General features: G+C 63.4%; 43 protein-coding genes and 1 riboswitch (2 of these 44 only partly in view). Of the genes, 16 read left to right on the top strand and 27 right to left on the bottom strand.

Annotated elements, in window-relative coordinates:
• Both cobN and cobW read right to left on the bottom strand, forming a co-directional pair.
• Positions 1-1,629, bottom strand: partial view of a cobaltochelatase subunit CobN gene (cobN, locus tag AC6I6U_RS18145; RefSeq protein WP_497877411.1) — the 5' portion only. Its footprint begins 2,145 nt before the window's first position; only the first 1,629 of its 3,774 coding nucleotides appear in the window; it begins with the start codon at positions 1,627-1,629; its stop codon lies beyond the left edge, outside the window.
• Between the two features lie 4 nt (positions 1,630-1,633).
• Positions 1,634-2,701: a cobalamin biosynthesis protein CobW gene (cobW, locus tag AC6I6U_RS18140; protein WP_497877410.1), complete on the bottom strand. Its 1,068-nt coding sequence runs from the start codon at positions 2,699-2,701 to the stop codon at positions 1,634-1,636.
• Positions 2,702-2,801: 100 nt separating this feature from the next.
• Positions 2,802-3,009: riboswitch (cobalamin riboswitch) on the bottom strand.
• Positions 3,010-3,101: 92 nt separating this feature from the next.
• Here cobW and AC6I6U_RS18135 point away from each other — a divergent pair.
• Complete coding sequence (locus tag AC6I6U_RS18135; protein ID WP_497877409.1) at positions 3,102-4,391, top strand: glycosyltransferase; 1,290 nt, start codon at positions 3,102-3,104, stop codon at positions 4,389-4,391.
• Positions 4,392-4,394: 3 nt separating this feature from the next.
• Here the strand turns inward: AC6I6U_RS18135 and AC6I6U_RS18130 are convergent, their stop codons facing one another.
• Together AC6I6U_RS18130 and cobF are read right to left on the bottom strand one after the other, a co-directional pair.
• Complete coding sequence (locus AC6I6U_RS18130; protein ID WP_497877408.1) at positions 4,395-6,713, bottom strand: glycoside hydrolase; 2,319 nt, start codon at positions 6,711-6,713, stop codon at positions 4,395-4,397.
• 131 nt (positions 6,714-6,844) lie between these two features.
• A complete protein-coding gene (gene cobF / locus AC6I6U_RS18125) occupies positions 6,845-7,600 on the bottom strand; it encodes a precorrin-6A synthase (deacetylating) (protein ID WP_497877407.1) in 756 nt (251 codons plus the stop codon).
• Positions 7,601-7,733: 133 nt separating this feature from the next.
• On the opposite strand from cobF, the gene AC6I6U_RS18120 reads away from it, so the two are divergent.
• On the top strand, positions 7,734-8,639 hold the full coding sequence (locus tag AC6I6U_RS18120) for a helix-turn-helix domain-containing protein (RefSeq protein ID WP_497877406.1): 906 nt from the start codon (positions 7,734-7,736) through the stop codon (positions 8,637-8,639).
• A 75-nt stretch (positions 8,640-8,714) separates the two neighbouring features.
• Here the strand turns inward: AC6I6U_RS18120 and AC6I6U_RS18115 are convergent, their stop codons facing one another.
• Positions 8,715-8,945 carry a hypothetical protein gene (locus AC6I6U_RS18115; protein WP_497877405.1) on the bottom strand — a complete coding sequence of 77 codons (231 nt, stop codon included), beginning with the start codon at positions 8,943-8,945 and terminating at the stop codon, positions 8,715-8,717.
• Between AC6I6U_RS18115 and AC6I6U_RS18110 the strand changes: the two genes are divergently transcribed.
• From AC6I6U_RS18110 to AC6I6U_RS18080, 7 genes are all read left to right on the top strand, one after another.
• On the top strand, positions 8,935-10,245 hold the full coding sequence (locus AC6I6U_RS18110; protein WP_497877404.1) for an ABC transporter substrate-binding protein: 1,311 nt from the start codon (positions 8,935-8,937) through the stop codon (positions 10,243-10,245). The genes AC6I6U_RS18115 and AC6I6U_RS18110 overlap by 11 nt on opposite strands.
• Positions 10,246-10,390: 145 nt before the next feature.
• Positions 10,391-11,317 (top strand): carbohydrate ABC transporter permease, encoded by a 927-nt coding sequence (locus tag AC6I6U_RS18105; RefSeq protein ID WP_497877403.1) that lies wholly within the window; start codon positions 10,391-10,393, stop codon positions 11,315-11,317.
• A 10-nt stretch (positions 11,318-11,327) separates the two neighbouring features.
• On the top strand, positions 11,328-12,164 hold the full coding sequence (locus AC6I6U_RS18100; protein WP_497877402.1) for a carbohydrate ABC transporter permease: 837 nt from the start codon (positions 11,328-11,330) through the stop codon (positions 12,162-12,164).
• Positions 12,165-12,225: 61 nt separating this feature from the next.
• Entirely contained in the window at positions 12,226-13,329 is a 1,104-nt protein-coding gene (locus AC6I6U_RS18095) for an ABC transporter ATP-binding protein (protein ID WP_497877401.1), read from the top strand.
• A gap of 16 nt (positions 13,330-13,345) precedes the next feature.
• Positions 13,346-14,824: a mannitol dehydrogenase family protein gene (locus AC6I6U_RS18090; protein ID WP_497877400.1), complete on the top strand. Its 1,479-nt coding sequence runs from the start codon at positions 13,346-13,348 to the stop codon at positions 14,822-14,824.
• 35 nt (positions 14,825-14,859) lie between these two features.
• On the top strand, positions 14,860-16,350 hold the full coding sequence (gene xylB / locus AC6I6U_RS18085) for a xylulokinase (RefSeq protein WP_497877399.1): 1,491 nt from the start codon (positions 14,860-14,862) through the stop codon (positions 16,348-16,350).
• A 6-nt stretch (positions 16,351-16,356) separates the two neighbouring features.
• Positions 16,357-17,295, top strand: a complete 939-nt coding sequence (locus AC6I6U_RS18080) for a carbohydrate kinase family protein (protein WP_497877398.1) — start codon at positions 16,357-16,359, stop codon at positions 17,293-17,295.
• A gap of 88 nt (positions 17,296-17,383) precedes the next feature.
• Here the strand turns inward: AC6I6U_RS18080 and AC6I6U_RS18075 are convergent, their stop codons facing one another.
• Entirely contained in the window at positions 17,384-18,550 is a 1,167-nt protein-coding gene (locus tag AC6I6U_RS18075) for a PilT/PilU family type 4a pilus ATPase (protein WP_497877397.1), read from the bottom strand.
• Positions 18,551-18,685: 135 nt separating this feature from the next.
• Here AC6I6U_RS18075 and AC6I6U_RS18070 point away from each other — a divergent pair, with 135 nt between their 5' ends.
• Positions 18,686-21,220: a PAS domain-containing hybrid sensor histidine kinase/response regulator gene (locus tag AC6I6U_RS18070; protein WP_497877396.1), complete on the top strand. Its 2,535-nt coding sequence runs from the start codon at positions 18,686-18,688 to the stop codon at positions 21,218-21,220.
• Between the two features lie 57 nt (positions 21,221-21,277).
• Complete coding sequence (locus tag AC6I6U_RS18065; RefSeq protein ID WP_007932676.1) at positions 21,278-21,553, top strand: peptidylprolyl isomerase; 276 nt, start codon at positions 21,278-21,280, stop codon at positions 21,551-21,553.
• Between the two features lie 6 nt (positions 21,554-21,559).
• On the opposite strand, the gene AC6I6U_RS18060 is transcribed toward AC6I6U_RS18065, so the two are convergent.
• From AC6I6U_RS18060 to AC6I6U_RS18025, 8 genes are all read right to left on the bottom strand, one after another.
• Complete coding sequence (locus AC6I6U_RS18060; protein WP_497877395.1) at positions 21,560-22,486, bottom strand: sugar kinase; 927 nt, start codon at positions 22,484-22,486, stop codon at positions 21,560-21,562.
• A gap of 63 nt (positions 22,487-22,549) precedes the next feature.
• Positions 22,550-23,761 carry an amino acid deaminase gene (locus AC6I6U_RS18055; RefSeq protein WP_497877394.1) on the bottom strand — a complete coding sequence of 404 codons (1,212 nt, stop codon included), beginning with the start codon at positions 23,759-23,761 and terminating at the stop codon, positions 22,550-22,552.
• 39 nt (positions 23,762-23,800) lie between these two features.
• Positions 23,801-24,565 (bottom strand): IclR family transcriptional regulator, encoded by a 765-nt coding sequence (locus AC6I6U_RS18050; protein WP_497877393.1) that lies wholly within the window; start codon positions 24,563-24,565, stop codon positions 23,801-23,803.
• A gap of 172 nt (positions 24,566-24,737) precedes the next feature.
• Complete coding sequence (locus AC6I6U_RS18045) at positions 24,738-25,124, bottom strand: RidA family protein (protein ID WP_497877392.1); 387 nt, start codon at positions 25,122-25,124, stop codon at positions 24,738-24,740.
• A 21-nt stretch (positions 25,125-25,145) separates the two neighbouring features.
• Positions 25,146-25,928, bottom strand: a complete 783-nt coding sequence (locus AC6I6U_RS18040; RefSeq protein ID WP_497877391.1) for an amino acid ABC transporter ATP-binding protein — start codon at positions 25,926-25,928, stop codon at positions 25,146-25,148.
• Positions 25,925-26,587 carry an amino acid ABC transporter permease gene (locus tag AC6I6U_RS18035; protein ID WP_497877390.1) on the bottom strand — a complete coding sequence of 221 codons (663 nt, stop codon included), beginning with the start codon at positions 26,585-26,587 and terminating at the stop codon, positions 25,925-25,927. The genes AC6I6U_RS18040 and AC6I6U_RS18035 overlap by 4 nt, the downstream gene beginning before the upstream one ends.
• Before the next feature lie 9 nt (positions 26,588-26,596).
• Positions 26,597-27,259 carry an amino acid ABC transporter permease gene (locus AC6I6U_RS18030; protein ID WP_497877389.1) on the bottom strand — a complete coding sequence of 221 codons (663 nt, stop codon included), beginning with the start codon at positions 27,257-27,259 and terminating at the stop codon, positions 26,597-26,599.
• A 53-nt stretch (positions 27,260-27,312) separates the two neighbouring features.
• On the bottom strand, positions 27,313-28,161 hold the full coding sequence (locus tag AC6I6U_RS18025; protein ID WP_497877388.1) for a transporter substrate-binding protein: 849 nt from the start codon (positions 28,159-28,161) through the stop codon (positions 27,313-27,315).
• Between the two features lie 394 nt (positions 28,162-28,555).
• Between AC6I6U_RS18025 and AC6I6U_RS18020 the strand changes: the two genes are divergently transcribed.
• Together AC6I6U_RS18020 and AC6I6U_RS18015 are read left to right on the top strand one after the other, a co-directional pair.
• The gene (locus tag AC6I6U_RS18020; protein ID WP_497877387.1) at positions 28,556-29,005 is read left to right on the top strand and encodes an Sbal_3080 family lipoprotein; all 450 of its coding nucleotides are present in this window, start codon (positions 28,556-28,558) and stop codon (positions 29,003-29,005) included.
• 442 nt (positions 29,006-29,447) lie between these two features.
• On the top strand, positions 29,448-29,714 hold the full coding sequence (locus AC6I6U_RS18015) for a DUF2790 domain-containing protein (protein ID WP_497877386.1): 267 nt from the start codon (positions 29,448-29,450) through the stop codon (positions 29,712-29,714).
• Positions 29,715-29,860: 146 nt separating this feature from the next.
• Here the strand turns inward: AC6I6U_RS18015 and AC6I6U_RS18010 are convergent, their stop codons facing one another.
• Complete coding sequence (locus AC6I6U_RS18010; protein ID WP_497877385.1) at positions 29,861-30,616, bottom strand: IclR family transcriptional regulator; 756 nt, start codon at positions 30,614-30,616, stop codon at positions 29,861-29,863.
• Positions 30,617-30,712: 96 nt separating this feature from the next.
• Between AC6I6U_RS18010 and AC6I6U_RS18005 the strand changes: the two genes are divergently transcribed.
• From AC6I6U_RS18005 to AC6I6U_RS17995, 3 genes are read left to right on the top strand one after another with little or no spacing between them, the layout of a single operon-like run.
• Positions 30,713-32,245, top strand: a complete 1,533-nt coding sequence (locus AC6I6U_RS18005) for an MFS transporter (RefSeq protein ID WP_497877384.1) — start codon at positions 30,713-30,715, stop codon at positions 32,243-32,245.
• Positions 32,242-33,270: an HlyD family secretion protein gene (locus AC6I6U_RS18000; RefSeq protein WP_497877383.1), complete on the top strand. Its 1,029-nt coding sequence runs from the start codon at positions 32,242-32,244 to the stop codon at positions 33,268-33,270. The genes AC6I6U_RS18005 and AC6I6U_RS18000 overlap by 4 nt, the downstream gene beginning before the upstream one ends.
• Before the next feature lies 1 nt (position 33,271).
• Positions 33,272-34,690 (top strand): efflux transporter outer membrane subunit, encoded by a 1,419-nt coding sequence (locus AC6I6U_RS17995; RefSeq protein WP_497877382.1) that lies wholly within the window; start codon positions 33,272-33,274, stop codon positions 34,688-34,690.
• A gap of 153 nt (positions 34,691-34,843) precedes the next feature.
• On the opposite strand, the gene AC6I6U_RS17990 is transcribed toward AC6I6U_RS17995, so the two are convergent.
• The 12 genes from AC6I6U_RS17990 to AC6I6U_RS17935 form a co-directional block, all read right to left on the bottom strand.
• Positions 34,844-35,356 carry a GNAT family N-acetyltransferase gene (locus tag AC6I6U_RS17990; protein WP_497877381.1) on the bottom strand — a complete coding sequence of 171 codons (513 nt, stop codon included), beginning with the start codon at positions 35,354-35,356 and terminating at the stop codon, positions 34,844-34,846.
• A 38-nt stretch (positions 35,357-35,394) separates the two neighbouring features.
• Entirely contained in the window at positions 35,395-36,378 is a 984-nt protein-coding gene (locus AC6I6U_RS17985; protein WP_497883055.1) for a LysR substrate-binding domain-containing protein, read from the bottom strand.
• A gap of 58 nt (positions 36,379-36,436) precedes the next feature.
• On the bottom strand, positions 36,437-37,390 hold the full coding sequence (locus AC6I6U_RS17980; protein ID WP_497877380.1) for a peptidylprolyl isomerase: 954 nt from the start codon (positions 37,388-37,390) through the stop codon (positions 36,437-36,439).
• The gene (locus AC6I6U_RS17975) at positions 37,387-37,875 is read right to left on the bottom strand and encodes a YbjN domain-containing protein (protein ID WP_497877379.1); all 489 of its coding nucleotides are present in this window, start codon (positions 37,873-37,875) and stop codon (positions 37,387-37,389) included. The genes AC6I6U_RS17980 and AC6I6U_RS17975 overlap by 4 nt, the downstream gene beginning before the upstream one ends.
• 17 nt (positions 37,876-37,892) lie before the next feature.
• Entirely contained in the window at positions 37,893-38,534 is a 642-nt protein-coding gene (locus AC6I6U_RS17970; RefSeq protein WP_497877378.1) for a DNA repair protein, read from the bottom strand.
• 18 nt (positions 38,535-38,552) lie between these two features.
• Positions 38,553-40,250: a putative porin gene (locus AC6I6U_RS17965; protein WP_497877377.1), complete on the bottom strand. Its 1,698-nt coding sequence runs from the start codon at positions 40,248-40,250 to the stop codon at positions 38,553-38,555.
• A gap of 39 nt (positions 40,251-40,289) precedes the next feature.
• Positions 40,290-40,997, bottom strand: coding sequence for an energy transducer TonB (locus AC6I6U_RS17960; protein WP_497877376.1), 708 nt, complete (start codon positions 40,995-40,997; stop codon positions 40,290-40,292).
• 2 nt (positions 40,998-40,999) lie between these two features.
• Positions 41,000-41,425, bottom strand: a complete 426-nt coding sequence (locus AC6I6U_RS17955) for an ExbD/TolR family protein (protein WP_497877375.1) — start codon at positions 41,423-41,425, stop codon at positions 41,000-41,002.
• A 15-nt stretch (positions 41,426-41,440) separates the two neighbouring features.
• Positions 41,441-43,282 (bottom strand): DUF2341 domain-containing protein, encoded by a 1,842-nt coding sequence (locus AC6I6U_RS17950; RefSeq protein WP_497877374.1) that lies wholly within the window; start codon positions 43,280-43,282, stop codon positions 41,441-41,443.
• 25 nt (positions 43,283-43,307) lie between these two features.
• A complete protein-coding gene (locus tag AC6I6U_RS17945) occupies positions 43,308-44,885 on the bottom strand; it encodes a ShlB/FhaC/HecB family hemolysin secretion/activation protein (protein WP_497883054.1) in 1,578 nt (525 codons plus the stop codon).
• Between the two features lie 118 nt (positions 44,886-45,003).
• Positions 45,004-45,609: a transposase gene (locus AC6I6U_RS17940; protein WP_497883053.1), complete on the bottom strand. Its 606-nt coding sequence runs from the start codon at positions 45,607-45,609 to the stop codon at positions 45,004-45,006.
• Between the two features lie 347 nt (positions 45,610-45,956).
• Positions 45,957-57,671 carry the 3' portion of a filamentous hemagglutinin family protein gene (locus tag AC6I6U_RS17935; protein WP_497877373.1) on the bottom strand. The gene runs 840 nt beyond the window's last position, so 11,715 of the gene's 12,555 nt are visible here — the last part of the coding sequence; its start codon lies beyond the right edge, outside the window; the stop codon is at positions 45,957-45,959.

The raw sequence follows: 57,671 nt of genomic DNA, 5'->3' as shown, positions 1-57,671 counted from the left end.
GCCATACCGATGCCGCAGCCAGAAATGGAACGCCAGGTAGCCATGGGGCGGCACCAGGTCCGGATCGTGGTAGACCGCACTCGGATCGATCTGGTAACCCCTGGCCGGCTGGATGCCGACGAAGGTCAGGCCCAGGCGCAGCCCGGCGACCATCATCCGCCCCTCGCGGAACATCGGGTCGTTTTCCGCCGCGCCCCAACGCGCCAACACCGCCTGGCGATTGGCCTCGGGCAGTTGCTCGAACAGCGCCTGGTACTCGGCTAGCGCCAGGCTTTGCTGGCAGGGGCGCAAATCAAGGCTGTCGAGGTCGTTGCTGACACCACCGAGCAAGGCCTGGATCAGGCCGGTGCCACTCTCGGGCAGTTCGGTACCCACCGGATAGCCTTTGTCCTGCAACGCCCGCAGGATATTCAGCGCCGCAGCCGGTGTGTCCAGGCCGACGCCGTTACCGATGCGCCCGTCGCGGGTCGGGTAGTTGGCCAGGACCAGGGCGATACGCTTGTCGCCGTTGTCCAGCCGCGCCAGCTCGACCCAGCGCCGCGCCAGCTCGGCGACGAAGTCCATGCGCTCGGGCTGGGCGCGGTAGCAGACCACGTCACTCTGGCTACGCTCGCTGCGCCAGGCCAGGTCCTTGAAGCTGATGGGCCGGCTGATGATCCGCCCGTCCAGCTCCGGCAAGGCAATGTGCATCGCCAGGTCCCGCGGTCCCAGGCCCTGCTCGCTGGCTTGCCAGCCGGGCTCGTTGTCCTGGGCGCAGATCGCCTGGATCACCGGGATGTCACGACGGAACGGTCGCAGGTGCGGAGCCTCGGGCGTCGACTGGGCAAAGCCGGTGGTGTTGAGGATCACCGCCGCCGCCACCTCGTCCAGCCAGTCCTCGACCACCGCCAGGCAACCTGGCTCCTTGAGACTGGCCACGGCGATCGGCAACGGGTTCAGCCCGGCCGCCTGCAAACGCTGGCAGAACACATCGACAAAGGCGGTGTTGGCCGCCTGCAGGTGCGAGCGATAGAACAGCAGCGCCGCCACCGGCCAGTCGGCCTGCCAGTTGCTGCGCCAATCAGCCAGTTGTGCATCGACCACGCGCGGGTGGTAGATCGCCGTGCGCGGCAGCGCCCGAGGCGCCTGCCAGGGGTAGTCACGCCCCAGCCAGCGGCTGGCCAGGCAATTGAACAACTGCAGGGCATTGCCCAGGCCGCCCTGGCGCAGGAAGTGCCAGAGCCGTTCGGCTTCAGCCGCCGGGACGTTACCCAGGGCGCTCAGTTCCGGGTCGGGACGGTCGTCGCCCGGCACCAGGATCAGCGTCACGCCGCGCTCGGCCAGTTGCACCAGACGCTCGATGCCGTAACGCCAATAGCCGATACCGCCGTGCAACGACAGCAGGATCACCTTGGCGTGTTGCAGCACCTGGTCGACATAGAGGTCGACCGAGGCATGATTCTGGACCTGCATCGGGTTGGCCAGGCGCAGGCTCGGATAATCGTCCGGCAGTTGCTGCGCCGCTTCGGCGAGCAATGCCAGGCTGGAGTCGCCGCTGCACAGGATCACCAGCTCGGCGGGGGTTTGTCCAAGGTCGGCGATGTTGTCATCCGACACGAAACCGCCGGGCTGGGTCCTGAGCAGATGCATGGGGTCAGGCCGTCAGCGCGGTGCGCAGCGTCGATTCGAGCAGGGCTGCATCCAGTTCCTGGCCAATCAGTACCAGGCGGGTGACGCGCGGCTCATCGGCGCCCCAGGCGCGGTCGAAGTGCTTGTCGAAACGGGTGCCCACGCCCTGGATCAGCAGGCGCATCGGCTTGTTCGGGATCGCCGCAAAGCCCTTGACCCGCAGGATGCCGTGCTTGACCACCAGTTGCGTCAGGGCATCGAGCAGCAGGCTTTCGTCGGCTTGCGGCAGGTCGATGGAGATCGAATCAAAGGCGTCGTGATCGTGGTCGTCATGATCATCGCCGTCATGGTGGTGGTCATGGTGGCTGTGGCGACCATCAATGTGCTCCTCGGAGCCGGCACCGATACCCAGCAGGACGTCCAGCGGCAGGCGACCGCTGCTGGCCTCGATGACTTTCACCGCTGGCGGCAGTTCCTCGGCCACTTCCAGACGGACCCTGGCCAGGTCTTCCGGGGCGATCAGGTCGGTCTTGTTGAGAATCACCAGGTCGGCGCTGGACAGTTGGTCGGCGAACAATTCATGCAGCGGCGACTCGTGATCCAGGTTCGGGTCGAGCTTGCGCTGGGCGTCCACCTGGTCGGGGAACGCGGCGAAGGTGCCGGCGGCCACTGCCGGGCTGTCGACCACGGTGATCACCGCATCGACGGTGCAGGCACTGCGGATTTCCGGCCACTGGAAAGCCTGGACCAGCGGCTTGGGCAGCGCCAGGCCAGAGGTTTCGATGAGGATGTGGTCAAGATCGCCGCGACGCGCCACCAGTTCGCGCATCACCGGGAAGAACTCTTCCTGCACGGTGCAGCACAGGCAGCCGTTGGCCAGTTCGAACACGCGGCCTACCGCCTCTTCCTCGGTGCACCCGATGGAGCACTGCTTGAGGATCTCGCCGTCGATGCCCAGCTCGCCGAACTCGTTGACGATCACTGCGATACGGCGGCCCTGGGCGTTGTCCAGCATATGCCGCAGCAAGGTGGTCTTGCCCGAGCCGAGGAAGCCGGTGACGATGGTGACGGGAAGCTTGGCCAGTGTTTTCATCGGGATGCCCCTTGGCAAAAATAGCGGGCATGCGGGACGAGAACCGCCGCCCGGAACAGGCGCGGGTATGTTCGCCACCGGATCACCCCGCCCGGTTTAAGTGAAATTCTGTCACGAGGCAGGTCTCCTGGCTTGCGGCCGGGTGTTCGGCAGTCGCTCGATCACCGGGTCTTGCGCCTTCCCACCCCGAGGGGCAGTGGCCAGGCAAGACACTCGTACCGCTTACAGTTGCGGGGGCAGCCGCGGCTTGCCGCGTTCCCATCTTAGCTTCGACCAGACGCCGAAGAACCTCGAACCTGCAAGGCTACGCAGTGCGCGCAGGCAGGTCAATCTCGACGGCCGCTGTGGTTTAATTGCGCCCCCTTTCTCCCGCCCTGCCCGTTTCAAGGAATCGCCGCCCATGAGTGCCACCGACACCACCACCGTCCTGGTCATCGGTTATGTCTGGCCCGAACCTCGCTCCTCGGCGGCCGGCGGGCACATGATGCAGATTCTCGAAAGCTTCCTCGAGGCCGGCTGGCGCATCACCTTCGCCAGCCCTGCCAGTGTCGGTGAACACAAGGCCGACCTGCTCAGCCTGGGCATCGACGAACAGGCCATCGAGCTCAACGACAGCAGTTTCGACACCTTCATCAGCGCCCTGCAGCCGCATGTGGTGCTGTTCGACCGGTTCATGATGGAGGAGCAGTTCGGCTGGCGGGTCGAGAAGCACTGCCCCGGTGCCCTCCGCGTACTGGAAACCTCGGACCTGCAAAGCCTGCGCGACGCCCGCCAGCAGCAACTCAAGGAACGCCTGAAAGTCGACCAGGACCCGAATGACTTCAGCGGGCTGTTCGCTCCCGACCTCCCCGAAGTCTTCCAGCAGATGAGCGACACCGACCAGGCCCAGCGGGAAATCGCGGCGATCTACCGCTCGGACCTGAGCCTGATGATTTCCGACGTCGAGATCCGCCTGCTGACCGAGCAGTTCCGGCTACCGCCAGCGTTGCTGCACTGGTGCCCGTTGATGGTCGACCAGCCGGACACGTTCCGGGCCTTCGAGGAGCGCGCGCATTTTCTCAGCATCGGCAACTTCCGCCACGCACCGAACTGGGATGCGGTGCTCTGGATGAAAACCACCGTCTGGCCGCTGATCCGCCAACAACTGCCCAGCGCGCAACTGCATGTCTACGGCGCCTACACGCCGCCCAAGGCCACCGCGCTGCACAACCCGGCCCAGGGCTTTCACGTGCAGAACTGGGCCGAAGACGCCCTGCAGGTGATGAGCGCGGCGCGGATCTGCCTGGCACCGCTGCGTTTCGGCGCCGGAATCAAGGGCAAGCTCGCCGATGCCATGCTCTGTGGTACCCCGAATGTCACCACGCCGATCGGCGCCGAAGCCATGCAGGGTGCCTTGCCCTGGCCGGGCGCCATCGAAACCAGCGCCGAGGCCCTGGCGCGCTCCGCCGTCCGGCTGTACCAGGACCCGTTGGCCTGGCAACAGGCCCAGGTTGATGGGCGGGCGTTGCTGGCTGCCCGCTACGACCGGCGCCAGCACAGCCCGGCGCTGGTGGAACGTATCCAGCAGACGCGGCAACAATTGACCGAGCATCGGCGCAACAACTTCACCGGCGCAATGCTGCGCCACCATCACCACAAGAGTACCCAGTACATGGCCCAGTGGATCGAGGCGAAGAACCGCAAGCCCTGAGGTTCAGGCGGATGACGGGAACAGCCTGGCCACCTCGATCAGTTGCAGAACCTTGCCCGGTGCCAGGACCAGCGCCGAACGCGGTGGCAACAGCCGCCCCTCCGGCGAGCGGGCGGTTTTCCTGGAGAAGTTCACCGTAATCAACGTGCCGTCGCTGAACGAGGCGCGCTGCACCTGGCGATCCTGCGAAAGCACCTGGAAATCGCTCATGCGCTCGGTGAACAGTCGTTCGTGCAACGGCCGGAACACCTTGTCATAGGCGCGAATGAACGGCAGGTCGCGCGCCAGTACCTGGTCATTGAGGTGATACAGCGGCGGCACCATGTACAGCAGTTGCAGGAGCGCCGTGGTTTCCTTCTCGCTGGAAAACTTCAGCGAGCCATATTCCCAGTGGTGGGTGCTGACCAGGCTGTCGTGGAACACCAGTTGATACAGCGGCAGGCGAAACTGCGCCGAAGTCACGAAACGGGCAATCGAAGGCTTGAGTGGCACCGGCTTGAAATACAGGTCCGGGTTTTCCGGCGGCCAATAGCCGCCACGGTAGAAAGGCGATTGCTTGTTCTTGCCGATATCCGGGTCCATCCAGGCAAACGGCTGGGTGGCGATACCATGGCTGTAGGCGATGCCAGGCACGTAGAAGGCGATGCCGCCCTCGCTGCCCGTCACCAGGCCCAGCTCGCGAGTGGGGTATTGCAGCCGGCGCCAGCGCGCTTCGGCATCCTCGCGCTCGCTGGTTTCCCATCCCGGCGTGTAGTCCTTCAGTTCGGGACCGGCGGCATCGACATCGAGAAAATAGCTGTTCAGCCGGGCCCCACGTGCCACCGCGGCGATACGCCGCTGCGCGTAGGGCTCGACGGCCCGCGAATTGACATACACGCCCCGGCCATTGAACCCGCGGACCTTTTCGCCCCGGCTGTCGCGGTATCCCGCGGCCGCCAGTTCGTCGCCCATTTGCGCCGTGGCCCAGGTTGCCCGCAGGTTGGAGGGGTGGGCGCTGCCATAACTGTCATAGACCGCCACCAGGTAACCCGCCGCCTTGGCCGCCTGCACCGCCTCCGGATGCCACAACGCATCACGCCAGTCATCCGCGCCCAGCCAGGCGCTGGTGAGTTCGGCCTTGCGCAAGGCCTCCACGGTGTCGAGAGACAGGCCGCCGCCCCAGCGTCGGGGCTCGGCCAGCCAGGGGCCGAACGCCTCGAGCAGATGGCTGCGAACGCTTTGCCCCCAGGCCACATTGGCCGCCGGGTCATGATTGCCTGGCAACGGATCGACCGGCACCAGCGGCAGCACCGCCTGCAACGCCGCGTTGAGCGCACGGGTCAGCTCGCGCTGGCGGTAAGCCAGCACCCCGCCCCAGCCGCTCCCGGCCTCCTGCAGCGCCGACTCGAAGCTGGCACGCGTTACAGGATCGAACGCGTCCCAGAGTTTCGATGCCAGGTGCTCCCTATCACTCCGACGTGCGGCGAAGGCCCTCAGGAATACCGGCCAATCGGTGATGTCCGCCGCCTTCAACGGGCCGGCATCCCACAGATAGATATGCGGCGCGCCGCCGAGCCTGGCAACCAGGGGCTGGCGGGCGATTTTCTGCTTCAACGAAACCAGGTGGTCATGGGTTTCCAGCCATTGGCGATAGAAGCGCGCGCCATGCAGGGGATCCGCAGGACCGACCTTGATGCTGACGGTGAATGGCGCCCCCTTGGCCAGTCGATTGAATTCGTGGCTGACCCGCGGCAAGGGTCGTGCCTCCTGCGCGACGATGCCGAAACGGGTGTCGAACGGCGTCTCGATCAACCAGGTGATCGAATGGTCGGCACGCAGCTCAGTCCAGAATGGCATCGACAGCAGGGCGTTCAGGGCATCGGGCTCGTAACGCCGCAGCAGCCAGTCCAGCCATTGGCTATCCTCGCCAGGCACGTAGGCTCCTTCGCCGAACGGAAGCGCATGCGCCTTGATGGCCAGGGCTTCCACCGGCCGCGGCCATTCCAGAAGGCCCGGTTGTTCTGCACGGATCGACAGGCGCAAGGCATCCTGCTCGATGCCGGCCTCGACCAGGAATCGCTCGGAGCCATTGCTGATTTGCCAACTGCGGCCAATGGGTGCACTACTCCGCGCCGTGTCGGGAAAAGCGGCCGCACTGAGCAACGAGGCCGGGGCCGCGTCCCGGTGCAGGGTCACTTCGAGAGTCGAAGGATCGATGCTGAAGACGCCGCCACTGTAGGGCAGTTCGACCAGCGGCTGCCCGACAACCGGCAAGCTGGACAGGCACAGGCTCCATGTCAGGAACAGGCAGCGAAGTCGATCAATATCTAGTACGAGGCGCATGGCATTCCACAGGGATCTCCCAGGATTTTTCAGGGTCTGCGGACACTAAACGACAACGCCCTCCTTCTCCGTAAGAAGTGTCTCTTAGAAATACCGGAAATATCGCCAAATGACTGCCACCTGGCTTGATACTACGGTTTCAGCGGACGACGCAGCAGATAAGTGTCCATGATCCAGCCCTTGCGCTGCCTGGCTGCCTCACGCAACTCGCGGATCTTTCCCTGCACCTCATGCAGTTTGCCACTGACCAGCAGCTCATCCTCGGTACCCAGGTAGGCGCCCCAGTAGATTTCCAATGCCTGGTCGACAAATTGGCCAAAGGCGCAGTGGGCATCGAGCATGACCACCACATTGTCCAGATCCTCTGCGGCCAGGCGCCGCCCGGTAGTGATGCGGATCGGTTCGCCGATCCGGTTCAACGGCACCCGATGCCGGGCTGCCAGCGCCTGGACACTGCTGATGCCAGGAATCACCTCGACCTCGAACGCCGGCCCACCGAGGGCGACGATCCGATCCAGCACCCGCAGGGTACTGTCGTACAGTGCCGGCTCACCCCAGATCAGGAAAGCACCACACTCATCCTCGCCCAACTCCTCGTCGATCAACCGGGCGAACAGAGCGGCGCGCTGCGCATGCCAGCGCTCGACGCCGGCCTCGTACGAGTCCTCATTGTCCTCGCGCAGCGGGTCGCTGACCTGTACCAGGCGATAACCCGGCTGCTCGATGTAGCGTTCGCAAATGTCCTTGCGCAGATTGACCAACTCTTCCTTGGCCCGGCCCTTGTCCAGCAGAAAGAAGACCGAGGCACGATTCAGGGCCTTGATCGCCTGGAGGGTGATCTGTTCCGGGTGGCCGGAACCAATGCCGATCAATAGAACGCTCTTCACTGTTTCGCTCCTGGAAATGGGGCCGAAAGACGCAGGACAGACTGTTTCAGCTTATCCGAACCACGGCGCAAGGTTGGCAGACAGCCGACGAAGGAGGCATTATCGGACTGCAATAATAATAAAAGCGCTTGCCATGACTCGAACAACCCGCATCACCGACCCCTCCTATGAATTGATGGACGACCATAACGGCCTCTCCATCATTTATCGCCAGCACGGCTTTCCCTGCCCGCTGGTGCGTTGGCATTTCCACAAGGAATACGAGCTGCACCTGATCGTCGCCAGCTCCGGCAAGGTGTTCATCGGCGACTACATCGGCAACTTCCACCCGCAGACCCTGTTTCTCACCGGCCCCAACCTGCCGCACAACTGGATCAGCCAGGTGGCCGAAGACGAGGTGGTGCCCAAGCGCGACATGCTGGTGAACTTCACCGACGAACTGTTCGAGGAAGGCCACCAGATCTTCGCCGAGCTGAAAACCCTGGCCCCCCTGCTGGAGCGGGCCCAGTACGGCATCGAATTCCGCTGCAAGGACACGATCGGCCAGGCGGCGCAACTGATGCAACGCATCGCCGACTCCCAGGGCGTGACGCGCCTGGGGCACTTCCTGATCCTGCTGGAATTGCTCAGCGCCTGCGACGACTACCAACTGCTCTCCGGGGTCACTACCCCGCAACTGGCCGACGAAAACAACATCGATCGCACCAACCGGGCTGTCGACTACATTTTCGCCCACTACGCCCGCGAGCTGCCGCTTGAAGAGGTCGCCGACTACCTGGGGATGAAGCCCACCTACTTTTCCAGGGTGTTCAAGCAGGCCACCGGACGCTGCTTCGTCGAGTTCGTCAATCGCCTGCGCATCAGCAAATCCTGCGAATTGCTGGTCGATGGCGACAAGCCGGTCACCGATGTGTGCTTCGAATCGGGCTTCAACAACATTTCCAACTTCAACCGGCGCTTCCAGCAACTCAAGGGCATGACACCCTCCCACTACCGTCGTCTTGCAGTGCAACGCCTGACCGAGCAGAACCACGGCTGACCCCTCCGGGCGCCCCATTCGGGGCGTTTCCAGCTTTTTTCGCAAGAATCCTGTACGGATTTACCTCTGACCGAACTACCCGACAATCCCGACCTTGAGCGGTCGAACCACGGTTTCAGCAAGCCACGCCCTACCCATCGAGTGCAAAAAAGTATCGATTGCAGTGTCGTCAAGGATTTGTCTGTTCGGCGATTGGAGGCTGTAATCAGCCACAGATTCTTCCTCGACACCGGAAGATACAAAAACAATAAACCGACCTTCGAGCGTCACCTGGCGCCAAGAAGAGGAGTGTTCGATGAAAGCCATAGCAAAAGCTCTGCTCGTCTCCACCTGCCTGACCGTCAGCGGCGTCAGTCTGGGTGCCCAGACCCTGACCATCGCCACCGTCAACAACAGCGACATGATCCGCATGCAGAAGCTGTCGAAGACCTTCGAGGCCGAACACCCGGAGATCAAGCTGAACTGGGTGGTTCTGGAAGAGAACGTCCTGCGCCAGCGCCTGACCACCGACATCGCCACCCAGGGCGGCCAGTTCGACGTACTCACCATCGGCATGTACGAGGCCGCACTGTGGGGTGCCAAGGGTTGGCTGGAACCGATGAACAACCTGCCCGCTGCCTACGACATCGACGACGTGTTTCCTTCGGTACGCGACGGCCTTTCGGTCAAGGGCACCCTGTTCGCCCTGCCGTTCTACGCCGAAAGCTCCATGACCTACTACCGTACCGACCTGTTCAAGGACGCCGGCCTGACCATGCCCGAGCGGCCGACCTGGGAGCAGATCGGCGAGTTCGCCGCCAAGCTCAATCATCCGGACAAGGAACAATACGGCATCTGCCTGCGCGGCAAGGCCGGCTGGGGCGAGAACATGGCGCTGGTCACCACCGTGGCCAACGCCTACGGCGCCCGCTGGTTCGACGAGAAGTGGCAGCCGGAATTCACCGGCAGTGAATGGAAGAATGCCCTGAACTTCTATGTCACCACCATGAAGAAAGCCGGACCGCCCGGCGCGTCGAGCAACGGTTTCAACGAGAACCTCGCGCTGTTCAACAGTGGCAAGTGCGCGATCTGGGTCGATGCCAGCGTCGCCGGTTCATTCGTCACCGACAAGAGCCAGAGCAAGGTCGCCGACCACGTCGGTTTCACCTACGCGCCACACCAGGTCACCGAGAAAGGCTCGGCCTGGCTCTACTCCTGGGCGCTGGCGATTCCCACCAGTTCCAAGGCCAAGGATGCAGCGAAGACCTTCAGCAGCTGGGCCACCTCCAAGGAATACGCGGCACTGGTGGCCAAGGAGGACGGTATCGCCAACGTCCCGCCAGGCACCCGTGCCTCGACCTACAGCGACGCCTACATGCAGGCTGCACCGTTCGCGAAAATTACCCTGGAATCGCTCAAGACGGCCAACCCGAAAGACCCGAGCGCCAAGCCGGTGCCCTACGTCGGCATCCAGCTGGTGACCATTCCCGAGTTCCAGGCCATTGGCACCCAGGTCGGCAAGTTGTTCTCCGCTGCGCTGATCGGCCAGACCACGGTCGACCAGGCCCTGGCCGCGGCCCAACAGAGCACTGAACGCGAGATGAAGCGCGCAGGCTATCCCAAGTAGAGGCTGACCTGCAGGAGCAGGGCTTGCCCGCGAAGACATCGGTCCAGGCAACACGCTATGCCGGGAATACCGAGTCGCACCCTTCGCGAGCAAGCCCTGCTCCTACACAAGACCTGCTCCCTGCCCCCAAGCGGTTTTGAACACCATGAATACCACTACTGTAAAAGCCCATATGGACACCCCCCAGCCGCTGCGCAAAAGCCGTCTGCGCAACCCTGGCTGGTTCCTCGTCAGCCCCTCGGTGGCCCTGTTGCTGCTGTGGATGATCGTGCCACTGGGCATGACCCTGTACTTTTCGCTGATCCGCTACAACCTGCTCTACCCCGGCGAAAACAACTTCGTCGGGCTGGAGAACTTCAGCTACTTCCTCACCGACTCAGGCTTCCTGCCCGGCGCCGCCAATACCCTGTTGCTGGTGGGCAGCGTACTGCTGATCAGCGTGGTGTTCGGCGTGCTGATCTCGGCCCTGCTGGAAGCCAGTGAATTCCTCGGTCGCGGCATCGTCCGGGTGCTGCTGATATCGCCGTTCTTCATCATGCCGACGGTTGGCGCGCTGATCTGGAAGAACCTGCTGTTCCACCCGGTCTCGGGCGTGCTCGCTGCGGTCTGGCGGCTGTTCGGCGCCGAGCCGGTGGACTGGCTGGCGCACTATCCGTTGCTGTCGATCATCATCATCGTCTCCTGGCAATGGCTGCCCTTCGCCATCCTGATCCTGATGACCGCCATGCAGTCCCTCGACCAGGAACAGAAGGAAGCCGCACGCCTGGACGGCGCCGGCCCACTGGCGATCTTCTGGCACCTGACCCTGCCACACCTGGCCCGGCCCATCGCCGTGGTGGTGATGATCGAAACCATCTTCCTGCTGTCGGTGTTCGCCGAGATCTTCACTACCACCAATGGTGGCCCCGGCTATGCCTCGACCAACCTCGCCTACCTGATCTACAACCAGGCACTGGTCCAGTTCGACGTCGGCATGGCTTCCGCCGGTGGCCTGATCGCCGTGGTCATCGCCAACATCGCCGCGATCATCCTGGTGCGGATGCTCGGCAAAAACCTGACTGACAAGCCTTGAGGCCCGCGCCATGACCCTGACCCTCAAACAATCGCGCCGCCTGCAGAGCGTGCTGCTCGGCATCCTGGCCTGGACCATTGCCCTGCTGATCTTCTTCCCGATCTTCTGGATGGTACTGACCAGCTTCAAGAGCGAGATCGACGCCTTTGCAACGCCGCCGCAATTCATCTTCAGCCCGACCCTGGAGAACTACCTGCATATCCAGGAGCGCAGCGGCTACCTGCGTTTCGCCTGGAACTCGGTGGTGATTTCCTTCAGCGCCACCGCACTGTGCCTGCTGATCGCAGTGCCGGCCGCGTACTCCATGGCGTTCTACGAAACCCAGCGGACCAAGCGCACACTGTTGTGGATGCTCTCCACCAAGATGCTGCCGCCAGTGGGCGTGCTGATGCCGATCTACCTGCTGGCCAAGTCGTTCAACCTGCTCGACACCCGCCTGGCGCTCATCGTGATCTACACCCTGATCAACCTGCCGATCGTGGTCTGGATGGTGTACACCTACTTCAAGGACATCCCCCGGGACATACTCGAAGCCGCTCGCCTCGACGGCGCCACGCTGCTGCAGGAAATGCTGCGGGTGCTGCTGCCGATCAGCAAGGGCGGCCTGGCCTCGACCCTGCTGCTGTCGCTGATCCTGTGCTGGAACGAAGCCTTCTGGTCATTGAACCTGACCTCCTCCAACGCGGCGCCACTGACGGCCCTGATCGCGTCCTACTCCAGCCCCGAGGGCCTGTTCTGGGCCAAGTTGTCCGCAGTCTCGACCCTGGCCTGCGCACCGATCCTGATCTTTGGCTGGATCAGCCAGAAACAGCTGGTACGCGGCCTGTCCTTCGGTGCCGTGAAGTAAATGAATACAACACGGTCCGTGTAGGAGCCGGTGTTCTGCCAAACAATCGAGGAAACACACCATGGCCAATCTGAAAATCAAGCATCTGCAAAAGGGCTTCGAAGGCCTCTCCATCATCAAGGGCATCGACCTGGAAGTGCGCGACCGCGAGTTCGTGGTCTTCGTCGGTCCGTCCGGTTGCGGCAAGTCGACCCTGCTGCGGCTGATCGCCGGCCTGGAGGAAGTCACCTCCGGTACCATCGAGCTGGACGGGCGCGACATCACCGAGGTCAGCCCGGCCAAGCGCGACCTGGCAATGGTGTTCCAGACCTACGCCCTGTATCCGCACATGAGCGTACGCAAGAACATGTCCTTCGCCCTGGACCTGGCCGGAGTGGCCAAGGCCGAAGTCGAGCGCAAGGTCAACGAGGCCGCGCGCACCCTCGAACTCGGGCCGCTGCTCGAACGCAAGCCCAAGCAACTCTCCGGTGGCCAGCGTCAGCGCGTTGCCATCGGCCGGGCCATCGTGCGCAACCCGAAGATCTTCCTGTTCGACGAGCCACTGTCCAACCTCGACGCCGCGCTGCGGGTGCAGATGCGCCTGGAGCTGGCACGTCTGCACAAGGAGTTGCAGGCAACCATGATCTACGTGACCCACGACCAGGTCGAAGCCATGACCCTCGCCGACAAGGTGGTGGTGCTCAATGGCGGGCGGGTCGAACAGGTCGGCTCGCCCCTGGAGCTGTACCACTCGCCGGTCAACCTGTTTGTCGCCGGTTTTCTTGGCACGCCGAAGATGGGTTTCCTCAAGGGCAAGGTCAGCCGTGTCGACGGCCAGGGCTGTGAGGTCGAGCTGGACGCCGGTACACGCATCAGCCTGGCGCAGAGTGGCGCCAGCCTCAACGTCGGCAGCCCGGTGACCCTCGGCATCCGCCCGGAACACCTGGAGCTCGCCAAGCCCGGCGACTGCGTGCTGCGGGTCACCGCCGATGTCGGCGAACGCCTGGGCAGCGATACCTACTGCCACGTCCGCACCCAATCCGGCGAAGCGCTGACCATGCGCATCCGCGGCGACCTGGCCAGCCAGTATGGCGAAACCCTCGAACTGCACCTGGACAGCGACCACTGCCACCTTTTCGATGCCGACGGCATTGCGTTGCCCCGTGCGCTGCGTGCCGCGGCCTGATCAAGAGAACCCCGCAATGAACCTGAACAAACAGAACCTGCACAACCTGTCCCCGCAAGTCGCCCTGCCCGGCTACGTGGCGAGCAATACCCGCCAAGGCATCGCCCACATCGGCGTCGGCGGCTTCCATCGTGCCCACCAGGCCTACTACACCGACGCCCTGATGAACCTCGGCGAAGGCCACGACTGGAGCATCTGCGGCATCGGCCTGCGCCGCGAGGACCAAGGCGTGCGTGACGCCCTGGCGGCCCAGGACCACCTCTACACCCTCTACGAACTGGGTGACGGCGACGACACTGAAACCCGGGTCATTGCCGCCATCAGCGGCATGCTGCTGGCCCAGGACAGCGCCCAGGCAATCATCGACAAGCTGGCCTCGGCCGACATCCGCATCGTTTCGCTGACCATCACCGAAGGTGGCTACTGCATCGACGACAGCAACGGCGAGTTCATGGCCAACCTGCCGCAGATCCAGCATGACCTGAACCATCCCGAGGTGCCCCAGACAGTCTTCGGCTTTCTCTGTGCCGCCCTGGCCAAGCGCCGGGCCAATGGCATTCCGGCATTTACCCTGATGTCCTGCGATAACCTGCCACACAACGGCGCGGTGACCCGCAAGGCGCTGCTGGCCTTCGCCGCGCTGCGCGATGCCGGGTTGCATGACTGGATCGCCGCCAATGTAAGCTTCCCCAATGCCATGGTCGACCGCATCACGCCGATGACCAGTTCCGCCCATCGCCTGCAACTGCACGACGAACACGGCATCGACGATGCCTGGCCGGTGGTCTGCGAACCTTTCGTGCAGTGGGTGCTGGAAGACAAGTTCGTCAACGGCCGGCCAGCCTGGGAAAAGGTCGGCGTACAGTTCACCGACGACGTCACGCCCTACGAGGAAATGAAGATCAAGCTGCTCAACGGCAGTCACCTGGCGCTCACCTACCTGGGCTTCCTCAAGGGCTACCGCTTCGTCCACGAGACCATGAACGACCCGCTGTTCGTTGCCTACATGCGTGCCTACATGGACCTGGACGTGACCCCGCAACTGGCGCCAGTGCCAGGCATCGACCTGCACGACTACAAGAACACCCTGGTCGAGCGCTTCTCCAACCAGGCGATTGCCGACCAGCTGGAACGGGTGTGCTCCGATGGCTCGTCGAAATTTCCCAAGTTCACCGTGCCGACCATCAACCGGCTGGTCGCCGATGGCCGCGAAACCGAGCGCGCGGCGCTGGTGGTGGCGGCCTGGGCGCTGTATCTCAAGGGTGTCGACGAGAACGGCGTACGCTACCGTATTCCCGATCCACGCGCCGAGTTCTGCCAGGCGCTGGTCACCGACGACACCCTGATCGCGCAGCGCCTGCTGGGCGTGGAAGAGATCTTCGGTACGGCGATTCCGAAGTCCAAGGCTTTCGTCACCGCCTTCAAGAGCTGCTACAACAGCCTGCGCGAAGTCGGTGTGAGCAAAACCTTGGAACGCTTGCTGGCGCGGATCTGACCCCTGCGATCCAGCCCCAACTGCCAGGCACCACCATGAACCAGAAACTCTACCTCGGCATCGACTGCGGCACCCAAGGCACCAAGGCGCTTGTTCTCGACAGCATCAGCGGCCGGGTGCTGGGCGAGGGCTCGGCACCCCATGAACTGATCAGCGGCGCCAATGGTCGCCGCGAGCAGGACACCGGGCAGTGGCTGGAAGCTTTCATCCAGGCCACCCGCCAGGCCTTGCGCGCGGCACAGATCGACGGCCAGGCCATCCTCGGCCTCGGTGTCTCCGGCCAACAGCACGGTCTGGTACTGCTCGACGAGCAAGGCCAGGTCCTGCGCCCGGCCAAGCTCTGGTGCGACACCGAAAGCACCCCGCAGAACCAACAGTTGCTGAACTACCTGGGCGGAGAGCCAGGCTCGCTCACTCGTCTCGGCCTGGTGATCGCACCCGGCTACACCGTATCCAAGCTGCTCTGGACGAAGGAGCAGCACCCGGATCTGTTCGCCCGCATCGCCCATGTCCTGCTGCCCCATGACTATCTCAACTACTGGCTGACCGGTCGTGCTTGCGCCGAATATGGCGATGCTTCCGGCACGGGCTATTTCGATGTACGCAAGCGCTGCTGGGACCTGCCGCTGCTGCACCATATCGACCCTGGCGGTCGCCTGGAGGCGGCCCTGCCGGAGCTGATCGAGGCTCATCAGCCGGTAGGCCGGGTGCTCCCGGAGATTGCCCGGCAACTGGGGATCAATCCCCAGGCCGTGGTTTCCAGCGGCGGTGGCGACAACATGATGGGCGCCATTGGCACCGGCAACATCCACCCCGGGATCATCACCATGAGCCTCGGCTCCTCCGGCACCGTCTATGCCTATGCCGACCAGCCACCATCCAGCCCGGACGCCTCGGTCGCCGCCTTCTGCGCCTCAAGCGGCGGCTGGCTTCCGCTGATCTGCACCATGAACCTGACCAATGCCACCGGCGCGGTACGCGAGCTGTTCAAGCTTGGGCTCGATGAGTTCAATACCCTGGTGAACCAGGCCCCCATCGGCGCCGATGGCGTCAGCATGCTGCCGTTCCTCAATGGCGAACGGGTGCCTGCCCTGCCCCAGGCCAGCGGCAGCCTGCTGGGCCTGACCCTGGCCAACCTGACCCAGGCCAACCTGTGCCGCGCGGTGGTCGAGGGCACCACCTTCGGCCTACGCTATGGCCTCGACCTGCTGCACGGCAACGGCCTGCAAGGCCAGAGCATCCGCCTGATCGGCGGCGGGGCGAAGAGCCCGGTGTGGCGGCAGCTGGTCGCCGACATCATGGACGCCCCGGTCATCTGTACCGGACAGGGCGAGGCCGCCGCCCTTGGCGCGGCGATCCAGGCGGCCTGGTGCGAGTCCGGAAGGCTTCACGGCCTGGCCGAACTGTGCGAGCGTTGCGTCAGCCTCGACACGGGCAGCGAGACCCGGCCGATCCCGGCCAATGTCAGTGCCTATCAACCGATCTATCACCGCTACCGCCAACAGGTCGCGGCCCTTCAAGAGTGAGCATCCATGTATCTGGTCTGTGGTGAAGCACTGTTCGATTTCTTCAGCGAGCCCGACGCCAGCGGGCAAGCGGCAAAAGTGAATTTCAAGGCGATTGCCGGTGGTTCGCCATTCAACGTCGCGGTGGGCCTGCGCCGCCTGGGCGTGGAGGCAGCACTGTTTGCCGGCCTGTCCAACGACTACCTGGGGCGCCGCCTGCAGCAGGTCCTGCTGGAAGAAGGCGTGCGCGCCGACTACCTGCGGGACTTCGACGCGCCCACGACCCTGGCGATGGTCGCCGTGGCTGCCGACGGCTCGCCCCACTACAGTTTCCGTGGCGAAGGCTGCGCCGACCGCCAGTTGTCACTGGAGCACCTGCCCAGCCTCGGCGCCGAGGTTCGTGGCCTGCACGTTGGCTCGTACTCGCTGGCGGTACAGCCGATCGCCGACACCCTGCTGGCCCTGGTCCACCGGGAAAGCGGCCGCCGGCTGATCACTCTCGATCCCAACGTGCGGCTCAATCCGCAGCCGGACATCGAACTGTGGCGCCAGCGTATCGCGGAACTGGCTGCCCACGCCGACATGATCAAGGTCAGCGACGAGGACCTGGGCCTGCTCTACCCCGACCGTGAGCCCCAGGACATTGCCCGACAATGGCTGGAACAGCGCTGCCAGCTGGTATTCCTCACCCGTGGCAAGCAAGGCGCCAGTGTCTACAGCCGCCGTCATGGGCACTGGTCGGTGCCCGCCCGCGAGGTGCCTGTCGCGGATACCGTCGGTGCTGGGGACACCTTCCAGGCCGCGTTGATCACCTGGTTGACCGAGCATCAACTGGACTCGGTACATGGCCTGGAACAATTGGAGAAAGTGCAGATCGACGCCATGCTGAACTTCGCCGTCAGCGCCGCAGCCATCACCTGCAGCCGCGTCGGGCCGGACCTGCCCTACCGTCAGCAAGTGGTTTGAGAGAAAAAACGACGAGGGGCACCTCGAACTGTCATTTCTGACAGCAGGCAGGCCCCGGCGTGCTTGAGGCACCCGGACAGCCAATCGGTCAATGAGACGGCATGTCTTCGTCGTCGACCAGCCCCCAATCCCTGGTATCCAGCTCCTGCGCCGCCACGGGCGGTGCCGGCGGGGTCTTCTGCTGCACTGCGGCGCCGTCGTGGTGCAGCTTCAGCCGCAGGCGCAGGTTGTTTACCGAGTCGGCATTCTTCAGCGCCTCGTCCTCGTCGATCGCGCCTTCCACCGCCAGGTTGAACAGCGCCGTGTCGAAGGTCAGCATGCCGCTGACCTCGGACTTCTCCATGATGCCCTTGAGTTCGGAGAACTCGTTGCGCTTGATGAAATCGCGAATCGTCGGCGTGCCCAGCATCACCTCGACCGCAGCCCGGCGCTTGCCATCGGTGGTGCGCACCAGCCGCTGGGAAACGAAGGCCTGCAAGTTGTTGCCCAGGTCGTTGAGCAATTGCGGGCGACGGTCTTCAGGGAAGAAATTGATGATCCGGTCCAGGGCCTGGTTGGCGTTGTTGGCGTGCAGGGTCGAGATCGCCATGTGCCCGGTGTCGGCAAAGGCCAGGGCATGTTCCATGGTCTCGCGGTCGCGGATCTCGCCGATCAGGATCACATCCGGAGCCTGGCGCAGGGTGTTTTTCAACGCGGCGTGGAAACTGCGGGTGTCGACCCCCACTTCCCGCTGGTTGATGATCGACTTCTTGTGTCGGTGGATATACTCCACCGGGTCCTCGATGGTGATGATGTGGCCGCTGCTGTGCCGGTTGCGGTAGTCGATCAGTGCTGCCAGCGAGGTCGACTTGCCCGAGCCGGTGGCACCGACGAACAGCACCAGGCCACGCTTTTCCATGATGGTTTCGAGCAGGATCGGCGGCAACTTGAGGTCTTCGAAACGGGGGATCTCCAGCTTGATGTTCCGGGCGACGATGGAGACTTCGTTGCGCTGCTTGAAAATATTGACCCGGAAGCGCCCGACACCCGGCAACGATAGCGCCAGGTTCATTTCCAGTTCGCGCTCGAACTGCTGGCGCTGTTCGGCGTCCATGATACCGTCGGCAATCAGCGCCACCTCGCCCGCCTTGAGTGCGTCGGTGCCCAGCGGCTTGAGTACGCCGTTGAACTTGGCACAGGGCGGTGCCCCGGTCGACAGGTAGAGATCCGAGCCGTCCTGGGCGGCAAGGAGTTTCAATAAGGCATGGATTTCCATGGCAACGATGTCCGCAATACAGTCGAATGAGGTTGAAATGCTCAGCCAGGCGTCATTTCAGGTTGGCAACGGTCTACAGCTTGGCGGGATAATAGACTGCCATGCAACTCAAAGCTTCACCTTCAAGGCAGGTTTATGAACGGATTGCCCACCGACAACGACGTCGCCACGCTGCTTGCTTGCCTGGACTGGTCCCAAACGGCCCTTGGTCCACAGCGGGACTGGCCACAGAGCCTGCGCACGGCCGCCGACCTCGTTGTCCATTCACCGATGCCGATGCTGCTGATGTGGGGACCTGCACGGGTGCAGATCTACAACGACAGCTTCTCGCGGCTTTCCGGCAACAAACATCCCCAGGCCTTTGGCCAACCGTTCGAGCTGGCCTGGCCGGAATACCTCGAGTTTAGCGCACCATTGCTTCAGGCCGTGGCCCAGGGACGGAGCGTCGACTTGGCGGAGCAGCAGTTCATCCTGCAGCGCCCCGAGGGCGACAGCGACCTTTGGCTAGACCTGACCTACAGCCCGGTGCGCGACGAATCGGGCGAAGTGGCCGGGGTCCTGGTCACCGCCATCGAACTCAACGAACGACGGCTGCGCGCGATGGAACTGCAGCGACGCTCCGAAGCCAGCATCAAGGCCCAGCACGACAGCGAAGAACGCCTGCAACTGGCAATGGCCGCCACCGGCACCCTCGGCACCTGGGATTGGGACATCGACCAGGATCGCTTCGTCACCGATGCGCGATTTGCCCGGCTGCATGGCGTCGATCCGGCGCTGGCGGCCCAGACGCCCCTCAGCGTGTACATGGAAAGCGTGCACCCGGAAGACCGTGGGCTGGTGGCGCGCGGGATCAAGCATTGCCTGGAGAACAACACCGAACACGCCGAGGAATACCGGGTCCAGGCCAACGGCCAGATCCGCTGGGTCTACGCCCGTGGCCGCTGCTACCAGGGCACTCACGGACGCGCCCAACGCTTCGTCGGCGCCGCGCTGGACATTACCGAGCGCAAGCAGAGTGAACAGGCCTTGCGCCAGAGTCAGACCGAACTGCAACTGGTGATCAATGCCGTACCGGCGCTGATCGGCTATGTCGACCGCGAGGAGCGCTTTCGCCTGAACAACAGTGCCTACCTCGACTGGTTCGGCAAGACCCCGCAGGAGCTCTACGGCAAGACCCTGCGCGAAGTACTCGGCGAGCAGGCCTATGCGGTGCGCGCCGACTACATTGCCGGAGCCCTGGCCGGCAAGGCCTGCAGCTTCAGCATCGACACACCCTACCGTGACGGCAACCTGCGTCACGCCACCATGCGCTACCTGCCGCGCTACGGCCAGGACGGTGCAGTGAATGGTTTCTACATCTTCGTCAACGACGATACCGAGCGCAAATGCACCGAGGAGGCCCTGCGCAACCTCAACGAGACCCTTGAGGAGCGTGTTGCCCAGCGCACCCAGGCGCTGGCCGAATCGAACCAGCGCCTGCAGAACGAGATGTTCGAGCGCGAGCGCGCCGAAGACGCCCTGCGCCATGCGCAGAAGATGGAAGCCGTCGGCCAGCTCACCGGCGGCATCGCCCATGACTTCAACAACATGCTCACCGGCATCATCGGCAGCCTGGACCTGATGCAGCGCTATATCGCCGCCGGACGCAGCGCCGAGATCGGCCGTTTTGCCGACGCCGCGGTCAACTCCGCACAGCGTGCGGCCGCCCTGACCCACCGCCTGCTGGCCTTCTCCCGTCGCCAGTCGCTGGACCGCCGGCGCATCGAGCCGAACCAGTTGGTGCAGTCGCTGGAGGAACTGTTCAGCCGCACCAAGGGTGCGCATATCGATTTGCAGGTACGCCTGGGCCGGGACGTCTGGCCGGTCAACACTGACGCCGGGCAGTTGGAAAGCGCCCTGCTCAACCTGGTGATCAACGCCCGCGACGCGATGCCCGGCGGCGGCAGGCTGCTGATCGAGACCGCCAACAGTTACCTCGACGGCAGCGATATCAGTACGGTGGAGCCGGTCAATGCTGGCGACTACGTGATGATCGGCGTCAGCGACAACGGAACAGGCATGAGCCCGTCGGTCATGTCCAAGGCTTTCGATCCGTTCTTCACCACCAAGCCCATCGGCCAGGGTACCGGCCTCGGCCTGTCGATGATCTACGGCTTCGCCCAGCAATCCGGTGGGCATGTCACCTTGCACAGCACACCGGGTGAAGGTACCTGCGTGCGCCTGTACCTGCCGCGCTTTCACGCCCAGGCCAACGAGGAAGCGCCGAAAGCGGACAATCCGCAATCGCCCACCGCTTCGGTCGATGAATCGGTGATGGTGGTCGAGGACGATCCGGCGGTGCGCATGCTGGTACTCAGCCTGCTGGACGAGTTGGGCTACACCGTGCACCCGGCGGCCGACGCCAGGACGGCCCTGCCGCTGCTGGAGTCATCGCTGCGCATCGACCTGCTGGTGACCGACGTTGGCCTGCCGGGCATGAACGGCAGGCAGTTGGCGGAGATCGCCCGCCAGCATCGCCCCGGACTCAAGGTGCTGTTCATGACCGGCTATGCGGAAAAGGCTGCCGAACGCCAGGGGTTCCTCGAAGAAGGCATGGACCTGATCGCCAAGCCATTTACCCTCGACCTGCTGGCTAACCGGGTGCGCGACATGCTCGGCCATTCCAGTTGATTTCAGGCATAATCGCGCGCCCCGGCAGCAGCCCCACCGTTCCAAGGTAACCCGTCAATGAAAGCCCAAGCCCGTCATATCCTGGTCAAGACCGCCGAGGAAGCCGAACAACTCAAGCAGCGCATCGCCAAGGGCGAGGCGTTCGACGTGCTGGCCAAGAAATATTCCACCTGCCCTTCGGGCAAGCGTGGCGGCGACCTGGGCGAGGTTCGTCCGGGGCAGATGGTGGGCGCCATCGACCAGGTGATCTTCAAGAAACCCCTGCGTACCGTGCATGGGCCGATCAAGAGCAAGTTCGGCTATCACCTGGTGCAGGTGTTCTATCGCGACTGAGGCGACTCATTCCTTGGGAATCAGGGCTCCACGTACCTGGATCACCCGACTGGCCAGCCGATGCCCAGCCAGTGCCGCAGCCTGTGGCTTGCCGCCGGTCAATCGGCAAGCCAGGTAGGCGGCACTGAACGAGTCGCCAGCGGCGGTGGTATCCACCACCTGCTCGACCTTCTGCGCCGGCACCTCGAACGCCTCACCTTCGCAACGGATCAGGCAGCTCTCGGCACCACGCTTGAGCACCACTTCCGGGATACCGATCTGCGCGTAGGCCGTGAACACCGCTTCAGCGCCTGCATGACCGAATAGCACCTGCTCGTCCTCCTGGGTCAACAGGGCCATGTCGACATACGGCAACACCGAAAGGTAGGCCGCTCGCGCCTGTTCGACACTCGCCCACAGTCGTGGCCGGTAGTTGTTGTCGAAGACCACCCGGGTATCGCCTTCGCGAGCCTGGCGCAGCACTTCCTTCAGCTTTTCGCGGCCGAGTTCGCCGAGCACCGCCAGGGTGATACCGCTGAAATACAACACGTCATAGTCCGGTAGCGCCGCCAACACCGGCGCGGCAGCTGGCGTGGTAAAGCAATCGCGGACCGCCGCCTCGTTGCGCCAGTACAGGAAACGCCGCTCGCCGTGTTCGTCGGTCTGGATGCAATACAGGCCGGGAAGGCGCCCGGGCAGGCGCTGGACCAGGTCCAGGCCAATGCCCTCCTCGACCCAGATCCGGCACATCGCGTCACTGAAGCTGTCGTCGCCGAGGGCGGTGATGTAGTCCACCGAACCGCGCCCGGCCAGCTCGCGGCAAAGGTACACGGCGGCGTTCAGCGTATCGCCGCCGAAGCTTTGCTGCAGGCTGCCATCGGCGTGTTGTTGCAATTCGATCATGCATTCGCCGATCAGGGCGATGCGCGGTGGCGGTAGGGTCAATGTGCTCATGCAAGGAGTCTCGTGGTGTCAGGTCCGGCCCCTTCGCGGATGAATCCGCGAAACGATCTCAAGTCAGAAACAGGTCTCGAAGGTCTCGACCACCTGCAATTGCTCATCGACAATGCAGCCCACCCGCCACTTGTCAAAGGTCAGGCACGGATGGGAAGTCCCAAAGGAGATGATATCCCCCACCCGCAGCTCACACCCCGGCGCCACGCTCAGGAAGGCATGCTGGTCCATCACCGCCGTCACCTTGCAGGCACTGACATCCTCGCCCTCTGCCGGCACCTGCCCCGCCTTGTAGCGCCGCAACGGCACCGGCAAGCCGGCATCGAAGGCCACGTCACGCTTGCCCAGGGCGACCACCGCAAAGCCCGGCTCCGGCATCGACTGCACGTGGGCCCAGACCTCCATGGCCGGGCGCAGCCCCTCGTGCAGGTCGGCCCGGCGGTCCAGCACGCAGCACTGCGCCTCCTTGTAGATCCCGTGGTCATGGGCCACATAACTGCCCGGACGCAGCACACTGAGAAAACGCCCGTCGGCATTCTGCGCCTTGAACGCCTCGGCGATCAGGTCGTACCAGGCCGAGCCGGAAGCGGTGATGATCGGCTTGTCGATGGCGAAGGCACCAGCGTCCTGCAACTGCACTGCCAGACGCACCAGCGAACCGGCAAAGGCGCGAATGCCGCTGACCGCCTGGTCGCCGTGGATCACCCCTTCGTAACCTTCGATACCGGTCAACACCAGTGCCGGCTGGGCCTGGATCGCTTGGGCCAGGTCGAGCACCTGCTGCTCGCTGCGACAGCCACAGCGGCCGCCGACCACGCCGTACTCGATCATCACGTTGAGCTTCAGCCCGCGACCGGCGAAGAACTCGCCCAGGGCAGCAACGTTGTCCGGATGATCGACCATGCAATGGAACTCGAACTGCGGATCAGCCAGCAGCTCGGCGATCAGCGCCATGTTGGCGGTGCCGACCAACTGGTTCGCCATCAGCACCCGCCGGACACCAGCGGCATAAGCGGCACGGGTCTGCACCGCAGTAGCCAGGGTCACCCCCCAGGCGCCCTGGGCCAGCTGGCGCTGGAACAACGCAGGGACCATGCTGGTCTTGCCATGGGGTGCCAGCTCGGCACCGCTGCGTTCGACGAAATCCTGCATCCAGCGGATGTTGTGTTCCAGCGCTTCGCGGTGCAGGACCAGGGCCGGCAGGCTGACGTCACTGATCAGCTGGGCGCCGATGGCGGCCGCACCCTTTTCTACCGAGGGAATGTTCACAGGCATTTTCCAGACTCCTCATGACGCGGCCGCGAGCAGCCGCTGCTATTCGTTGATCCGACGCGCCAGGTTGTTCGCGCTGTCGATCAGCACCCGGCGATAGTCGTGGTAGTTGTTCTTCGCATCGGCCCTGGGCGCGACGATGCACAGGGTGGCAATGCAGATGCCGCGTTCGTCCTTGACCGGCGCGGCGAAGCAATGGGTAAAGGTGTCGGCAACACTGTCGAAGGAAAAGAACCCGTCGATCCCGGCCTGGCGGATCTCCCCGAGGAACACGTCCAGCGGCAGGCGCTGGCCGTCGGGCAGGATGAAATCGTCCGGGTCGATCAGGTCGACGATCTGCTGGTCGCTCAGATGCGCCAGCAGCAGGCGGCCGGATGCGGTCCAGGGAATCGGCGCGTTCTCGCCGATGTCCGAGGAAATACGGAAATGCCGCTCGCCCTCCTTCATCAGCGCCACCGTGTACTTGCGCCCGTTGAGCAGGCACATCTGCGCCGTTTCGCGGGTCTGGCTGACGATTTCCTGCAAGGCGTGGTCAGCCTCGCGGCTCAGGTCGAAATGGCGCAGGTGGGCCTGGCCGAGAAAGTACAGCTGGCGACCGAGGTAGACATGGCCGTCCTGGCCGACCGGCTCCAGGATCCGCCGCTCCAGCAGCGACGCCACCAATTCGTAGACCGTCGACTTGGGGCTGCCGACGCCACTGGCAATATCGTTGGGACGCAGCGGCTGGCCAACCTCCTTCAGGTAATCGAGGATATCGAACGCCCGGTCCAGACCTTTCGCGCGGCGCTTGATGGTGTCTTCGGTCATGATCAGTGCAATCCCATGGAAAAATTGCCGGGGAGTTTACCCAGAGTGTTGCGGTGATCGTTAGGGCCTCTTCGCGGGCAAGCCACCCGCCTACAGGACCACGTAGTGCACACGCGTTGCGTGCGACATATACCTGTAGGAGCAGGGCTTGCCCGCGAAGGGGCCCCACAGTTCACTTCTTCTTGTAGGCGATACAGTCGATCTCGACCTTGCAGTCAACCATCATGCTCGCCTGCACGCAGGCCCGCGCCGGGGCGTGCTCGGGTTTGAAATACTCGGCAAACACCTTGTTGAAACTCCAGAAGTCCCGCGGGTCCTCCAGCCAGACCCCGACCCGCACCACATCCTCCAGGCCATAACCGGCTTCTTCGAGAATCGCGACCAGGTTCTTCAGGGTCTGACGGGTCTGCTCGACGATACCGCCATGGATGATCTCACCTTCCACCGCCGGCACCTGGCCGGACACGTGCAGCCAGCCATCGGCTTCCACGGCCCGGGCGAAAGGACGCGGCTGCCCGCCACCCGCGGTGCTGCCAGTGCCGTAACGAGTAATGCTCATGCTGTTCTCCTTGAATGAGAGTTAAAAACGGGTGCTCCTGAGAAATTCCGCCAGGCGCGGCGACTGTGGTCGCTCGAACAGGTCCTTGGGTGGCCCCTGCTCCTCGATGCGCCCCTGGTTCATGAAGACGATCTTGTCCGACACCTCGAAGGCAAAGCGCATTTCGTGGGTGACCAGCAACATGGTCATGCCCTCCTCGGCCAGTCCCTTGATCACCGCCAGCACTTCGCCGACCAGTTCCGGGTCCAGCGCCGAGGTCACCTCGTCGAACAGCATCAGGCTCGGGTTCATCGCAATCGCCCGCGCGATCGCCACCCGCTGCTGCTGACCACCGGACAACTGCCCCGGATAGTGATCGCGACGCTGCAAAAGGCCGACGCGCTCCAGCCATTTCTCCGCCAGTGCCACCGCCTGATCCTTGGGCAGTTTCTTGACCTTGAGCAGGCCGAGGGTGACGTTCTGCAACGCAGTCAGGTGCGGGAACAGGTTGAACTGCTGGAACGCCATGCCGGTCATGGCCCGGTGCTGGGCGATGATCTTCTCCGGATGGCGCACGCGCCGGCCATCGACCTCGCTGTAGCCGATGGACTCGCCATCAAGGGTGATCTGCCCGCCCTGGAACTCCTCCAGCAGGTTCACGCAGCGCAGCAGCGTGGTCTTGCCCGAACCGCTGGAGCCGATCAGCGTGACCACGTTGCCGCGCTGCATGTCCAGGTCGACACCCTTGAGCACCTCGAGCTGGCCGTATTGCTTGTGCAGCCCGCGAATGCTGAGCAGGGCCTGCTTGTCGTTTGTCGCAATCATGGCAACGCCACCCGCTTTTCAATGTGCCGACCGAGCAGTTCGATGGCGTAGTTGATGATGAAGAACAAGAACCCGGCGAACAGGTAGAACTCCAGGGTCATGAAGGTCCGGGCAATGACCTGTTGGGTGCTGAGCAGCAGCTCGGCGACGCCGATCACCGACAACAGGGTCGAAGCCTTGACGATCTCGGTGGACGAGTTGACCCAGGTCGGCAGGATCTGCCGCAAGGCCTGGGGCAACAGCACGTAGCCCAAGGCCTGGAAGAAGGTCAGGCCGATGGCCTGGCTGGCTTCCATCTGCCCACGGGGAATGGCTTGCAGCGAGCCGCGGACGATCTCGGCGACATGGGAGCCGCAGAACAGCGTCAGGCCCAGGGCACCGGCCTGGAACGCACTGATCTGCCAACCCAGGGCCGGCGCCATGTAGAAACAGGCCAGCACCAGGACGAACACCGGGGTACCGCGGATCAGGTCGACATACAGCCGGAACGGCAGGCGTATCCAGATATTGCCGTAGGTCAGCACCAGCCCGGCGACGATGCCGATCAGCGTACCGCAGACAATCGCCAGGGCCGAGCACTGCACGCTGGTCAAGAAGCCCTGCCATAGCGGCTCCCGGGCGATCCATAACTCATGCAGCCAACTGGGGGATTCGTACATGACAAGCTCCTAGCGGCGAATCGCCAGACGCTGTTCGAGCTGACGCAGCATCAGGGCAATGAGGTAACAGGCGGCCACGTAGAGCACGGTGGTGACCATCCAGGTCTCGATCACCCGGTAGCTCTCCACATTGATCTTGCGGGCGTAATAGGTCAGCTCCGGCACGGCGATGGCCGCGGCCAGGGAGGTGTCCTTGAACAGCGAGATGAAGTTGTTGGACAGTGCTGGCAACACGTTGCGCAGCATCACCGGCACGGTGATATAGGCACGCACCTGCCACTCGCCCAGGCCGATCGCCAGGCCGGCCTCGCGCTGGCCCTTGGGGATGCTCAGCAGGCCAGCACGAAACACTTCGGTCAGATAGGCCCCGGCATACAGCGACAGGGTGATGATGAACGAGGGGATCTTGTCCAGGCGGATGCCCAGGCTCGGCATGGCGAAATAGATCAACAGGATCAGCACCAGGATCGGCGTGTTGCGGATCACCGTGACATACACCGACGCCAGCACCCGCAAGGCGCGATGCTTGCTGAGCAGGGCAAACGCCATCATCAGGCCAATCGCGCAGCCGATGGCGATCGACACCAGCGCCAGTTCCAGGCCCAGCCCGAGCCCCGCCAGCAGACTGGGAAAGTCGCGCCAGACAGCGGCAAAATTCAACTGATAGTTCATGGTTCACAGTACCTTCGACAGGGCACCGCACGCGGCGCCCTGCCCTGGAGGGATCACTTGAATTCGACGGGGAAACCGATTTCCGGGGTCGGCAGGTCCACGCCGAACCACTTCTTGAAGGAAGCGGCGTAGGTCGGGAACTCGACACCGGTCATCGACTCATGCAGCGCAGTGTTGACGAAGTTCAGCCAGTCCTGGTCGCCGCGCTTGACCGCACACGCGTAGGTCTGCGGGCTCCAGGCGTAGGCCGGGCTGCGGTAGCGCCCTGGGTTCTGCACCATCAGGTACTTGACCGAGGACTGGTCGGTGGCGGCGGCATCGGCGCGACCGGAGTTCACGGCCTGGTACATCAGGTCGACGCTGTCGTACTGGTCGACCTTGGCCTGGGGCAATGCCTGGTGCACCAGTTCCTCGGCATAGACGTTCTGCAGCACAGCCACGGTGACCTTGTCGCCAGCGGCCTTGAGGTCGTCGATTTCCTTGTATTTGCTGTTGTTCGGCAACAGCAGGCCGACGCCCTCGCGGTAGTACGGCAGGGTGAACGCTACCTGCTGGGCACGGCTGGCGGTCACGGTGATGAACTGGCAACTGATATCGACCTTGTCGGTCAGCAGGTTGGGGATCCGCGCATCGGAAGACTGCACCACGTATTCGACCTTGCTCGCGTCATTGAACAGGCCCTTGGCGATCATGCCGCCGATATCGATATCGAAGCCCTGCAACTTGCCGTCCGCGCCCTGGAAGTGCCAAGGCGCGTTGGTGCTACCGGTGCCGACGATCAGGTGACCGCGCTTGAGCACGCTGTCGAGCTTGCTGTCAGCGGCCTGGGCCGTCCCGACCGCAACCGCCGTGGCGGCCAGAATGAAAGCACAGGCTTTGAACAAGGAAGGTACGCGTTGCATGACGTTGCACTCCGATGATTTGTATTCCGCTATAGCGGAACTTGGTATGTAACAACGGAATAGACAGCAGAAAGTGTGCCATAGGAAATAGCACTCGGTAACCGTTACGGTAAAATTCAGAAAAATCAGAGAGATAGGTTTTTCAAGGGAAATGCTGTCACGGGAGGTGGCGCAAAGTGAGTGCTACGGAAAGCAACGAGGGGTGGGGACCAAGGCCCCAAAGTGGCGCGCGTTGCAGAGCAAGAGCAAGAGCAACTCGGGCAAGCCCGCGAAAAGCCGGAAGATCCCACACAAGATACGGTTCTGAGCACAGGCTTTTGCTTTGCTCCACCAAGGCAAACGGCTAGCATACCGCCCTCTTCCCACCGCCCCTCGGGCCTACATGGATGTCGCGATGCGTTCCCTGTTTCTGCTTTGTTTCATTACGCTCATCGCCGGCTGCAGTATCAAGCAGCAGGTTACCCCAGTCGATTTTGCCGCCAACCCCGCCGCGCGGATCTGTGTGATTCCCGCCGATGGAGTGCGTGAGTCGTTTACCGAAGCCTATGGCAACGCCCTGAGGGGCAAGGGTTTTACCGTGGAAGTGCTACCCAGCGTGAGCAACCCGCAAAGCTGCCCCTTGAGCAGCACCCTGCTGGGGCGCTGGAGTTGGGACATGGCGCTGTATCTGTCCGAGGTGGAGATCAAGGTCTACCAGTATGGCCGGGAAGTCGGCTCGGCGAGCTACAATTCCAGGAGCGGGTCGTTCCGCATGGACAAGTTCATCAACGCCGACAACAAGCTCAAGGAACTGACCGACCAGTTGTTCCCGATCGGCGTACGCCCCCTGAGCGCCCAGCGCTGATATCGAGCTGCAACCGCCTGTTTATTACAGCGTGTGCTTCAGGCTACTGAAGCACCGTTATCATGACCGCCGCGAATACCAGCAACACCGCAGCCATGCCGGCCATGTACAACGCAAAGCCCTTGGCCATGCTGATCCCCCCAAGTCAAATACAGAGATCGCTGTCGTTTTTTTGACTCTACCGACAGTCGACGGCGGATTCTAGCAGCAGGCGATGTGTTTTTGACATCAATTTCCGTATGGACTTTCCCTTGCATCCCGGTGAATGGCGCCCAGCCAATCCGTTAGCTACCTAATAAAAAGTTCTACACTTAATTAGGCGTTAATCGCGCCCATGGAAAGTGAGATCGACCGCGTCAGCGCAGATTCCTTCTGCCGCCCTGCGCGGCGGGTTCAACACATTGATGGTTGAACGAAATCCAGGCTGATTCGGAGAAAGATCATGAAATTTCGTACGTTGCTGATCACTGGCGCCCTGGCACTGGGCGCCTTCGCTGGCATGGCCCAGGCCGACACCGCTGGCACCACCCAGGCCGTGCCCTACCACTACGGCATGCCGCTGAATATCGACAAGGTCCTCTCAATGACCGAGCAGCCCACTGCGGAATGCAAGGTGGTCAATGCCGACATGAAGTTCGTCGACAAGGCCGGGAAGGTCGAGAATGTGAGCTACCGCAAGCTGTCGGATGCCTGCAACTTCAACAACTGATGGGGATGGGGACGGTTCAGGGCCCGTTCGCGGGCAAGCCCTGCTCCTACAGTTCGATGGTGTGCGCAGCATTGTGAACGACCTCTATTTGTAGGAGCAGGGCTTGCCCGCGAACAGGTCTCGAAGATCTCCCGTGACCGTCGAACTCAACGATTGTCGAAAGCCTTGAGCATGGCCTTCTGCGTCGCCAGCAAGCGTTCCTTGACCGCCTCACGGGTCATTTCAAGCCGCGCCGTCGGCGCCACCACGCACAGCGCGTAGGCGCTCTGCTCGATCACCAGCTCGACCCCCATGGCACTCACGCCCGGCATATGCCCGTCGGCATCGAACGCCACTCCCGTACGCCTTACCTCTGCCAGTTCCGCCAGCAGGTCCGGCCAATGGGTCTTGGTACTCGGTGTCAGGCTCTTGAGTTGCTTGCCCAGCAGTTGCACCACCGCCTCGTCACTCATCCGCGCCAGCAGCACCTTGCCGCCGGAGGTGGCGTGCATGGTCAGGAACGACGTGGCATCCGGCACTACCCGCAACGGCTGGTTGGACACCGCCATCTGCAGGATCAGCAACTCGGCACCACTGGCATGCAGCAACACCACAGTCTCGCCGGTCTCGCGCGACAGTTGCTCCAGGTAAGGCCGGGCCTTCTGTGTCACATCGATATGGCTATGGGACGCCAGCCGCATCAGCGCCGGGCCCAGGCGCACGCCGGCCGGCCCCTGGATTTCCAGCAATTGCTCCTGGGCCAGGGCATCCACCAGGCGCTGGACCGTCGAGCGCGGCAGTTCGATACGCTTGGCGATCGCGCCCAGGCTCAAGCCGTCCGGCTCATCTTCCAGGCAGCGCAGGATGGCGGCTGCCCGGCTGATCACCTGGATACCCCCACGTTCGGTTTCAGGGACTGACATCAATATTGCTCCTATGTACCGCTCACTGGTACAGTGTACCGAAATATTGCTTGCGGTGACGTTTTCGCGCAACCGCCTTTCAAAGGATTTGCGTGCATGCTGTCCCCTCCCCCTGGGCCACCCGTGGCCGTTCCCTTCGACCGGCGCCTGATTATTGGACTGGTCGGCGTGCTGATCGCCGCCTTGACCTCGGGTATCAACGACCGGGTCACCGAACTGGCGCTACGGGATGTGCTGGGGGCGTTCGGCATCGGTCATGACGAAGGCACCTGGATCAGCGCATTGTATGCAGCGGCGGAAGTCTCGGCGATGCTGATCGCACCCTGGCTGGCGGTGACCTTCTCCCTGCGGCGCTTCGCCATGGCCATGACCCTGGCCTTCGGCTTTTTCGGCGTGCTCTGCCCCCTGGCCCCGAACCTGGAAGCGTTGTTGCTGCTGCGCGTGCTGCAAGGCCTGGCCGGTGGTGCCCTGCCGCCACTGCTGATGACCGTGGCCCTGCGCTTCCTGCCCTGGCACTACAAGCTCTACGGGCTGTCGGCCTATGCGCTCACGGCTACCTTCGGCCCGAATATTTCCCTGCCGCTGGCCGCCACCTGGACCGAAAACCTCGACTGGCGCCTGGTGTTCTGGCAAATCGCCCCCTGCTGTCTGCTCGCCACCGCCTTCATCGCCTACGGCATCCCGCAGGACCCGCTGCGCCTGGAGCGTTTCAAGCAGGCCGACTGGCGCGGCGCACTGCTCGGTTGTGGCGGCCTGGCCATGCTGGTGATCGGCCTGCTGCAGGGCGAACGCCTCGACTGGTTCGCCTCGCCGCTGATCTGCCTGTTGCTGGGTGGCGCAGCCGTCTGCCTGCCGCTGTTCCTGCTCAACGAGTGGTTCCATCCGTTGCCGCTGTTCAAGGTGCAACTGCTGGAGCGGCGCAACTTCGCCTATGGCATCGCCACCCTGGCGTTGTTCGTCATGCTCTCGATGACCGGCGTCGCCCTGCCCGCCAACTACCTGGGGCATATCCAGGGCTACCGTGCCGAGCAGACCATGCCGCTGGCCCTGTTGATCGCCCTGCCGCAATTGCTGCTGGCACCGCTGGTCGCCACCGTGATCAACCGCAACTGGGTCGACTCGCGCTACGTGATCGCCTGCGGCCTGCTGCTGATGACCCTGGCCTGCCTCGGTGGCACGCAACTGACCAGCGCCTGGGTGCGCGAAGACTTCTATCCGCTGCAACTGCTGCAGACCGTTGGCCAGCCCATGATCGTCGTGCCGTTGCTGATGATCGCCACCGGCGTGATCCAGCCCATCGAAGGCCCCTTCGCCTCGGCCATGGTCAATTCGCTGCGTGGGCTGTCTTCAGTGATTGGCGCGGTGCTGCTGGAAAATTTCATCACCGCCCGCCAGCACCTGCACTCCAACACCCTGGTCGACCAGTGGGCTTCCAGCCAACAGGCGCTGGCACCGCTGCTCGACGAGCAGCCGCTCGCCAGCATGGCCGCGCGCCTGCGTGAGCAGGCTTTTGTCCTGAGCTTCAGCGATGCCTTCCTGGCCATGCTCGGGCTGATCGCGATCCTGGCGATTCTGCTGCTGACCCTGCCAACCCGTCCTTTCCCCCCTCAAGCGCCAAAAATGCCATGAAACCGAAACTCTCTCTCAGCCTGGTCGGGGGTGCCGTCCTCCTGATCGCCGCGTACAGCGGCTACCACCTGCTGCACAACGACGGCACACAGACGACCGACGATGCCCGGATCACCGCCGACTCGGTGCTGGTCGCCCCGCAAATCGCCGGCGTGGTGAGCAAGGTCGCGGTGGCCGACAACGAACCGGTCAAGGCCGGTCAACTGCTGCTGGAAATCGATGCCCGCGACTACCAGGCCGCGCAGGCCGCCGCCATCGCCGCAGTCAATGCCGCCCAGGCCCAGGTGAAGAACCTGGCGGCGGAACTCGAGCGCCAGGCAACCCTGATCACCCAGGCCGACGCAACCCTGCGCTCGACAGTGGCCTCGCTGAAATTTGCGCAAGCCAACGCCCAGCGTTATCGCAACCTTTCCAGCGCCGGCGCCGGTACCCGCGAGGAGCAACAGAAGTCTGACGCCGAACTGGCCCGCTGGCAGGCCGTGCTCGACCACGACGCCGCAGCCAAGCTGGAACAACAGAAGAATCAGGAAGTGCTCAAGGCGCGCCTGGAAATGGCCCACGCGGCGGCGGAACAAGCCCGTGCCACGCTGCTCAAGGCCGACCTGGATGTGTCCTATACCCGCATTGTCGCTCCCCACAATGGCGTGGTCGGCCAGCGCAGTGTCCGTGTCGGTGCCTATGTCGCGCCGGGCAAGGCTGTCCTGGCGGTGGTCCCGGTCAAGGACGCCTACGTCGTCGCCAACTTCCGCGAAACCCAACTGGCCCACATGCAGCCGAACCAGGCCGTCGACATCGCCATCGACAGCTTCCCCGACCACACCTACACCGGCCATATCGACAGCCTCGCGCCAGCCACCGGCCTGAGCTTCTCCGCCATTGCCCCGGACAACGCCACCGGCAACTTCACCAAGGTGGTCCAGCGGATTCCGGTGAAAATCGTCTTCGACCATGACCAACCAGGCCTGGACGAACTGCGGGTGGGCATGTCGGTGATCGCCCGGGTCATCACCCAGGAGAGCCGTTAGGATGCGCGGCTACCTTTGCCTGCTGGCCTTCGCCGGGCTTGGCGCCTGCAGCGTAGGCCCGGATTTCTCCAGGCCCGCCCCGACACTGCCAGAGACCTGGACCGGCGCCGCGCAAGATGTGCGCAGCAACACCGCGGCCAAGGCCCTCGACGCCAACTGGTGGCGACAATTCAACGACCCGTTGCTGAGTGAGCTGGTCGAACGCGCCGCCCAGGCCAACTTCGACGTGCGCACCGCCAATGAGCGCCTGCTGCAAAGCCGCGCCGCCCGCCAGGTCGCCGGTGGCGATCAACTGCCCGGCGTGGCGGCCAACGGCGGCTACCAGCGCAAGCGCAACAGCGCCGTCGGCCTGATGGACTCCTCGGGCAACAGCGGCAAGTCGCCCTTCGACCTGTGGAGCCTGGGCCTCGATGCCAGCTGGGAGGTCGACCTGTGGGGCCATGTACGGCGGGGCCTGGAGGGCGCCGATGCGGCGGTCGACCTCAGCCGCGCCCAGCGCGACGGTGTGTTGCTCAGCGTCGCCGCGGAGACCGCCAATGACTACCTGCGCCTGCGCGGTACCCAGGCGCGCCTGCAGGTCGCCCGACAGAACCTCGATATCGCCCGGCAGAGCCGCGACCTGACCCAGACCCGCTACGACAACGGCGTGACCACCCAGCTCGACACGGCCAATGCCGCCGCCCAGGTCGCCGACATCGAAGCCCGCCTGCCGCTGCTCGAAGCGCAGCAGGCGCACTTGATCAACGCGCTGAGCTATCTGCTTGGCGAGCAACCAGGCAGCCTGAGTGCGAGGCTGTCACCGCCGGCGGCAATTCCCCTGCCACCGCTCCAGGTTCCGGTCGGCTTGCCGTCGGAGCTGGCGCAACGGCGCCCGGACATCCAGCAGGCCGAAGCCGCGCTGCACCGCGCCACCGCCGCGATCGGCGTGGCCAAGGCCGATTTCTATCCGCGGGTCAGCCTCGGCGGCGGCTTTGGTTTCCAGGCGCTGCAAGGTTCGGATATCGGCAGCTGGGGCTCGCGGCAATGGAGCTTCGGCCCCAGCCTGTACCTGCCGATCTTCCAGGGCGGACGCCTGACCGGGACTCTCGAACTGCGCGAACACCAGCAGCAGGAAGCCGCCTTGAACTACCAGCGCACGGTGCTCGGCGCCTGGCATGAAGTGGACAATGCACTGACCGACTACAGCGCCGAACAGCGTCATCATGCAGCCCTGGAGGAAGCGGTGAAACAGAACCGGATCGCCCTGGCCAGTGCCCGGCAGCGCTACAAGGAAGGTGCGGTCGACTTCATCAACGTGCTGGGTGTACAGCGTGCGCTGATCGCCAACCAGAGCGAGCTGGCGGACAGTTCGACCAGTGTGTCGACCAACCTGGTGCAGCTCTACAAGGCGCTGGGCGGAGGTTGGCCGCAAAACCCGTGAACCTGCACGAACTCTGCGGGAGATTCTATGGTTGCGGGCAAGACTTGAGGGTCTATTCGCGGGCAAGCCACGCTCCTACAGAGGGGCGCGGTCTTCCGAGACCAGCGCAGTCATTGTGGGAGCCGGCTCCCACGGCAATTACAGCTCCGCGCGCTACTGGCGAAGTCGAGCCATGTTCAACGTATCGGTCAGCACCCCATCGCGAACCGCATACGCGCGCATCACTCCCTCCTCCTCGAACCCGAACTTGCGGTACAAGGCCTGGGCCGCCTTGTTGTCGACATAGACACTCAACTCGACTCGCTGCAGGTTCATCCAGTTGTCCGCCACCTCCAGCACCGCCACCAACAGTTGCGAACCGATACCCTTGCCCTGCCAGGCCGTCGCCACGCCCATGCCGATACTGCCCGCATGGCTGCGACGCACCCGCGCATGCTGCTCCAACGAGCAACTGCCGATCACCACGCCCTGGTGCAGCGCCACCAACGACAGCTGGCGCTCGTTGCCCTGGTTCTGTAGCAGTCGCTGGCGCCACACCTCGGTGGACTGAAACGGCATCTGAAGGACCTGGCGGCACACCGCAGGCTCGTTGTAGAGCGCGGTGACGCCGTCGATGTGGGTTTCGCGAAAGCGTTCGATAACAATGGCGGGGGTATCGGCGGGCATCGTCTTTTTATCCATGAAAAATGACAAGGCCGCCCAGTCTATACCGATTCAAACCACTCCCGCCGCTCCCTGAAGGTGTTCAGGACCAGGTCGACAATCACTTGCACCTCCTCCCGGTCCTCGGCCCCACGTTGGGTCGCCAACCAGGCACGCCGCTGCATGCTGTCGTTGAACAGCCCGGGCAAAGCCGCCAGCCCGCGGTCGAAACGGGTGATGTAGCGCGGCAGCAAGCCAATGCAGGCACCGCAGCGAATCATCTCCAGCATCAGCTCGTAGGAGTGCACCTGCACCACCCCGGCCAACCGTCGCTCCAGCACGTTGTTCCACGGCTGGAAGCCCTCGATCTGGCGGTCCTGCTGCCACTGCACGAGCATGTAGTCCTCCAGGTCCTGCAGAGAATCAGGACGCACCGCCACCCGCGAGTAGCGCTTGGCGATATGCGGCAGGTAGTCCAGCCGCGCCAGGGGCTGGGGGGCGGTGGTGTCGAAGCTCGGTCCCGGTTGCGGCGAGTCGCCGTCCGACAACCAGACCACCACTTCGGCACTCAACGCCTGCAGCGACAGCACGCTGTCCACCGGAATGATTTCCAGGCGCACGCTGGCATTGCGGCGCAACAAGGCAATCAGGTCGCGGCCGAGGATGTCGTGCAGGATCGACTCGGCAATCGCCAGTCGTACCAGCGGCTGCTCCATGACCGGCAGCCGTCGTTCATGAGCCAGGGCGATCAGTTGCGCCTGCAACTGCTGGCCTTCGCGACTGAGCGTCAAGGCACTGCCCTGGTAGACGAACAACGGCCGATTGAGCTGGTCTTCGAGCAAGGCCAGTTGCTTGCGCAACTGGGTCGACTTGATATTCAGACTGCGTGCCGCCTGCATGAAGCAGCCGCAGCGAGCGCTGGCAAGAAAGAACTGGGCCGTCTCCGGCTCGATCCGTTCAGCCAGGGCCAACCACGTCCCGGACGTCTCGACCGGGCCGTGGTATTGCGCATCACCCATGCGCTGGGCGGATTCATTCAATGACATCATTCAGACTCCCTGTCCGCGCCTCGCAGCGCCCAACCATCCAATGGCAAGTTTCCCGTCAGTGTTTTTCTTCCAGCACCTGGTTCAGGGCCGCGCCATCGATACTCAAGGTCGCGGTGTTCAGCATGCCCTCCAGATAGGCCTTGGCAATCTGCTGCTGACGCTGGGCCCGCAGGGCTTCGCGCAAACGGTCACGCAGCTCGTCGAGGGTCGCCGTACGCGACGGCTGCAACTCGGTAAGCTTGACGATGTGGAAACCCGCCGGACTCTGTACCGGATCGGCCACCGCGCCGACCTTCAGCCGCGCCAACGCCCCACGCACTTCCGGCACCAGTTGCTGCAGCGGTTGCAGCCCGGTATCGCCGCCGCGCCTGGCAGTTTCGCTGTCCTGGGAATACTGGGTCGCCAGCGCGGCAAACTCTGCCGGCGCGGCCTGGGCCTTGCGGCTCAGTTCCACGGCCTGCTTGCGCACGCTTTCCAGGGACTGCGGGTCGGGCACCGCCAGGAAGATCTGACTGACCCGATACAACGTCGGCGTCTGCCACTGCGACTTGCCGCTGTCATAGGCCTGCTGCAACTCCTCGGCACTCGGGTAGTCCGCTGGTACCTGGCTGACCGAGGCCAGGTAGTTGCGAAAGACAATCTGCTCGGTGGCCGCGCGGGTCTGCTGCTCGATTTCCGGACGCTGGCGCCAGCCCTGGGCATCCGCCTGTTCGAGTACCGCCTTTTCTGCCAGGCGAGTACGGATCCAGCTCTCCAGGGCGCTGCGGTTGCCGCGCAATTGCTCACGCGACTCCATCGGCAAGGCGGCGAACAACGCCTTCAACTCCTCCGGTGCCACTTGCTGGTTGCCCAGCCGGGCTACCGCCGGAGCATTCGTCCCGGCGGATACGATGGCTGGCGTGGGCTGCACGGCGGCCACCGGATCGTTACCCGGACGCATGGCCAGGGCGACGGCCCCGACCAGCACGGCCAGCGCACCTGCACCGGCCAGCAGGTTGCCTTTCTTCACTGGGCTGCCTCCTCCGCGTGGGCCTGGGGCTCGGACGCAGCCTGGGGTTGCGCCTGCAACTTCGCGGCCTGCTGGCTGTATTCACGCAGGTAGACGATGAACTCCTGCAGCAGCCGGTCCCACAGTTCCAGGTTGGCGCGCAGGAAATTGACACTGACGCCAGCGGCGACCACCACATCCATTTCCATCACCAGGAACTCGCCCTGCACCGACAGCCGGGCGAAACGCCGCGAAGCGTTCCACAACTCGGCCAGGCCAGCCGGCAGCTCGCCCTGCACGCGCAAGGCGCAGCTGTAGGTGAAGTCGACATAGCCGCCCTCCTGCCCGGATGGGTTGCCGAAGCGCACGGCGTAGCCGATGCCCTGGCTGGCGCTGAGCAGTTGCACGATACCGTTCTGGTCGGTGTGGTTGACCCGGTAGCCGGCGCCCTGCAGCAGTTCGGTCAGGCTGTCGGGGGTAACTTGCTCGATCAGTTGTTCGCTCATGGAGATTCTTCCTTGTCTTATGGATTCAGGGATGCATGGGTAGCATCGAACTGGTTCTTGTAGAGATCATCGCCGAAGGCCTGGGCCATTTCCTCGAACTTGACCCGGGCGCTGCCGGCAAACGGCTGGCGGATTTTCATCACTTCGGCCACGTCGATTTTTTCGTAGGCGGTGAGGATTTCCTTGGCGACGCCGTACATTTGTTGATTCTTGGCTGAACATTGCTGCACTTGTGTGTCACGTTCAGCCAACTGCCCTTGCAATTTGGCGCGCTCGGCCTCCTTGCCCTTGGCCATCACCAGCAGCTCGTCATAGGCTTTCTTGTACTTGCCCAGTTGCTCGTTGGCCGCCACCGAGAAGGCCTGGGCCTGGCTTTGCAGCGCCTGTTGCTGGCCGGCCAACTGCTCGCTCAGCCCCTTGGCCTGGGCCAGTTCGGCAGTCAACTGCCTGATCTGCGCCTGGGCCGCCTTGGCCTGGTTTTCGGCGGCGATGCGGGCCGCGCTGGCCTGGGCCTGCTCGCTTTGCAGCGCCTGCAACTGCTGGGTGGTGCTGCGCAACTGGGTCCGCAGGCGCTCTTCCATGCCTTCGGCGCTGGCGCCCTGGGCAGTGAAGAGACCGACGGTCAGCAGGCACAACGCTGCCGGGATTCGCCTGATCATGGGAGTTCTCCTTCGGGCTTAGAAGCGCGTGTTCAGCTCAAGTTGGAAGACATCGACCTGGAACGGATCGCCATAGACTTCCTCGGCACTCAACCAGCGGGCCGAGGCGACAATGTTCTTGTCCAGGCTGTAGTTGCCGCCAATGAAGTAACCCTTGGCATTGGTGCCGCCCAGGTGGTACGAGGAATCGTTGAAGCCATCAGGCAAGGCATCCGGCTGGATGTACTTGTAGCCGGCGTAGACGTTCCAGTCGCCCTTCTTCTTCAGTTCCAGGGCGTTGCCGAGGGTGAACTGCATCATCAGCGCACTGCCACCGCTTTCGAACTCGCCGTTGCTGTTGATGTTGTTGACGATCTGGCCTTCGGAACGCTTGAGCATCTCGCCCTTGTCGTAGGCCAGGTTATGAATGAAGTTGGCCTGGCTACGCAGCTTGAAGTCTTCCGGCAGTTGCGTGTCCCAGGCCAGGTTCAGGTCCAATACATTGAATTCCGAGGCCAGGCCCAGGTACTGCGGCTGCGGTGTCAGGTTCGGGTTGGTCGGGTTCGGCGTGATGTTGCGCAGCAGGAATACACTGTTGCCATGCTGCATGAAGGCCAGGCGCGTACCGTCGGTGTCGCAGCCCGGCTGACCGTCCCACGGTTTGCAAGGACTGGAGCGCTTGCCTTCGATATCGTTGAAGCTGTAGTAGGCCGCCGAGCCCTTGAGGCTGTTGTCGGCGTTGATCTTCCAGTTGGCGCCGATCTGCCCGCCGATCAGCCATTTGTTCTGGCTGTCGGCCTTGTCGATACCGTTGCTGGTTTCCGAGTCCGAGGTGTATTCGACCGGGAACGCCCCGAGGGTACCGAACAGGCCCCATTCGCTGTTGAGCTTGTGGTTGAACACCGCCGCCACACCGTCGAAGTTCAGGTCGTTGGAATACATCATGTCGGTGGAATAGAACGGGTTGGCGAAGCGTCCGCCGGTCACGGTCAACTGATCGGAGGGTTTCCAGCTGACATAGCCCTGGTCGAGCCAGATATCTTTCTTGGCAAAGCCACCGCCGAGAGTCTGTGTGGTCGAAACCGGGTTGTTGTCTGAGCCGGTACCGATGCGCACGCCGGCCGTCCATTCGGGGGTCAGTACCGCCTTCATGCCCAGGCGGGCGCGCAGGCGGAACAGGTTCTCGCGGTCCTCGCGGCTGTTGAGCAGCGGTGGGAACTGGGTGTTGGTGCTTCTGTTCACGTCATAGGGCGAACCGCTGTTGATCTTGGCGTAGTCGACCAGGGCATTGCTGTTGCCGCCCGAGAAGTAACGCGACTCATCGCGCACACGCAAGTCGCCGTCGAACGTGATGCGCGACACCCAGTCCGGGAAAGTGTTGGGTTGCGCCCAGTTTTCCTGCTTGGCGGTCGCCATGACTTCGGCCTTGACCTGGTCACGGATCTGGTCGCGAACAATCGCCGGCACATACTGCACCCGCACCTCGCCCGGCGTGGCCGAAGGCGCCGCAGCGGCCACTGCGTTGGCCTGGCGGGCCTGCACGGCTTCCTTCTCGGCCTGGGCAATCAGGCCATCGGCCTGCTCCTGCTTGAGTACGCCCTGCTGCACCAGCAGGCGGATCAGATTGATCGTGGCGTTCTCCGAAGGCGCGGCGGGCTGCGCCGCCACCGCCTGGCCGACCAGGGTCGCGATGACCATGCCGACCGCCAGGGTCAATCGATTCACGTTGGAAATCATTTGCACACAACTCCTGTTGAAAAGCGTGAAAGTGTTCGATCAGTCCGGGCGTCGGCCCTTGAGCGATACGCGAATGGGCAAGGTCAATGAAGCCGGTGTGCGTTCCTTGAAACGCGGTGCGTTCTGCAGGGCGGCAATGATCCGCTCGTCGGTCTTCGCCTCGCCGGTGCCCTTGACCAGGGCCACCTTGAGTACATCGCCGTCCGCCGAGAGCCAGAAGTCGACCTGCACCGAGAACGCCAGCCGACGTAGATCCGGGTCGTCGCGCAGCAGACGTTGCAGGGTCGCGGCCAGGTACTGCTTGTAGGTCCCGGTGCCCAGCCCGCCACCACCGGAGCCGGCCATGCCACCGCCCTTGCCCGCGCCGATGTTGAAAGCGTCGCCACCCGCCTGGGCGTCGCCGTCGATCTGCATCGGGTTGGCCAGATCGTCCGCCGGCGACGGCGGCGCCTCTTCCTGAGGCTTGACCTCCTCGGGCTCGGGCGTCGGCTCGGGCACCTTCTCCTCAACCGGCGTTTCCGGCTCCTTGGGTTTTTCCGGCTCCGGTGGCGGCGGCGGTGGCGGAGGCGGCAACGGGATGATCATCGGCACCTTCGGCGCCTCCCTGCGCACCCCGCTCATGTCATGCGCCCACTGCCACAGCAACCAGGCGGCAGCGGCCCCCAGCAGCAGCCCGGCGCCCCACTTCAGCGGACGCAGCGGCGACTTCTTCACGGGCTCGGGGCTGATCGGTAATTTCGCGGTCATGGTCAGCCCTGGTTCGGTTTGCCGGTGACCAGCCCAACCTGCGACAGCTCCAGGCGCCTTAGCAGGTCAAGCACTTCGATCACTTTCTGGTACTGCACCGTGGCGTCACCGCGCACGATGATCGGAAAGTCCGGGCTCTGGGCCTTCTCGATGCGCAGGCGCTCCTCCAGCTCCGGCAGGGTCACCGGGTAGGCATCGAGGAACACCTGGCCGCCGTCGTTGACCGAGATGGCCTTGGTCTTGGCCTCGGACAACGACACCGAGGCACTGGCCTTGGGCAGGTGGATCTGGATCCCCGAGACCTGGGCAGTGGCAGTGAGGATGAACATCACCAGCACCACCATCAGCACGTCCACCAGGGGCGTGATGTTGATGCTGTCGACGGCCGCATCTTCATCGTCGTCATGGGAGGCGTTTACGGAAGCCATGGCAGTTCCCTCCCCTTAGACCGACAACAGGTCGATGGCATGCTGGCCGGCCTGCTGCCCGGACTGGCCGGCGCGGCCACGAGCGGAGTCGTGGGCCTGGCCCTCACCGTGCATTTCCGCCAGGCGAGTGATGAACTCGTCGACGAACACCCGCATGTCGGCGCTGACTTCCTTGTTGCGGGTAATCAGCCGGTTGTAGCCGAACAGCGCCGGGATCGCGACGAACAGGCCCATGGCGGTAGCCAGCAAGGCTGCGGCCATGCCCGGGGCGATGGCGTTGATGTTCACGTCGCCGGCCATGGCCGTACCGAGGAACACCACCATGATCCCCAGCACCGTCCCAAGCAGGCCGATGTACGGGCCGCCGGCAATGGCGTTGGACAGGGTCGAGAGTTTCGAGCCCAGTTGCTGGTTCTCCCGGGTGCGCACACCGTCCATGGAGCAGCGGATGGCCTCGATGGTGGCGGCCGAGACCGACGAGGTATCGGCGCCCTGGGCACGACGGGTGCGGATCTCCTTGACCGCCACCAGGTACAGGCGCCACAGCGAGGAATGCTCCAGGCGCCGGGCCAGGTCCTGATCGTCAGCGAACATTTCCAGGCGGGTACCGACCTGGGCGAACTGCTCGCGGAACGCCTCGTTGGCACGGCTGACGCGGCTCAGGGCGCGGTTCTTGCGGATCATGATGACCCACGACTGCAGCATCATCAGCACCAGGACGGCGATGATCACCCAGGCGTCCACCGGCACCGACTTGAGCAGGAAACCCAGGCTGCCGAAACCGAAACCGGACTGTTCTTCATCGGCGCCATAGGTGACCAGCTTCGATTCGGCGCCCTGGGCCGTGGCATCGGCCAGCAACACCGCGGCAGGCCGCACGACCTTGGACAGGCGCAGTTCATCGATGGCGCCGTTGAAGGCGGTAAAGGTGCTCGGCGCCGCCGGGTCGACCGCAGGCAGATCGCCACCGATGGCCACCGGCGAATTGAAGGCCGCAACTTCCTGGGCCAGGCTGGCGGTTTCACGACCGTTGACGAATACCGAAGCCTTGCTGCCCTGGGCAGTCAGCGCCAGGTGCTGCCATTGACCGGGATTCAATGCCTGGGTCGACACTGCGCGCTGGCCATTGACCTCGACGAACGGCGTGCCCTGGCTGACCCCCAGCAGGAAGGCATGGCCGCCCTCGCGACGGGCCATCAGCAGTTGTTCGCCCGAGGCCTGGTCCAGGCGGACCCAGGCGCTCAGGGTGAAGGCACCACCGGCGTTGTATTGCAGCGAAGGACTGGCTGGCAGCAACAGTGGCTGACCGCTGAATTGCAGGGCGCCGCCAATCACACCGTCGATGCGACTGCCGGTAGCGTTCTGCGCATTATTGGAGAAGGCAGTAGCGTCCTTGGGTGGCGTAGCTGCGGCGCCATCAAAGTGGTAGACCGCAGTGTAGCTCGGTTCGAAAGCCAGTTGACCATTGCTGGTGGCCGGGGCTTTCTGGTTGCCGTAGTACATCCAGATGTCCTGGCGCTGGCCGCCTTCGACCTTGGGCACATCGACCCAGATCAGCGCCATGCCCATCAGCGGGTCGAAGCTCTCGATCTGGTAGTTGAGTACGGTCTTGTCGTCGGCCGCGACGAAACGCAGGTCCGAACCGTCTTCCTTGACCCCGTCGAAGGTGAAGTTGCCGGTGTGCAGGCGTACCAGCAGGCTGGTGCGGCCCAGGGCCTCGCTGATCGCCGCGCCCTGTGGCGTGGTGTCGACGGTGATCTGCTTGCGGTAATGCCAGTCGTCCTGCCACCAGGCCTGGGCAGTGGCCGGGAGCACGAAGCCCAGGCAGATCAACAGGGACACGATTAAGCGTGACATGCGGTGGTTCTCCGTCAGTAAAGGGTCAGAAAGTCGCTTGCACACTGAAGTGCAGGCGTGAATCGTTTTTCTGGGTGTTCGGGCCATCGAGCAGCGGGTAGCCCCAATCCAGGCTGCCGGACAGCCACTTGCTCAGGCTGGCGCGCGTGCCCAGGCCGACACTGGCCAGGCTGTATTCGTCTTCCTGCTCGGGCAGGGCTTTTTCCAGGGTCAGCCGCGCGCCTTCGGCGAAGGCATAGAAACGCCACTCCTTGACGTAGCTGCCGAGAAACTTCGCCAGGGATGGCGTGCGCAATTCCTGGGAGAACAGCACCCCGCTATCACCCGAGCGCTCGGCCGCCAGGTAGCCGCGTACCGAGGTCGCACCACCGGCGGAGAATTGTTCGTTGGAAACCAGCGGACCGGAGGCCAGCTGGAAGGCCGCCTTGGACGCCGACTGCCAGTCGCTGGCGAAGGTGTAGGTGTAGTTCAGGTCGCCCTTGAGCACGGTGAAGCTGGGGCTGGCGCGGTAGCGCTTGTAGTCGAACTCGTCGGAGTCGCTGCCATAGCCGAAAAAGCTGCGGGTCGCCGCCACCAGGTTCAGGCCCAGCCCTAGCTGGGAATTTTCGGTGTAGCGATAGCCGTTGTAGCCAAAGGTCAGTGGCGCGTACTTGAGCGGGATCTGGTCACTGCTGCTGCCGAACTTGAGTTCTTCCTCGAAATCCTTGAAGTCCACGCCGATGGAGAACGAATTGGCCCAGGCACCGCTGGACGGCAGGGTGTAGATGCCCGAGACACCATAGGAGTGGCCCTTGCCGAGCATGTTGCTGCCGCCGATGGTGGCGACGTTGCTGTCGGACTGGTAGCCGGAGAACTGCAAGGTCCAGCGCTCGGTCAACGGTGCGCTGTAGGAGCCGGACCAGACCTTGGCGTTGCTCTGGTCTTCGGGGGCTGTGAAGTAGGTCAGCGAGACGCTGTGCCCCAATTGCCAGAGGTTGTCGTAGCCCAGGGAGGTGACCGCACGCAGCTCCTTGGTGTCGGCACTGTAGTCGTTGTTCAGGCCAAGGCTGGCGTGCCAGGGGTTCTGATCCTCGACCTGCAGGTCGACGTCCATGGTGCCGGGGCGCTGGCCTTCGCGCACCAGCGGCATGACCTGGCGACCGGCGCCCTTGTTCAGCGCCGCCAGTTCGGTCTGCACCTGGGCGAAGTCCGGTACTTCACCCTCTTTCAGCGCCGGCACGTCCTCGCGGATCTCCACCGGCGAATAGTGCTTGGCACCGACCACCCGCACCCGTCCGACCTTGGTTTCACTGATCTGCAGGTACACCACGCCGTCTTCGACCTTCTGTTCCGGCAGTTCGACGAACACCGACTGGTAACCCTTGGCCTGGTAGACCTTCTGCAGGGCATCACGGGCACCTTCGATATCGGTCAGGGCCTTCTGTGGGCCGAGGAATGGGTAGACCGCCTCTTCGATATCGCGGGCCTGCAGCACGGTGTTGCCGCGCACGACATATTCGTTGACGTCCACCAGGCGAGTCACTGGCGCCTCTTCGGCGACCAGTGGCCCGGCCAGCAGGGCCAGGGCCAGGACCAGGCCCGCACCGACCGGCCAGGCAGGTATTGCCCTTGTCGGTCGCGCCGTCTCTTTGAAGAACAGATGCTCCACACCGCCCCCTTGATTCAAGAAATCGCCCCGAGCGCTGTCGAGGCTGCATGGCCGGGGCTGTCGCCCCTGGCGCTTATTGGTTGTTCGCGATCGCTACCGACGGATGCCGTGCCAGCCAGGTGTGCAACAGGGCGAAGTTCAGGGAGAACTCCGGCATCTGCAGCAAGGCGCCGCAGAACAGCTCACCGACGATTTTCTGGATCAGCAGTACGGCCTGCGGGTTGTCCAGCAGCGTGGCGATGTCCTTGCTCAGGACGTTGAAACTCCAGACCTTCTGGTTCAGGTCCAGGCCGACGAACCAACGGAACAGCAGGTTGTAGTTGAGCTGCTCGTACAGTTGCTGTTCACCGGGCACCGAATACAGCAGTTGCAGCAGCAGGATGTGCATGACCGTCTGCGGGGCGATCAGCATCTTGGTCCCGGCAGCGGCGGCCCGCAGGACGTCGCGATGCTCGTCGAGCAGGTCGTCGATCTGCGGCCGCAGCAGCACCAGCGAATGACCGGCCGGGATATAGCTGGAGACTTCCTTCAAGGCACCCTGCCAGTCCTCCTGGGACACGATCCAGACCCACGGCGCACCGTAGCGATAGACCGACACCGGCTTCTTGCGCGCCGCTTCGACGATCTTCGACAGGCGCTGGTCGAGCTCCTGCATGCCCACTTTCGAGTAGCGTTCCATAGTCCCCATGTCCTCCCCTCCAGCATTCCCTGCAACCGTTGGAAAACGGGGCCTGACGCCCCCTTGCCCGTTCTACATATCGAAGACAGGGCTGGCCTTGTGCTACCGAACTTTTGTCACAAAAGCTTCATTCCCGACGGCCTCGCAAAGCGCAAGACAGCCATGAAATGCCGTCTCAAAAGCCATACAAAACCCTGTGGGAGCGGGGCTTGCCCGCGAAGCTTTGCGTGATATCAAGGCCCTCTTCGCGGGCAAGCCCCGCTCCTACAGTTCGATGCCGTTGGCAGAAAGGACTGGGCAAAAAAAAGGCGGCCCAAAGGCCGCCCGAGAGGAGGAAGAACCAGCGATTACAAGGTCAGGTTGCCCCGTTCCTCGTCGGTCAGGCGCAGCTTGGCCTGCTCGCTCAAGGGACCGGCGCCCAGGACCTGGACAGGGCTGTCCGGGTTATAGGCCGGCGTATGGCTGGCACTGTCACGGCTCGGCGTCACCGGTTCGCTACCGAAGCCGAGTACCTCGACGGTGAAGATCGACGGCCGATCCTGCTTCGACGCCTGCTGCTGCGCGCGCGCCGCGTCTTCGGCCGCCTGGGACGCCGCGGCGCCGGCGGAGCTGGCGGCGGTCATGGCACCCGTGTTGATCGACGCAGTCATCGGCACACCCGAGGATTTGCCCTGGGTCTGGATGTTCGCCGCGTTGACCACCTGCAGGGCGGCGATGTTGACGTTGCCGGAGACCCGAATCCCCGCCTCGCCGGCATCGATGGTACCCAGCGGCGCGATCAGGTCGATGTCCCCCGGCGCGATCTCCGGAATCGGATTGAGCGTCGCGATCCCCGCCCCGGTGCTCGGCACTGATGGTGACAGGGTGACGTTGCCCCAGTTGTCGTAGACGCGCTTGGGTGGCGTGTAGACCACGGTGGTTTTCGAACCACGCCCGGCGTTGATGTCGCCGGCCGCCGACCAGGCCATGATCGAGCCACCGAAGGTGGTCATGATCCGGCTCTGGCCCAGCAGGATGCTGTCCAGGGAGTACAGCTGGATATTGCCGGTACCCTGGGTAATGACACCGGCCGTTGACGGCGGCGCCACCCCTTCTATACCGAACACTTGGCCACCGCCCGGCGTGAGCATCTGGATATTGCCACCGAAGTCGGTGTGCACCCCGGCCCCGCCGAACAAGGTGATATCGCCCTGGTAGCTGATCGGGTTGCCCGCCACGTCGGTCTGCGGGAACAGCAAGGCAACGGCCTCGCGACCGCGAATATAGCTGCCTTGGCGAGGCCCACCGGCCTGGTTGTACTCGCGCCCCGCCGCTTTCAGCTCGGCGAAGTAGACGTCACGGGCGAATATCCGCTGCTGCTCGGGCGACAGGGCCAAGTAGTAGGCACGAGCCTGGTCGACAGTGCCGCTGAAGCCGTATCGCTCGGCCAGCCAGGCGACCAGCTCGACCTCGTAGGTCTTGGCCACCTTGCCGCCGTTCAGCGACTGGCCAGCCTGCGCCAGGTTGTCCGGGTTCAGGTAGGTCTGGACGAAACGCAGGTAGTCCACGCCATTCGCGCCGAAGCCGGCCTGCATCACGATACTGGCGCCCGGACGACTGTCGCCGGGGACCACCGCACCGATGCTGGTGATGCTGGCCTTGTCTTCCATCAGGATGTTACGGCCGGCTGTCAGCTCCAGGGTGCCGGGACCGGCGACCGTGAAGTTGCTGTAGAGAATGTCGCGGCCAGCGGAAACGATGGAGACGTCATTCGGGTTATTGTGCACGAACAGGTTGCCGGTGCTGGTGTACTTGTTGATGTCGGTCATGCCCGAATCACTGCTGCCCAACGCGGTACCGCTGCTGACGATATCGCGACCGGCCATCATCCAGACCGGGCCGGCGCCTTCGTACCAGGTCTGGCCAAGACGCGGGGTACCGGCCTGGAAGGTGATGATTCGGCCGCTGTTGACGCCCAGCAGGTCCCCGTTGAGGGCATAGAAGCGCGAAGGAAGGCTGCCAGCGGCAATAGCATCTGATGCGGTGCCCGACCCGAAGGCGAACAAGGGCAAGACAGACGGCGAGTCAGCCTTGTTACCATCCGTCGATAGATTGTTGCCGTTGGCAACCAAAGTACCGTTGATCATTCCTGCGAAAGCCGGACGCCAAGGCGTTGCCATCATTTCAGGGGCCGCACCTGAGCGGCTGACGCTCAAACCACTGGCATAGATGGAGTCTCCAGCCAGGAATTGCAGTTCTCCAGTGGCTGAAGGAGCCAGCAGCAACGGGGCCTTGTACTCGGTGTCTGTCAGTTGACTGGTTGCCGCCTTGCCATAATAGATACTGCCGCTGGCAGCAACCGCGCGCAAAATCGAGGGATAGACCACAGCAGCATCGGTTGCCGTGCCACTGGTGTAAGGCGTGAGATTACCGCCGGCAGAGGACAGATCTATAGCAGTATGGTCGGTCCACAGACTAAACCAGCTCAGGCCCGCCCCATTGACACCCCCGCTGCTGAAAGGCGAAGCATTCATCAAGGAGACCCTACCCGGGTCCTGAACGTTCTGTACGACCAGATCGCCTAGGGTCGACAGGTTGAAAGTGGCGTCACCGGGAACAAGGGTCATCCCTCCGGCCGAGATGGCGCGGGTAGCGATCGTCGGCTCATAAGCCCTGACTTCGCCAGGTGCCTGATCCGTTGCCTGATTGCCGTAGTGCAGCGCCACGCTGCCCATCGACGCGCCGTTGAATTGAACATGCCCACGCAAGTCCACCAGCATGCCGTTCTGTTGCCCTGTGACGATGCTGCTCGCAGGATTCAACGCGCCCCCTACACGCAGGTTCAGATCACCACCACCGGTCATCTGCACGCTACCATCGGCTGCGACCCGCCCTGTGCTGCCAACGGCCAGCACCAGACCCTGACTCCGAGGATTGACGGATGTCGAAAATGAAGAGCCCGCAAGCGTACTGAGAATACCGGCATCACCGGAGACCTGAAGGTCCAAGTCTCCGCCCCCCAGAGTGCCAAAGCCAGTAAAGCCGACCAATTGATCTGCAGCGCCAGCCGACAGGCTATTGGCATTGGTATAGCTACCGAAGTTGATCCACCAGGCCGTTGGTTGTGCCGAACCCGCACCAAGCACGTCACCACTTCCCTGGCGCCAGAGCCAATTACCTACGTTTGCCGAGTTATACCCATTGTCACCAGTGTTTGGACGGCTAATCGTGGCGCTGGCCACATCCATGATGTTTCCAGTCAGATTACCTCCGACCTTCAAGGTCAGATTGCCGCCCAATTCCGGATACCAGGCACGGTAAAGGCTTTCTGAACCACCATCGACGAACTTCTCATTGGCCCCACTGGGGTCTTTGAGAACCGTCGAGCCCGTACGGGCCTTCGGCTGGTTGTATGGATCATTGCTGCTGGTAGTGGCCGACGACATGCCTGCGGTGTAGACGCCGTACAACGAGTCCATATGCAAGCTACCGCCGCTAAGCAACTCCAGATCCCCGGTGCCTGTACGAATAACACTGAAACGGGCACTCCCAGGTATAGCCGCATACTCGGGCTTGGAATCCGAAATACAGTAGGCCGGCAAGTCAGCGCAGAAGTCCGACACAGGCATCCCCAGAAAATCAGGATCCATCGGCGTACCTGCCAACTCCGGCATGCCGACTTCTTCCGCGCCCTGCTGACTCCAGACATACTTCTGCACAGCAACGCAGTAGGACGGCAGATCGGCACAGAAGTCCGCCACCGGCATCCCCAGAAAATCCGGATCCATCGGAGTACCCGCCAGTTCGGGCATCCCAACCTCATCCGCCCCTTGCTGGCTCCAGATGTAAGAGCTTTTGGCAGGTAGCAACTTACCGAACATCCCATAGTGACTATCCGCCAGGCGCAAATCGCCACTAACCGGATACGGTTGGACGATACGGCTGTCAGCGGCCTCGGTATCGGCACCAGCGACCAATCGCAATGACCAGGATTGCGCTCCCTCGGCCAGCATGGGTGCTACGGCCCAGTTTGCTCCCTGACGACCGGCCACTTCCGGACGCAGCTCAACCGAAGCAGCGTCTCCCGGTAATTTGATATTGGTCCCCGATGGAATAAGAGCCCCACGAGGCAAAGCGAAGCTGCCATTGAGGACAACGATGTTACTCTGGGCATTGGCAGCACCCGACACACCTGGCAACGGCACGCCTTTAGGCCAGGTCATGGCGCGTACAGACACCCCTTGAGCCAATAAGCTGCCCGCATCCAATTGGAAACCTGCCGCCAGGGTCTGCGTCGTATTCAGCAAGGTACCGGCCGCGAACAGTATGTTCCCCGAAGCATCGCGTATCGCCGCCGCCAGCACGGTGCCAGCGGGTAATACCAGCGGCTGAGCGAGGGTGACGGCCACAGGCAGGCGAGTCCCTGCCGCCAGGGTCAAGCCCTTGAGCGGCACGTCGTAGTTGAGTGTGGTACCAGCAGGGAAAGCCGTGCCATCTGCCAGAGTGACCCCGGCACCAGGGACTACGATATCGCCACCGGTGAAATCGATCCCCGGCAAGAGCACCCAGCCCTTGTCATCCTGGGTCGCCGGTGGTGGCGCAAAACCATCGTTGATGCTGCCGTAGATATTCAGGTCGCCACCAGCCCGCAAGGTCAGGCTGCCGACCTCGCCAGAACCGTAGATCCCGGTCTTCTGGGTGTTCGGATTCACACTGGCATAGCGATAACCTGACAGATCGATATCGCCCTGCACCACCAGGTCGCCATCCGGCGTCGCGCTGACGATCTCCACGCCAGGGCGCAGATGGAAGGCGTCGGCATAGGTGGCGTTGTTCAAGCCAGCCAGCTTGCCCTGCATCAACCCGTTATTGGCCAGGGCAGCATTGATGAACGCGGTGCTCTGCAGGTGCTTGGCGTCCAGGTAGGCCTGGTCGATGATCTGGTAGGGACGTCCGCTGGCCGCCGGATCGGTGCCATAGGCCGCGTCGTCGTAGCGCCAGGTACCGTTGACGGCGATCGAACGCGCGCCCTGGATGGTCAGCGGGCCGCTGGCATCGATGGCAATGTCGCCGCCGGTGACGCCGCCCAGGCGTGGAGCATTCAGCTCCAGGGTACCGCGGGCGCGACCATCGTTCTGCCCCGGCAGATTGCCCAGCGCCACATCGGTGCCGTGGCGCAGGTCGATGCTTGCACCGCTGCCCAGGGTCAACTGACCATTGCCCGAGTTGAGTTCGACGATCGCCCGGTTCGGCGAATCGATGATCTTGCCATAGCTGTCGACCCGCAGACGCGTACCATGAGCATCGAGTACTGCGCTGCCGTCCAGGGTCAGGCCGTTCTTGGCCGACAGGCGAATACTGCCAACCCGCTCGCCGCTCGCATCGATGGTACCGCTCACTCGCAGGCTGCCGTTATCGATGGAGACGGTCACATCACCGGCCTTGAGGCCATCGCCAATGGTCAGATCGCCCTGCTTGAACTGGAAGCTGCGCGAACCGATGACCTGCCCATCGTTCAGCCGCTGGTTGAGTGCGGCGAACTGCTCATCGAGCGTTCCCGTCGTCCCCAGCCGCTGGGCCTGGATCTCCACGCCCCCCGCGGTGTACGGCATCAAGGTGCCGCCCGCATCGTAATAACCGCTGCTGGAGCCGAGAATACGCCCCTGCAAGTCAACGATACCGGCCGCCGCATCCAGCGCCACGGCGCTCAAGGTCCCGGCCTGGTTGTACTTGGCCGACAGGTCGATGCGCGAGCCCGCCGCCTGGTGGATATTACCGTTGCGGCTCTCCAGCCTGACGCTGCCGCCCCAGCCGTACTTGGTCACGTCGTTGAAGACAATGGCCCGCCCTGCCACATCGATCAGGGCATCATCGGTGAGCACCACGTCACCGGTCGCGCCCAGAGTGACCTTGCCGCTGGGCAGGAGCACGGCGCTGGCCAGGCGGATACTGCTGCCCTGCAGGGCCAGTTCGGCGCCCTGCCCGCTCACATCACCCACAGCGGCGCCCGACGACGAAACGTCAATCGTCCCGCCAACGGTGATGCGGTTCACCGAACCGGCCTCGCCGGTCATCAGCGGTGTCAGGATGTTCAGGTTGCCGCCGCTGTACTGAAAGCCCTTGCCGGCCTCGTAGGCACCTTGGCTCTGGTAGACCGAGAGGCTGCCCTTGTGGTTGGCGGTGATGCGTTCGCTGGCGTTGAGATTGACGTTGGCGAAACCAAGCACCAGACGATCGAAGCTCTTGACCGTATTGGGCTGGGCAAAGTCGCCATAACCGAACTCGATGCGTTGGGCATTGATATCCAGGCGCCCGCTGCCGGTCCCCGCGCCACCAGCGATCACCGAACCGGCCGGCTTGTCCGAGCCCAGCCAGATCAGGTTGGCGGTATGGATCGTGGCCACGTCGCCAGCGCCACCGGCACCGTAGATCGCCGGAGAAGACAGCATCAGGTTGCTCAGGCGCGACTTGCCAGTCTGTGCATCATAGGTGTCGAGCGTCGTGGTGCCATAGAAGTTGAACGCATCACGCGCCGACAGTTGCAAGGTCTCCAGAGCTGGCGCACCGGACTGGGTGTCACCTTGCAGCAGGCGATCGATCAGTTGCTGATTGAGCGTCAGGCCGGCTGGCAGTCGATTGCCAGCCAGTGCATCGGCCAACGCTTGCGGAGTGCCGACGTTGATGTTGTTCAGCGCCAGGGTTAGGTGGCGGGTGCCATAACGCACATTATCATCGAGTTGGAACGAGGCCGGTGTCACCGCAGCAATGGTGCCGTTGGAGTACAGCGAAGTCTGGCCAGTGCACGAAGCCAGGGCACAGGTACCGACCTTGATCCCGCCCGTAACCGCCGTCTGGCCCTCAGGCAGGTTGACGACATTGAGCAGGCCGTTGGAGACGGCGAGCATGTTGCCAACCTGATAGATAAAACCGTTCCGGGCATCGTAGGCGGCGTTACCGTAACCCAGCGTGTTGATCGAGGCCCCCTGCTCCAGCACGATGTCCCCGGAACCGGTGACCAGGAACACCTCCGGTGCTCCCAGGGTCGCGCCGTCGCGCATGACGATGCTGCTCGATAGTTTCGACATGGTGATGTAGTTGCCGCCCTGCCCATAGGTCACCGTCGGCAACCCGCCAATGACCATGCGCCCCGCACCCAGGGCACTCAGGCTTTGTGCATCCAGGGTGACACCGTCGAACTGCGCCGTGGCCTGGCGCCCGGCGCCAACGATTTCCAGCGCGGAGCCGTTACTGCCCAGCACCGCCACCGTACCGGCATAACCACCTTCGGCGGCGTCAAACTTGCCGATCCCCTCAAAAGTGAAGGCTTTCTCCCCGGCTCCCTTTTCCAACTCCAGCTTGAGCGTCCGCGCGTCCCTAGGCAACAGGGCCCGGGGTACACCGAGGCGGGCCGCGTCCGCAATAGCGAATTGTGCATAGCTGGTTTCGTTGTACTGCGAGTAGCGACGCAAGACGTCGCCAGAGGTCAGGATGACCTGGTTGGCGACACTGTTGCGGATACCGGTGTTGGCAATGGACAACTGGCCCGAGGTTGACCACGAACCGTTGCGCATCAGTTGCGTACCACCCGCCGTGCCACCCGTTGCCAGGCCATTCAGTTCGACCCGGAAGGCGCCGGGCAACAGGGCGTAGGTCGAAGGCATCAACGTGTAAGTGCCAGCCGGCAGACCGGGAACCCCTGCACCGATAGTGATCTGCTGGCCGATCATCGGATCGACCGCGCCCCCTTCCGGTGATACCGGCGCATAGCCCGGCTGCACGCCGGGTACGATGGCATAGATAGGGTTGGTCGCCAGCCCCGGCAACAGGAAGCTGCCATCGGAGCCGAACTGGACCAATGGATTGAAACGCGCATCAGTGGAACCGCCACGCCCGGAAATGAAACCGGCACCGAGCAGGTCGCCACCGCCGGACAGGTCCAGGGTGGCGTCGGGCAGGACCGACACCGACTTGCCACCCAATGCGATACCCACCTGCAATCCGCGGTTGGCGGTGGGTGTACCACCCTGCCCCAGGAATTCCACGGCCTTGCCGTTGTAGTAATAGGTCTGGCCATCGAAGGTACCACCATACGGAAGTACCAGGCCCTTGCCGCTGACGGAGGTGATACTGCCGGGAAGGAGCTCCACTTTCTCGACACCTGGCGTGCCCAGGCCGCTGCCGATTTCGATCAGCCCCAGGGGCGCTCGTACCACGCCACCCTGCTTGATGACCGCAGCGCCAAGCCGCAAGCGACCAAAAGCCGAATAGGGAATGGGCGCATTTGCATCACCCACACGACTGATGGTCAAGGTTCGCGTCGGATCGAAACCGCTACCACTGCCTCCGAAACCCGCCATGATGGCGGCGCTGGTCTGTGTGGTCGGGTACAACTGGGCCGCGCGCAGAGTCATGTCGCCGGCAGTGTACAGACCTGTCTTGGGACCTGTCGTTGGATCGGTATCGCTGGAAACCGCCAGGAAGCGCAAGTCGCCCTGGCTGGTCAGTTCCACCTGGTCGAAACCGCGACGCTCGATGGCCACCGCCGGTTGGCCCAGGTACGCGACGGAGCTCTTGACCCCGAAGGTAACGTCACCGCGCACATCAATCAGGTTGGCATCCGCAGAGAACACACCATGGCCCAGCGGGGTTGGCGAACGACCGTTCAACCCGGGAACGACATAGCTCTCTTTGCCCAATGACTCGAGCATCCCACCCAACAGCAGATAGGCGCTGGAAAGACGAACCCGAGCCTGATCCGCGGCATTGCCCGTCAATCCAAGGTAGCTGGAATAGAGTTGCAGGCTTTGGCGAGTCGACAGCGTCACATCGCCGTCGAAGCTCAACAAGCCACTGCTGAACAAGGTCAGGTTGTCAAAACCTCCAGCCTGGAACTGGTCGACGCCGAACCGGCCCTGTCCGTAGGTCAGCACACCCGCCGCGTCCTCGGCCGTGGTCGGTAGCGTATTGGCCTGATAGTTCTGGCTGAGCACCAACTCGCGGTAGTTCAGCACCCGATCGGTAGCAAACGCCTTCAAGTACGCCTGGCTTTGCAGGGCCACCGTCAGCGTGCCGCCAGCAGCGCCCTCTCCGCCGGCGCGGGCATTGAAACTGCCATCCAGGTACAGGCCGTTGTTAGAGGCCAGTGTGATACTGCCGCCATTGCTGGCGACCAGCGTACGCCCCTGCCCCGGTACGTCGAGCAGTGCCTGGGTGCCGGAGGCTTCCAGCCGTGCACCTTCACGAACCACCAGGAACAGGTCGGCCGCCTTGACCTTGCCGGTCGCGGAATCGAACGTCCCACCGAGACTGATGCTCCCGCCGTTACCCACCCGACCATAAATGCGACCACTGGCATCGGTCGCCGTCACTGCCCTGGCTGCCACATCAATCAGGGCGTGTTCGCCGATCCAGATGGAGCGACCGTGGCCGACAGCATTGACCTGATCCGAACTCCCCGTGGTGATTGCCCCCAGGCTGACCTTGCCGCCCCAGGCGTTCAACGTGCCATCCAGGGTCAGTTGGCCGATGCTATTCAGGGTGATGGCCTGGCCAGGATCGACATTGATGACCGCACCGCGGCCGACACTCAATACCGTGCTGGCCATGTCGGTAGCACTGGATGTATTCGTACCCGCGTTAAGGCTCAGGCTGGCACCGCTACGCTGTGCCAGCACCCCTTTGGCGGCGTCGTTCTGGTAGAGATCAGGCGTCCAGCGTTCCAGGAACGTCGATGGCGATACGCCCGATGGTGTGTCGCCGGCCTGCTCCCCGACCCGATAGACCGGCATGGTGACGTCGACCTCGGTACCGTCGGTGACGGTCAGGCCCTGGTTTCCGGTAATGTCGTAGGCCGAAAAACCCTTGTTGAAGAAATCGCCAGCCAATTGCAGGGTGCCCGCTGCCGCCGGCGTCGAGCTGTCGCCGATCTGCACCTTGCCGGCCTGCAGCTTCAGGGTGCCGCCGCCATTGACACCGTAACCGCGTAGCTCACCATCGAGCGTCAGATCACCTGCCGCCGTGGAGTTGCCAACGTTGGCAGCAAGGGTGATGTCGCCCCCTTTGCCACCACTGAGCTTGCGATTGTTGAGGATGGCAGCGCCCGAAGACACATCGACCAGGCTTCCTGTCCCAAGCGTCACATCACCGGTACTGCGTAGCGAAACCGCACCGCCATTGATATAGGGCAACCGGCTGTTATCGCCATCCAGCGCCAGGTTGCTCCATAGGCCAGTGGTATCGAGTTTCACCCCACCCACGATGTCGACCACGGCCTTCTGGCCAGCCGCAGGCTGAATGATCTGGTCGATGACGCCCTGGGTCGGGTTGGCGGAGTTCACCTGATTGAGCACGTTGCCCAGATGGAGGCTGCCGGAATGGGCGGTCAAATTGGCATTGACCCGAACCTGCGGCCCATACAGGGTGATATCACCGCCATTGCCCACGGTCAGGTCACCATTGACCTGGATCTGCTGCTTGGCCGCCACCTTGATGGAGCCGAGCTGGAAGCCATTGAGTTGATCGCTATCCAGGTACATCGTGCCCTGGCGATTGGCTGGCAACGCGGTACCCAGGTCAAGTCCGGCTGCAATCTGATCGCCCCCCTGGCCGATCTGCACCTGGTCCGCAACCGCGTCCAGGCTGTAGCGCAGGGTGCCGGTCTTCTTGTCATAGATCGGCGTATACTTGCCGAAAATCAGCTGCGCCCGCTGGGCGACAGCGTTGCGCGATTGCTGGTAGCCATCGAGATTGAGGTTGGGCGCCTGGTTCTGGCGGTCGCCCTTGAACACTTCACTGACGATCTGGCCTTCCAGCACTGCGTTGGTGGTACCGATTACCAGCTTGCCGGCATCACGGCCCACGGTGTAACCCGATTCATAGCGCTGCTGCTGCGCGATCATCGGGTTGTAGAAGTACTCGGTCTGGCCCCAACGGGCGCTGCTGGACTCGAAGCCCTTGTAGATCCCGGAATAGAGGATGTCCCCAGGGGCACGGGAAAGTTCGTAAAGACGACCATCGGCCCCCTTGAGCCAGGTCTGCTGGATGTAGCCGGACTGTACGTCGACGGTGCCTCCGGACAGGTTGAGCTGCGCGCCCTGCTGGGTCACCACGTCCTTGCCGGTGAAGGTCAGCGTGCCGCCCTGGGCCATCCACTCACCGATGTTGTGGCCCTGGGTGCCCAGATACCCGCCTACTTCCAACAGGCCACCCGCGGTGTACCAACGATCGGTGGCATAGCCGTTGGTGCCGGCCGGGACGAATACCAGCTCGCGCAGGTCGACCCAGACGTCGTTGTTGATCAGCTTGCCACCGTCACGGTTGACCGGTGCGTCGCGCTGTTCGTTACCTTGTACGTTGATCTTGATGTTGTTGGATTCCATCGAGACCTTGACACCGACCGCGCCAGAGACGTCGACCACCGCGCCGTCACGCACCAGGCTGCGCTGGGCGGCGCTGACCGCCACCTGGCCGCCCGTGGCGAGGGTGATGGAACCATTCTGGAAGTCGACATTACCGCCACTGACGATCTCGATCCGCGACTGATCGGTACGGTCACTGACCGTGCTCAGGTTGTTGAAGAACCCGGTGATCATGGTGTTCGGCAAACCGTCGAGACCGCTCAGGCCGTTGTTGCGCTGGCTGTCGAGAGCAGTGGCATCGGTGTTTTCCAGCAGGATCGCGGTGGTACTGCCCAGCCCCAGGGTCACGCTACCGGTGGTGTCGGTGGCGGAGTTGAGCAAGTGAATGGTGCCACGAGTGTCGACCGAGGTGCTGGCCAGCGCTACGCCATTCTGTTGCACCTGGTGCCCGGTCAGGGTGATGTCGCCGGTGGAGGCCATGATCAGGCCACTGTTGGTCACCTTGCCGGCGGTACTGCCAGCCTTCAGCGAAGTCGCCACTTCGTTGCCGCGGGTGGTCGAGCGCTGGTTGCTGCTGGTACCGACGCCACGACGGATATAGAAGCTGTCACCCGCGGCGAGTGTGGTCTGGCCCTTGGCAGTGATGATGGTCCCGGCGTTCTCCACCTCGGAGCCGAGCAACAACGCATAACCGCCGGACTCGGTCGAAGACGCAGGTGCCAGGGT

Source organism: Pseudomonas sp. UTLPPB19802, assembly GCF_059730225.1.
The sequence above is the reverse complement of the archived record's forward strand: the minus strand, read 5'-3'. Positions and strand labels throughout refer to the sequence as shown.

Bases quoted from the DNA above. Each gene is read 5' to 3' on its own strand.
- AC6I6U_RS17995 (WP_497877382.1), top strand. From the start codon at position 33,272: ATGCGCGGCTACCTTTGCCTGCTGGCCTTCGCCGGGCTTGGCGCCTGC.
- AC6I6U_RS18050 (WP_497877393.1), bottom strand. From the start codon at position 24,565: ATGACCGAAGACACCATCAAGCGCCGCGCGAAAGGTCTGGACCGGGCG.
- AC6I6U_RS17985 (WP_497883055.1), bottom strand. From the start codon at position 36,378: ATGTCATTGAATGAATCCGCCCAGCGCATGGGTGATGCGCAATACCAC.
- cobW (WP_497877410.1), bottom strand. From the start codon at position 2,701: ATGAAAACACTGGCCAAGCTTCCCGTCACCATCGTCACCGGCTTCCTC.
- AC6I6U_RS18120 (WP_497877406.1), top strand. From the start codon at position 7,734: ATGACTCGAACAACCCGCATCACCGACCCCTCCTATGAATTGATGGAC.
- AC6I6U_RS17990 (WP_497877381.1), bottom strand. From the start codon at position 35,356: ATGCCCGCCGATACCCCCGCCATTGTTATCGAACGCTTTCGCGAAACC.
- AC6I6U_RS18110 (WP_497877404.1), top strand. From the start codon at position 8,935: ATGAAAGCCATAGCAAAAGCTCTGCTCGTCTCCACCTGCCTGACCGTC.
- AC6I6U_RS18020 (WP_497877387.1), top strand. From the start codon at position 28,556: ATGCGTTCCCTGTTTCTGCTTTGTTTCATTACGCTCATCGCCGGCTGC.
- AC6I6U_RS18035 (WP_497877390.1), bottom strand. From the start codon at position 26,587: ATGTACGAATCCCCCAGTTGGCTGCATGAGTTATGGATCGCCCGGGAG.
- AC6I6U_RS18090 (WP_497877400.1), top strand. From the start codon at position 13,346: ATGAACCTGAACAAACAGAACCTGCACAACCTGTCCCCGCAAGTCGCC.
- AC6I6U_RS18075 (WP_497877397.1), bottom strand. From the start codon at position 18,550: ATGGAAATCCATGCCTTATTGAAACTCCTTGCCGCCCAGGACGGCTCG.
- AC6I6U_RS17955 (WP_497877375.1), bottom strand. From the start codon at position 41,425: ATGGCTTCCGTAAACGCCTCCCATGACGACGATGAAGATGCGGCCGTC.
- AC6I6U_RS18065 (WP_007932676.1), top strand. From the start codon at position 21,278: ATGAAAGCCCAAGCCCGTCATATCCTGGTCAAGACCGCCGAGGAAGCC.
- AC6I6U_RS17940 (WP_497883053.1), bottom strand. From the start codon at position 45,609: ATGGAACGCTACTCGAAAGTGGGCATGCAGGAGCTCGACCAGCGCCTG.
- AC6I6U_RS18030 (WP_497877389.1), bottom strand. From the start codon at position 27,259: ATGAACTATCAGTTGAATTTTGCCGCTGTCTGGCGCGACTTTCCCAGT.
- AC6I6U_RS18000 (WP_497877383.1), top strand. From the start codon at position 32,242: ATGAAACCGAAACTCTCTCTCAGCCTGGTCGGGGGTGCCGTCCTCCTG.
- AC6I6U_RS17960 (WP_497877376.1), bottom strand. From the start codon at position 40,997: ATGACCGCGAAATTACCGATCAGCCCCGAGCCCGTGAAGAAGTCGCCG.
- AC6I6U_RS18135 (WP_497877409.1), top strand. From the start codon at position 3,102: ATGAGTGCCACCGACACCACCACCGTCCTGGTCATCGGTTATGTCTGG.
- AC6I6U_RS17970 (WP_497877378.1), bottom strand. From the start codon at position 38,534: ATGATCAGGCGAATCCCGGCAGCGTTGTGCCTGCTGACCGTCGGTCTC.
- AC6I6U_RS18105 (WP_497877403.1), top strand. From the start codon at position 10,391: ATGAATACCACTACTGTAAAAGCCCATATGGACACCCCCCAGCCGCTG.
- AC6I6U_RS18055 (WP_497877394.1), bottom strand. From the start codon at position 23,761: ATGCCTGTGAACATTCCCTCGGTAGAAAAGGGTGCGGCCGCCATCGGC.
- AC6I6U_RS18045 (WP_497877392.1), bottom strand. From the start codon at position 25,124: ATGAGCATTACTCGTTACGGCACTGGCAGCACCGCGGGTGGCGGGCAG.
- AC6I6U_RS17950 (WP_497877374.1), bottom strand. From the start codon at position 43,282: ATGTCACGCTTAATCGTGTCCCTGTTGATCTGCCTGGGCTTCGTGCTC.
- AC6I6U_RS18095 (WP_497877401.1), top strand. From the start codon at position 12,226: ATGGCCAATCTGAAAATCAAGCATCTGCAAAAGGGCTTCGAAGGCCTC.
- AC6I6U_RS18015 (WP_497877386.1), top strand. From the start codon at position 29,448: ATGAAATTTCGTACGTTGCTGATCACTGGCGCCCTGGCACTGGGCGCC.
- AC6I6U_RS17975 (WP_497877379.1), bottom strand. From the start codon at position 37,875: ATGAGCGAACAACTGATCGAGCAAGTTACCCCCGACAGCCTGACCGAA.
- AC6I6U_RS18100 (WP_497877402.1), top strand. From the start codon at position 11,328: ATGACCCTGACCCTCAAACAATCGCGCCGCCTGCAGAGCGTGCTGCTC.
- AC6I6U_RS18060 (WP_497877395.1), bottom strand. From the start codon at position 22,486: ATGAGCACATTGACCCTACCGCCACCGCGCATCGCCCTGATCGGCGAA.
- AC6I6U_RS18025 (WP_497877388.1), bottom strand. From the start codon at position 28,161: ATGCAACGCGTACCTTCCTTGTTCAAAGCCTGTGCTTTCATTCTGGCC.
- xylB (WP_497877399.1), top strand. From the start codon at position 14,860: ATGAACCAGAAACTCTACCTCGGCATCGACTGCGGCACCCAAGGCACC.
- AC6I6U_RS18005 (WP_497877384.1), top strand. From the start codon at position 30,713: ATGCTGTCCCCTCCCCCTGGGCCACCCGTGGCCGTTCCCTTCGACCGG.
- AC6I6U_RS18010 (WP_497877385.1), bottom strand. From the start codon at position 30,616: ATGTCAGTCCCTGAAACCGAACGTGGGGGTATCCAGGTGATCAGCCGG.
- AC6I6U_RS18070 (WP_497877396.1), top strand. From the start codon at position 18,686: ATGAACGGATTGCCCACCGACAACGACGTCGCCACGCTGCTTGCTTGC.
- AC6I6U_RS18080 (WP_497877398.1), top strand. From the start codon at position 16,357: ATGTATCTGGTCTGTGGTGAAGCACTGTTCGATTTCTTCAGCGAGCCC.
- AC6I6U_RS17965 (WP_497877377.1), bottom strand. From the start codon at position 40,250: ATGATTTCCAACGTGAATCGATTGACCCTGGCGGTCGGCATGGTCATC.
- AC6I6U_RS18040 (WP_497877391.1), bottom strand. From the start codon at position 25,928: ATGATTGCGACAAACGACAAGCAGGCCCTGCTCAGCATTCGCGGGCTG.
- AC6I6U_RS18115 (WP_497877405.1), bottom strand. From the start codon at position 8,945: ATGGCTTTCATCGAACACTCCTCTTCTTGGCGCCAGGTGACGCTCGAA.
- AC6I6U_RS18130 (WP_497877408.1), bottom strand. From the start codon at position 6,713: ATGCGCCTCGTACTAGATATTGATCGACTTCGCTGCCTGTTCCTGACA.